This is a genomic window from Streptomyces sp. NPDC058663, assembly GCF_042716745.1.
GTDB lineage: Bacteria > Actinomycetota > Actinomycetes > Streptomycetales > Streptomycetaceae > Streptomyces.
Window position 1 is genome coordinate 1 of the sequence record NZ_JBHXRV010000010.1, and the last position, 57,671, is coordinate 57,671.

The following is a 57,671-nucleotide window of genomic DNA, read 5'->3' on the forward strand; positions in this document are numbered from 1 at the left end:
CCCGAGAAGAAGGCGGGTGCCATCTCCATGATGTTCACCGGCCTGACCGTCGCCAATGTCGTCGGCGTCCCGCTGGGCACCTTCGTCGGGCAGAGCGCGGGCTGGCGGGTCACCTTCTTCCTGGTGGCCGCGCTCGGCGTCCTCGGCCTGGCGGGCATCGCCAAGCTGGTGCCCGACGTGCCCAAGGCGGAGGGCGTCCGGCTGCGGCACGAGGTGGCCGCGTTCAAGAACGTCCAGGTGCTGCTCGCCATGGCGATGACCGTGCTGGGCTTCGGCGGCGTCTTCGCGGCCATCACCTACATCGCCCCGATGATGACCGACGTCGCCGGTTACGCGCAGTCCTCCGTCACCTGGCTCCTGGTCCTCTTCGGTCTTGGCATGGTCGCCGGGAACCTCACCGGCGGGAAGTTCGCGGACCGCAGGCTGATGCCGATGCTCCTCACGGCGCTCGGCGGCCTGGCCGTGGTCCTCGCCCTGTTCACCGTCGGCGCGCAGAACAAGGTCACGGCAGCCGTCGCGATCTTCCTCATCGGAGCGCTCGGCTTCGCCACCGTGCCCCCGCTCCAGAAGCGGGTGCTGGACTACGCCCACGGTGCGCCCACGCTGGCGTCCGCCGTCAACATCGGCGCGTTCAACCTGGGCAACGCGCTCGCCGCGTGGCTCGGAGGTCTCGTCATCGCCGCCGGATTCGGCTACACCTCGCCGAACTGGGTCGGGGCGGCCCTGGCCGCCTCCGCACTGGTCCTCGCCGTCGTCTCCAGCCTGCTGGAGCGCCGCCAGAGCACTTCTGCCGCCGGTGCCGCTTCCCCCGTGGTCGCCGCTTCGTCCAGGGCCGCCGCTCCGTCCGTGACCGCCGCTTCGTCCGGTGGTACGAGGCCGGAGGCGGGCGGCACCGGACCGGAGCGGTCCCCGGCCGGGCAGGCCCACGCCGCCCGTCGCTGACCGCCGCGACCTCCGCGCCCCCGCGACCGCGCCCGGACTCCGGTACCCCTCCCCCCTCACCCCACTCCCCCACCTCAAGGAACAGCGCATCATGAGCCCCCTCCCGCACATCCCCACCGTCACCCTGAACAACGGCGTCACGATGCCCCAGCTCGGCTTCGGCGTCTTCCAGGTGCCCGACCAGGACACCACCGCCGCCGTCCTGGCCGCGCTGCACGCCGGGTACCGGAGCATCGACACCGCAGCCGTCTACGGGAACGAGCGCGGCGTCGGCCGGGCGCTCGCCGAGTCCGGCATCGCCCGCGACGAACTCTTCGTCACCACCAAGCTGTGGAACGCGGACCAGGGGTACGACGCCGCACTGGCCGCCTTCGACGCCTCGCTCGACAAGCTGGGCCTCGACCACGTCGACCTCTACCTGATCCACTGGCCGGCCCCGGCCAGCAACCGCTACACCGACACCTGGCGCGCACTGGAGAAGCTGCTCGCCGACGGACGCACCCGGGCCATCGGCGTCTCCAACTTCCAGCCCGCCCATCTGGAACGGCTGCTCAGCGGCGCCTCGGTCGTGCCTGCCGTGAACCAGATCGAGCTGCACCCGGGCCTCCAGCAGCGCGAGCTGCGCGAGTTCCACGCCCGGCACGGCATCGTCACCGAGGCATGGAGCCCGCTGGCGCAGGGCGCGGTGCTCAAGGACGAGGCGATCACCGCCGTCGCGGCCGCGCACGGGAAGTCCCCGGCCCAGGTGGTGCTGCGCTGGCACCTGCAGACCGGCAACGTGGTCATCCCCAAGTCGGTCACCGAGGCCCGCATCCGCGAGAACCTCGACGTCTTCGGCTTCGTCCTGAGCGAGCGTGAGGTCGACGCCATCGGCGCACTGGACCGGGGCATGCGCACCGGCCCCGACCCGGACACCCTCAACTGACGTACGTACCGTCCCGCAGTCGGTCCCGCAGCCGGTCGACGAAGACCCGCTGGCCCTTCACGAGGAGTTCGGCGGCCCGCTCCGGCGTGACCCAGGCGAACCGGTCCATCTCCGGGAACTCCTGGAGCACGCCGGAGCCGCGCGGCCACTCCATGACGAACGTCCCCGGCACCGCGGCCGCCGGATCGAGGTCCCCCTCCAGCGCCCACACGGTGACCGTCTTGCCGTTGCTCTGGCGGGTCTCACCCAGCGAAATCCAGGGGCCGGCGGGTACCGGAAGCCCGAGTTCCTCCTCGAACTCGCGGCGGGCGGCGGCCGCGGGCTCCTCCCCGGCCACGTACTCGCCCTTGGGCACCGACCAGGCGGCGGCCTCGCGCCGTGCCCAGAACGGGCCGCCCATGTGCCCGATCAGCAGCTCAAGGCCGGGCTCGTCCGCCGGGGCCCCAGCTCCGCCGCCCGGGGCCGGGAACCGGAAGAGGAGCAGTCCGGCGCTGCGCTTGGCGATCGGCATGCCGTCCAGTCTGCGCCCCACCGCGGGGAACGCCCCGCTTCCCCGCGCCGGCCGGCAACATACGGCGAAGCGGGGCTCGCCGGAGCAGCAGGGGCAGGGGCAGGGGCAGGGGCAGGGGCAGGGGCAGGGGCAGGGGCAGCCGATCAGACCAGTTCGCCCGCGCGGGCGACGACACGTCCCCCGTGCACGACCATGTCGCGCTGCGGCATGTCCACCACCACCTGCGGGGTGCACTCGGCGCGCAGCAGCATGAAGTCCGCCGGGTCGCCGGGCCTGAAGGCGGACCGGTCCAGGCCCATCACGTCGGCGCCGCCGTGCGAGCCGACCGTGAAGCAGTCGTCGAGCTCCTGGTCCAGTCGTACGTCGGTGATCCAGCCGAGGATGTGGGTGCGGTGCAGCATGTCGGCGTTGCCGAACGGGCTCCACGAGTCGCGCACACCGTCGGAGCCGAGGCCGACGCGTACGCCGTGCTCGTGCAGCTTCGCGACGGGCAGTACGAGGGACTCGTTGGGTGCGACGGTCGTCAGGGCGATGTCGAGTTCCCCGAGGTCGGCGGCCATGGTCTCCAGGGCGCCGGCCTGCATCTTCGGCAGGCAGAAGACGTGGCTGACCGTCACCTTGCCGCGCAGGGACAGGGCCCGGGTGCGCTCGATGATGCCGCGCAGCACCTTGACGCCCTTCTCGTCCCGGTCGTGCAGATGGATGTCGACGCCGACGCCGTAGCGGTCGGCGAGCCGGAAGACCAGGTCGAGCTGCTCGTCCAGGGCGTGGTCGAAGCTGATCGGGTCGATGCCGCCGATCATGTCGACGAGACCGCTGCGCGCGGCGTCCTCCAGGAGCTTGGCGGTGCCCGGTGTACGGATCACTCCGTGCTGCGGGAAGCCGACGATCTGTACGTCCAGGGCGTGCGCCAGCCGCTCGCGGGCCTCGGCGACGCCTTCGAGGCTCTTCAGGCCGTAGGCCGGGGCCACGTCGGCGTGGGCGCGCATGGCCCGGGTGCCGCGGGTGACTGCGTGGGCCATCAGCCCGTACGCCCGCTCCTCCACCGGCCTGCGTTCGCTGCGGAACACCTCGACGTCCTGGGCGCAGTAGTCCGCGATCCCTGCCGCCGGCCTGCGCGAGCGCCAGTCGCCGCCCCAGGTGGTCTTGTCGGGGTGGATGTGCGCGTCGACGAGGGAGGGGAGCGCGAGGCGTCCGCCGCCGTCGATGATCCGGGCGTTCCTGGGTGCGGGGCGGTCGCTGATCCGGCCGTCGATCACCGTCAGGTCGACGGCCTTCTTCGCAGCGTACGGGCGTACGTCGCGGAAGACCGCGGTGGTGCCCCGGCGGCGCTCCTCGACGCGGAGGCCGTCCGCGGCCGCGGCCCGGGCGTCCCGGGGCGCGGCCGTGGCGGATCCGGTCGTGCCGAGGACGGCGCCGGTGCCCGCCAGGGACGCGGCGCCCGCGAGGACACCACGCCGGGAGAGGGGAGAGGGAACCATGGGGACTCCTCAAGGGTTCGATCCTGAAGACTCCCACTTTTGTATACCAAGTCTGATGAGCACACAAGGATTCCCCCACACCTAAGCGCATCTGCACAGCTCAAAGCCGCCGTGACTACATTTTGGTATACAACTCATCACCGAAGAGCGAATGCAGCGCCACCGCCCGGCTGTCCCGCACATGCAGGAACGTGGCGGCCGCGGCCGCCTCCTCGTCGCCCGCCGCGATGTGGCGCAGCATCTGGGCATGCTGGGCGCGCATGTGCGCGGGCTCCTCGCGCATCCCGAAGAGCAACTGGAGCTGCCAGCTCAGCTGGTCCATGGTGCGGACGAGCAGAGGGTTGCCGGCGAGCGCCACGACCTCCTCGTGGAACGCGGTGTGCGCGGCGACCTCGCGCTCCCCCTGCCCGGCCGCAGCCGCCCGCTCGGCGCGCTCCAGCAGGGCCCGCAGCTCCCCGACGCCCCCCGGTTCGCCGGTCGCCGAGGCCACCCGGCGGGCCGCCAGCCGGGAGGCCTGGACGGCCAGCGGCTCCCAGACCTCGTACAGGCAGCGCACATCGGCCCGGTCCAGGCTGCGCACCCGCACGCCGCTGTGCGGCAGCATTTCCAGCAGCCCCTCGGAAACCAGTGCACGCAGCGCCTCGCGCACCGGCACGCGGGACATCCGCAGTTCCTCGGCGACCTCGCGTTCCACCAGCCGCGAGCCCATGGGGTAGCGCCGGTCGATGATCCGCTGCCGTACCGCCTCGCGCGCCCGCGCACTGAGCGGCTGCTTCGCACCGCCGCCGGCCGGCCGCTCTCCCGCACCCGTCGTGCCGTCCGCCACCGGACCCGCCTCCACTCACCTCGCGGCCGGCCGCACGCCCGGCCCGGCACCCCGGCGAGAATATGTGCCCCACGCAATGAACAGGTCAAGTTTCGGCAGCTGCGGCGCTCTTCGGAATAGTCGCCTCAGGAAACAGGTTCGGGTTACACGCAACCTGCCCGCCTGCGCGTTCCCGAGACCGTCCCCGGAGGCCCTCCGCGATGTCCCAGCCGACGACCAGCCCCGCTCGCCGAACAGGCGGTGTCGTCCCCGTCCTCGCCTTCACCGGCATCGTCGTCGCGGTCATGCAGACCCTGCTCGTGCCGGTCATCAAGGACCTGCCCGCCCTGCTGGACACTTCCCCCTCGAACGCCACCTGGGTGATGACCGCGACCCTGCTCGCCGGAGCCGTGGCCACCCCGATCATGGGCCGCCTCGGCGACCTCGCGGGCAAACGGCGGATGCTGCTCACCAGCCTGGCGATCATGGTGGTGGGCTCACTCATCTGCGGCTTCACCGACCAGATCCTCGTGATGATCGCGGGCCGCGTCCTGCAGGGCTTCGCGATGGGCGCCATTCCGCTCGGCATCGGGCTGATGCGCGACATGCTGCCCGCCGAGAAGCTCGGTTCGGCGATGGCCCTGATGTCCTCCTCGATAGGCGTCGGCGGCGGGCTCGCCCTGCCGCTCGCCGCGCTGGTCGCCCAGCACGCCGACTGGCACGCCCTGTTCTTCGGTGCGGCCGGCCTCGGTGTGCTGGCCATCGTCCTGACGCTGCTGGTCGTGCCGGAGTCCCCGCTGAGGGCGCGGGGCGGCTTCGACGTCGCGGGCGCGCTCGGCCTCGCGCTCGGTCTGGTCCTGCTCCTGCTGCCGGTCACCAAGGGCAGCGACTGGGGCTGGACCAGTGGCACCACGCTGGGTCTGTTCGGTGGGGCGCTCGTCGTACTGCTGGCCTGGGGGCTGATGGAACTGCGCGTCAAGGCCCCGCTGGTCGACCTGCGCACGACCGCCCGGCGCGAGGTGCTGCTCACCAACCTCGCCTCGATCATGGTCGGTGTCGCGTTCTACGCGATCTCGCTGGTCCTGCCCCAACTGCTCCAGCTGCCGACGTCCACCGGCCACGGGCTCGGCCAGTCGATGGTCGTCGCGGGGCTGTGCGTCGCCCCGCTCGGCCTGACCATGATGTTCACCGCGCCCGTCTACGCCCGTCTCTCGGCGCGGTTCGGCCCGAAGGTGACGCTGATCCTCGGCATGCTGATCATCGCGATCGGGTACGGCGCCGGGCTCGGACTCATGAGCGCCGCCTGGCAGACCGTCGTGATCTCGGTGGTGGTGGGTGCCGGCATCGGTCTCGCGTACTCCTCGCTCCCCGCGCTCATCATCGGTGCGGTCGACCCGTCCGAGACGGGTGCGGCCAACGGTCTCAACACCCTGATGCGCTCGATCGGTACCTCGGTGTCCTCGGCGGTCATCGGCATGGTCCTGGCCAACTCCGCACAGCACGTGGGCGGCGTCGCGATCCCGACGATGGAGGGCTTCCGCACCTCCTTCCTCATCGCCACGGCCGCGGTCGCGGTGGGCGTGCTGCTCGCACTTGGTCTGCCCAAGCGGCGCGCAGCCGCCCCGCGCCACCTCCAGTTGCGGGCCAGCAGCGAGGAGGACGCCGGGCTGGCGCGCGCGGCCGAGTCCCTCGCGACGGCGGCACCCGGGCCCGCCCCGCACGCCGCTGCCGCCACGGCCGCCGCGGCCCGCCCCGGGCGGCCCGCACACCCACTCCGGGCCCCCCGCCCCTGACCGCACGCCACGCCGCTCACCCCGCACCTCCACCCCTCGCCGCCAGCCGGGGGCACCACGTAAGGAACCTTCGTGCCCGACACCTCCACCCTGCCGAGTTCCGCCGCCGAGGTGTGTGCGCCCGACAGTTCCGCAGGGGCCGGGACCTTCCCGCGGCCCACCCGTCGGCAGCGGTGCGCCGCCGCGCTGGCGGGAAAGGCGCCCGCCCGTGCGCCGATGTCCGCCGTGGCCGCCATGACCGCCTGCGGTGTCGCCGTCCTGCTGCTGCTCGTCGGCCTCGGCGTCCTGCTGCACGAGCCGCTGCTGATACCACCACTGGCCGCCAGCGCCGGCCTCGTCCTCGCCGCCCCGGCCCTGCCGCTGGCCCAGCCGCGGAGCATCGTCGGAGGCCAGTTGATCTCCGCGGCGATCGGTCTCGGCGCGGTCGCGGTGGGCGGCAGTTCCCTGTGGACGGCGGCGGTCGCGGGCGGTCTGACCATCGGTGCGATGGCCTGGGCCCGCACGCCGCACTCCCCGGCAGCCGCCACCGCGGTGATCGTGGTCCTCACCGACCCGGCCCCCCTGCACTTCCTCGGCCTCCTGACGTTGGCCACGCTGGTGATCGTGGCTTCGGGAACCCTCCTGGCCCGGGTGTCCCGCACCGGTCCTCGCTACCCGTCCTACTGGTGGTAGCGACCCTGTCAGCTCGCCGGGAATGAGCGGGTTATCGCCGCGAGCGAGCGCTGGAACGCCCTGTAGTGGCTGACGTCGCCCTGGTCGACGGCACGGACCCGGCCCCCGTGTGCCGCCACTTTCCGCGCGCAGGTGCGGGTATGCGCGAGCGGTACGTCGCGGTCGCCGGTCGCGCTGTAGAGGGTGACGCGCACCTCGGGCTTCCAGTCGCAGGTGAAGTCGTTGGTACGCATCGCCGCCAGCAGGGGGCCGTCCAAGTGCTGGAGTTTCTCGTACCACTGGTCGGTGAGCAGTTCTCGCAAGGTGGCCGGCAGCGTTCCGGCGATCCGGTCCGCGGGGTGGTGGGTGTCGAAGAGGGCTTCCACACGGTCGGTGTACGGGGTCCGGAAGACCTCGCGCGGGTCGGCGAAGAAGCGGTGCAGCCGGTTCTGTGCGGTGAGGTAGTAGGCGGTGTAGAAGACGGCTGAACCGGGGCCGACCCGTCTGTCGAAGAGAGCGGGCAACTGACTGCCCTCGACGTCGTAGGCTCCGCCGACGGCGGCCACCCCGCGCAGCCGGAAGCGGCGGTCCTGTCCCGCGTCCAGTGCACGGGCGAGTGCCATGGCCACCTGCCCGCCCGGCGAGAAGCCGGTGGTGTACACCCGCCCGTCGAGCGAGCGGCCGAGCCCGGGTGCGGCGACGCGTGCGGCCCGGAGCATGTCGAGTGAGGCGGCGGCCGCGGAGCGGTTGTCCATATAGGGGTGGGTGCCGGGGCCCGTACCGAGGCCCAGGTAGTCGGGCGCGACGGTCGCACGTCCGGCCGAGGCGTAGAGACGGGAGACGGTGCGGTCCGGGCCCTCGGCGACGGAGGCCGCGTAGCCCCGGTAGGCCAGGGTGCCGTGCCCGTGGACCACCGTGGGCAGCCGGTGCGCACCGCCCCGAGGCAGTACGAGGAGTCCGGAGGCGGTGGTCGGCCCGCCGTCAGGGGTGACGGTGCGATAGCTGAGCCGGTAGGCGGCGACGGCGTACCGAACGGAGTCGGTGGGGTACCCGGCCTTCTGCGACTCCTCGACCACGGCTTGCCTGTCCCGCTCGTTTAGCGGCGAGACCGATATCAGCTCGCCCCTGCTGACGGGCCGGCCGTCGACTCCCGCTCCGTCGACGAGCCGAGCCGGCAGCACGACAGGCTGAATCGGCTGCCCGACAAGTGGGACCTGCAGCGCGACAGGTGGGACCTGCAGCGCAACTGACTGGGCAGGCGGCGCGACGAGCACCGCCAGTGCGGCCGACGCCCCCAAGGCCACCGTCCAAGGCCGTACCGGGCCGCGTCGGCGCCTTCTCCCCACGGCTGCCCCGCCGTCGGCAGCGCCCTCCGTCCTGCCGCAACCACCATCTGTCCATGTCCTGCCGCGAAGTGATCTCATGTCAAAAAGGCTAGGGACCAGCGGCCGTTCGCAGAATGCGGTCCGCCGCACACTTCACCTGCGGTGAACCGCACCTCAGCACGCTGCCCCGCCCGCGCGGCCCATCGCCGTACCCGGCCTCCCCCAACGCAGGCTCGCCCCTCCCCGATCCACGCCGCCACTGGCGAGGGAGGCCGCCGCGCGAACCCCGGCGGGCGTCAGGAGCGAGTCGCACCAGCCGCCGACGACGCCCTCGACGTGATGCGTCGCCTCGGGTGGGCGACGACGTACAGGGTGTGCACGGGGAAGGGCCTTTCGAGCCCACGGACAACTGGGCCATGTCCGAGGAGAGTTCGGCGATTCCGGGCATGGTAGAACAAACCCCCACACCCGAGGGAGTCCCGGCAGCCGGGGCCCCGCGAGAAGGAGTCGCCAGTGACCACCACTTCAGGGGGCCTGCGGATCGACGCCACCGGGGTCTGCCAGGACGTACCGGGTGCGGGACGCGTCCTGCGCGACGTCTCGCTGTCGCTGCCGCCCGGGCGGGTCACGATGATCGCGGGAAGCAGCGGTGCCGGCAAGACCGTCCTGCTGCACACCCTCGCGGGGCTGCGGTCCCCGTCCGCCGGAAGCGTGGCGCACGACGGCGCGCGGCCCGGCCCGCCGGGCCGTGAGTTCGGCTTCGTACCGCAGGAGGACATCGTTCACCGGGAGCTGCCGCTCGCCCGCACCCTCGCCTTCACGGCGGGCCTGCGCATGGCCCCCGGCACCCCGGCGGACGAACGGGCGGCATCCGTGCGCCGGGTGTCCGCGGAGCTCGGCCTCGCCCACCGGGCCGGCACCCCGGTACGGGTGCTGAGCGGCGGCGAGCGCAAGCGGGCGGGCATCGCGGCGGAGCTGCTCACCCGGCCGCGGGTGCTGTTCCTGGACGAACCCACCTCCGGCCTCGACCCGGTCACCGGCGCCGGACTCCTCACCACTCTGCGGAAGCTGGCCGCCACGGGCACCACGGTCGTGCTCACCACACACGTGCTCGCCGATCTCACCCGTGCCGACCAGGTGGTGTTCCTCTCCCCCAGCGGTGAGGTCGCGTACGCCGGCGGACCGCAGGGACTGTGCGCAGCGTTCGGGGTCGGCAGCGCCGAGGAGGTGTACGGGGTGGTGGCAGGCGGCGCTCGGGCGGCAAGCGCCGTCGCCCCCGCCACCCGCGAGCCGGCTCCGGACTCCCCCACACCGGGCCCCCGCCCCCCGGCCGCACGGGTCGGCGCGGTGCGACAGTGGGTGCTCCTGACCCGGCGCGGCACCGCCCTGCTGTCGCACAACCGGCTCTCGGTGGCCGTGCTGGCCGGATCCCCCGTGATGATCATCGCGATGTTCGCGGTCCTCTTCCGGCCAGGAGCGTTCACACCCGCAACGTCCGATCCCGGATCCACCGCAATGATCATGTTCTGGATCGCGTTCGGAGCCTTCTTCTTCGGCCTGACCTACGGCCTGCTCCAGATCTGCACCGAGCTTCCCGTGCTGCGCCGGGAGTGGCTGGCAGGGCTGCGCATCGGGCCGTACGTCGCTTCCAAACTGACCACCGTACTGCCGGTGCTCGCGGTCGCGGACGCCCTGCTGCTGGTCGTACTACGGGCCCTGGACCGGCTGCCGTCGGCGAGCGCGGCCACCTACTTCTCGCTCTTCGTGACGAGCGTCCTGGCCTCCGCCGCCGCACTGGCCCTGGGGCTGCTGGCGTCGGCGGCGGTGACGGACCCGGGGCAGGCGACGCTCATGCTGCCGCTGCTGTGCTTCCCGCAGGTGCTGTTCTCGGGGGCGTTCGTCCCGGTGCCGCGCATGACGGTCGCCGGGGAGGCGCTCAGCTGGGCGATGACCAACCGGTGGGCATTCGAAGCGCTGGGCAGCGGGATCGGTCTGGAATCCCTGTGGCGCAACGGCAGTTCGCCGCTCGGCCCGCCGCTCCTCCAGTCGTACGGCGACACCTTCGCGCATCCGGCAGGGCGGGGCTGGGTGGTGCTCACCGGATTCACCGTGCTGTTCCTGGCGCTGACGTGGTGGGTGCTGGTGCGCAAGTGCCGCCAGGGGATGACGCGCGGCAGCGCCGGGAAGTAGGCCGACCGCCGGGCAGGATCCTTGTGCTCCGCACCCCTCAGCACCCCTCGCGCGGTGCGAGTCCGCCCGTGTCGGGGGTCCGGTCCCGGTAGGTCCCGGCGACGAACGCCAGCAGGGCGTCGATGTCCCGGGGCTGCGTGGCGATGCCGAGCGACACCCGTACCGCCCCGGCCGACGGCAGCCCCAGCAGGGCAAGGTACTCCTCCAGCGAGGCGAGCCCGGCACGGGCCGCCGCCCGCAGCCGGCGCGCGGGAAGTCGCAGGGCTGCCTCCCCCGCCCCTGGGTTGCAGAAGCAACCCGTGCGAAGGGAAATGCCGCGCCGGGCGCTGTCGTGGGCCAGGATCCGTTCGTCGACGACCCGGCCCGCCGCGTCCAGGACGTTGAGGGCGACCGTCGCGCCACGCGGCGCGCCGCGCCGGTCGGGCCCCGGTCCGTACACCCGTATCAGCGGGGATCCGTCACTGTGTCGCAGGTCCCGCAGCCCGTCCAGGAGCCGGGTGGTGAGCGCGGTGACATGGCGGTGGACGCGGTCGATGCCGAGGGAGTCGATCCACGCGAGGCCCGCCGTCACGTCGGGCAGGGCGAGGAAGTTGACGGTGCCGTCCTCGAACGCGGCCTCGCCGTCGCTCAGCATGTGCCACTGCGCCCCGGCGCTGACCGCGTGCACGGTTCCGCCGGAGAACCACGGCCGGTGCAGCCGCGCGAGTGCCTCGCGGCGGGCGATGAGGCTGCCCACGCCGGTGGGGTGGCCGAAGACCTTGTACCAGCTGACCACCGTGAAGTCGGGGTGCACGCGGCTGAGGTCCAGCGGGTTGGTCGGCACGAAAGCCGCGGCGTCGAGCAGGACGTCGTAACCCCGCTCCCTGATCCGCGCGATCCACTCCAGCGGGTGCTGCACACCGGTGAAGTTGCTCTGTGCCGGATACGCGAAGAGCCCGTGCCCGGAGGCGGGCAGGGCGGCGCGCAGCCGCCCGACGTCGATCCGCAGGTCCGGCCCGGCCAGGGGCACGTACGTCGTCCGCGCGCCTTTGGTACGGGCGTACTCACGCAGCCCGTTCACCGAGTTGTGGTTGTCGAGCGACATCACCAACCGGTTGCGGCGGCTGAACGGGTACGCCTCGCCGATCAGGTGCAGGGCTCCGGTGGCGTTCGGAGTGAAGACGACGGCGTACTCGGCGGGATCGGCGCGGAAGTACCGCAGTACGGCGGCCCTGGCCTCGGCGAGCAGCGCGCCGGAGGCCAGTGAGGTGGGGTTCTCCGAGTGCGGGTTGCCGAAGCAGCCCCCGGTGATGCGGGCGGCCGAGGCCCGGACCAGCGAGCGCGGCGGGAGCCCGGCCCCGGTGTGGTCCAGGTAGACGTGCCCGCCCTCGGCGAGGTAGCCGAACTCGGTCGTACGGAGCTCGGCGAAGTCGGTGAGGCCGACAGGATCAGTGAGGCCGGCAGGATCAGTGAGGCCCGCAGGCTCGGCGCGGGCGGCCGCATCACCCGCATCGGCGGACGGGACGACGGCAGGGCGGCGCAGGTGCCCGGTCGGACGTGCGGTGCGGTCCACGGCTCCTCCTTCGCGTCCTCCTTCGCGCGAGCCCGGCGCGGTCCTTCCATCATGGGACCGTTCGGAGCCTCAGGCCTGTGCGGGAAGCAACCCGCCCCGTGCGACACCTGCGGCAACCTGATCCAGCTCATCCACATCAAGTAGGGCGGCAGGAAGCCTCAAGTGGCGGGGCAGGAAGCCGCACGCAGCGGGGCGGGGAACCCTCAAGCAGCGGGGCAAAAAAGAAAGGCAAAGGAGAGTCCGCTCCCTTGCCACTCTTAACTTATAGCGCACAGGGGGGCTTGCGGCAAGACCCTGGTGGTACCGCAGAATCTCGAACCTGGGCCGCGAGCCCAGGCCAGAGATTTACGGATGAGGAGATCCACCAGGTGCGTCAGTTTTTGTCGGGTGACGGAGCGTGCGGCCGTGCCGCGTCGGCCGCGGGGCGTCGCCCGCGGTCGCGGGCGCTGGGCCGCACCGAGGTGCTGCCGCGTACGCCGAAGTGCGACACCGCCCCCGTGCTCGAAGGGAGCCGCTGACATGAATGCAGTGATCAACGGGGCGTTCGACCTGCCCGGCCACCTTTCCCCCAAGGCCGACCCGGCCCTGATCGCCGGCGACGAGAAGCACTTCGCGGCCCTCGCCGAAAGCCTCGAGAAGTCGATCGCCGAACTGTCCGACCGCCTCGACACCCTGCGCAAGGCCCCCGGCGGTGCGGGCCGGGAGGCGATGGACCGCGACAACGAGATCCACCGGCTCACTTCCAGGCTGCGCACCCTCAGCCGGTTCGGCATGGACCTGTGTCTGGGCCGCATCGTCGCCGAGGACGACGCGGAGCCGGTGTACATCGGCCGGCTCGGCCTGACCGACGGCGAGGGCCGCCGGCTGCTGATCGACTGGCGCTCCCCCGCCGCCGAGCCGTTCTTCGCCGCGACGCACGCCGTCCCGATGGGTCTGGCGAGCCGCCGCAGGTACCGCTGGGCCCGGGGGCGGATCAGCGACTACTGGGACGAGGTGTTCACCGCCGACGGGTTCGAGGGGCACGCCGCCCTCGACGACCAGTCCGCGTTCATCGCCAGCCTCGGCAGCAACAGGTCCTCCCGGATGCGCGACGTGCTCGGCACCATCCAGGCCGACCAGGACGCCATCATCCGCGCGGGTTCCCGTGGCGCCCTCGTCGTGGACGGCGGCCCCGGTACGGGAAAGACGGTCGTCGCGCTGCACCGCTCCGCGCACCTCCTGTACTCCGACCCCCGGCTCGGCCACCGTCGCGGCGGCGTGCTGTTCGTCGGCCCGCACCGCCCCTACCTGGCCTACGTCTCCGACGTGCTCCCGAGCCTCGGCGAGGAGGGCGTACAGACCTGTGTCCTGCAGGACCTGGTCGCCGAGGGGGCCACGGCAGTGCCGGAGAGGGATCCGGAGGTGGCACGGCTGAAGTCCTCCGCCGACATGGTGAGGGCGATCGAGAAGGCGGTCGCGCTCTACGAGGAGCCGCCGGCCACGGGCATGACCGTCTCCACGCCCTGGGACGAGGTACCGCTCACCGCCGCCGACTGGGCGGAGGCCTTCCGCGCGCCGGACCCGGGCACTCCGCACAACGAGGCGCGCGAGCAGATCTGGGACGAGCTCGCCACGATCCTCCTCGACAAGCACGACGAGGACGAGGCCCCGGAGCCCGGCCTGTTCCTGCGGGCACTGCGGACGGACAAGGAACTGGTCACGACCCTGAACCGGGCCTGGCCGCTGCTGGAGGCCGCCGACCTCGTCGGGGACCTGTGGACGGTGCCCGCCTACCTGCGGATGTGCGCCCCGTGGCTCAGCGAGGACGAGGTGCGCAAGCTGCAGCGCAAGGACGCCCCGCACGCCTGGACGGTGTCCGACCTGCCGCTCCTGGACGCGGCCAGGCAACGCCTCGGTGACCCGGAGTCGGCGGTGCGCAAGCGCAGGCAGGAGGCCGCGCTCGCGGCGGAACGCGCGCGGATGGCCGACGTCATCGACAACATCATCGCCGCCGACGACGACGGCGAGGGCGCCGTGACCATGCTGCACGGCAGGGACCTGCGCGACAGCCTGGTCGACGGGGACGCCCTGCCCACCGCGGACCCGGACCTGCTCGCAGGCCCGTTCGCGCACATCGTGGTGGACGAGGCCCAGGAGCTGACGGACGCCGAGTGGCAGATGCTGCTGCTGCGCTGCCCGTCCCGGAGCTTCACCATCGTCGGGGACCGCGCCCAGGCCAGGCACGGGTTCACCGAGTCGTGGGAGGAACGCCTGGAGCGGGCAGGCCTCGACCGGATCACGATGGCTTCGCTGAGCATCAACTACCGGACACCGGAAGAGATCATGACGGAGGCCGCACCGGTGGTCCGGGCCGCGCTGCCGGACGCCAACGTGCCGACCTCCATCCGCAGCAGCGGCATCCCCGTCGTCCACGGACCGGTCTGCGACCTCACCGCGGTCCTCGACGACTGGCTCGCAGGCCACCCCGACGGGATCGCCTGCGTCATCGGCGACCCCACGTTCCGGGCGGCGCCACGGGTCCGCTCGCTGACGCCGGAGCTGTCGAAGGGCCTCGAATTCGACCTGGTCGTACTCGTCGACCCGGAGGACTTCGGCACGGGCATCGCGGGCGCCGTCGACCGCTACGTCGCGATGACCCGGGCGACCCGGCAACTCGTCGTCCTCACGAGTTCCTGAGCGGGGGCGGGTGCTGTACGAGGGAGGTGGGCTGGGTCTGCTCCGCGACGACGGCCGCGTCCACGGCGGCGTCCGTGGTGAGGGTCTCGCCGCGCCTGCGGCCGTGGCCGGGCATGTCGGGGCGCCGACCCGCCGGTGCGCGCAGCCAATCTTCACCCGGGCGGTGGCCCGCGGAGAGCTGCCCGCGGACGCGGACCCGGTACTCCTGGTCGGCCTGCTGGCGGGCGCCGCCTGGCAACGGGTGGTTTTCCGCCGGCTTCCGGTGGTGGACGGTTTCACCGCCGGTGCGGTACGCACGGTGCGGTACGGAGCCGCGCTCCCCGTACCGCACGAACAGCCCCGCCGGACGGACGGAGCCTGAAACGCGCCACCCACCCGGGTCGGCCATCCGGCACCCGGCCTACGGCATCGCTATGGCGGCGGCCGACCCCAGCTGGGAGCGGGGGGTCTTCTCGCCGACCTTCTGCGGGTCGATCGTGCGCGGGTCGACGGCCTCGCCGGGGGCGCCCTCCGCGTAGTAGCCGCCGGGGGCGGTGTCGCGGTCGTGCGGCAGCAGGAAGAAGACGCGGCGCTTGTGCAGGCCGCTGTCCGGGTCCGCCTCGGCGTGCTCGTCGAGCTCCGTGTAGCCGACGAGACGGCCGTCGCGGGCATAGCGGGGCTTGCCGCGGCGCCGCGGTGTCTTGTCCAGGGCCTGGCGTACGTAGTCGAGGTCGTCAGGGCTTTCCAGCCACACCACCGCATTCTCGTGGGCGAGATCGCTCTCGTTCAGTAGCGAGCTCATGGCTGAAGCCCCTCCTCGTTGTTTCCGGCCACGCTCAGGCCTTGGATTTCTGGCCCCTGGCCGGGTCCTGTTGTCGGGCCCTGTCGGTGCGCGTGCCCGGAGGCCCGGTACCCATCGTAAGGCTGCCCGCTGTCGCGGCACAGTGCACGCATGGGCGTCATGTGATTGCCAGACCGTTCGAAGCGGCCGGCGCGGCCGGGTCGTCCTCTTCGGAGAGCAGGCCGAGCCCCGGGTAGTACTTCTTGCCGCTGGACTTCATCATGTCGTTCGGCGACGCGAGGCCGAGCTCCTGACGGATGCGGCTGGCGAAGGAACGCGAGGTCGCGGGCCTGATGCCCTCGCTGGCGCTGCACCAGGTGCCGTACGCGGCGTACAGCACGCCCTGCTCCACCCGGACGTCGGAGAGACGGTCGTGGCCGTTGGCCGACGGCGGGCTCTTGACGCAGCACTCCTTGAGGAACCGGCCGATGTGGTCCTCCGTGGATTCGTACGCTTCGGTGGCCATCCGTACGGAATCCGGACCGGTGAGCGGGTCGCGGGTCTCCAGGTAGTTCATCGCGCCCTCGATGAGCCAGTGGAGGATTCCGGGCCCTTCGTCGCGCACCAGCTCGAAGGCCAGGTTGTCGATCTTGTGCTTGTTGGGGACGACCCGCTCGAAGGGGATCAGCCGGATGCGCCGCCAGAAGGCGTGCCCGCCGGTGCCGACCTCGGGGCGGTGGTTGCCGAGCAGCCAGAGCTTGTGGGTGGGCGCGAACGAGAAGTAGTCCTGGCGCATCCGCCGGGCCTTGATGCGGTCGCCGCCGGTGAGCAGCTTGACCCGGGACTCGTCGAACTTGTCGTTGGGCTTGAGCTCGGAGCAGACCATGATGCGCCTGCCGTGGAGTTCGGTGAGCTCGGTGGAATGCTCGGAGAACTTGCCCTTCTCCATCAGGAATCCGGGCGGCGCGGCGTCCGCGTAGTCGCCCAGGATCTGGATCATCACGTCCAGCAGAACGGACTTTCCGTTGGCTCCCGCGCCGAAGAGGAACGGCAGGACCTGGGCGCCGACGTCACCGGTGATCGAGTAGCCGAGCAGCAGGTGCAGGAACCCGATGGTCTCCAGGCCCTTGTCGTCGTCGCCGAAGGTGTCGCGCAGGAACTTGTGCCAGCGGGGCGTCGGCATGTTCTCGGGGGCCACGCTGGTGGCCCGGGAGTGCCGGTCGGTGATCGGGCTGGGCTTGCGCATGTCGCCGGTGTGCAGGTCGACGACGCCCTCGGGGGTGCACAGGGCGTACGCGTCCCCGTCCAGGACGTCCGGGTCCAGAGTGAGGGCCGGGGACGCCTTGGCCTGGGTGAGCAGGGCCTTCATGCCGGGTGTCGACATGGTGCGCTTGCGGTGCGCGTAGAGCTCGCGGTCGCTGAAGAACCCGCGCGGGTCCTGCGCGGGCATCTGTTCGGCCATGTCGCCCGCGGCCCACAGCGCTGCCTTCTCACCGCCGGTGCGCTTCCACCGGTACTGGTCCCAGGAGTACCAGCCGAGCCCTTCGACGTGGCGGAACTGGTCGCCGTAGAGCTGGGCGAACAGCTTGGCGTTGCCGCGGTCGGTGAGCATGCTCGGGAGCATCCCGAGGTCGTTGCGGTACGGCTCGTGCACGGCCTGCACACCGGGCGCGGGCGGTGCGGCGGGGGGCTGTCCCGGCCCGGCGGCCTGCTGGGCGGGGAACGCGGTGCCGGTGCCCGCAGTGTCCGGATCCGGTTCGGGGACCGGGAATTCGAGCATCTGCTGAGCGGCGGCAGTGGCGTCGAAGCTCGTGCTCTCGGCGCTGCTCATGGGCGTCCTTGGGGGTGAAGCGGTCGGGTGGCACCTGCGGCAAGGGCGGAGTCGATGATCGTGGTGTTGCGCTGCGGCTGGTGCGGGCGGGCCGCCTGGGCTGCCCGCGCCAGGAGTTCGCGTACGGCGCCGTCGGCGAGGTGGCCGCCGGCCACCAGACCTCCCGCGGTGTACGCGGCCCTGTTGAGCTTTTCGGTGAAGCTCGCTCCCTCCTGGACTGCCGCGCAGGCCGCGACCTCGGCCAGGAGAGGCTCCAGGAGCCGTTCTGCGGCCCTGGGGGCGCGGCGGATGCGCAGACGGGGATGGGGCACTCCAAAGGGCCCTGACGGGGCGTCTGTGGCTTTCTGAATGCCAGTGGGGGCCGTGGGGGCCCCCGCGGCCGGGGCTCCGGTGTGCCCGGTGCGGGCGAGTTCCGCTGCCAGCCAGTCCGGCAGCGGGGCGGGCAGCCTGGCCTCGCCGACGGGGACGTAGCTGCCCTGCGGGGTGCGGTTGGTGGGCGCGACGATGTACCCGTTGTCGGCCCGGATGTCGACCTGCCAGGCGAGGGCGACCTTGGGACTCGAGCCGGTGGACGAGCGGTAACGGGTCTCGGGGCGGGTGTTCCGGTACCAGATGTGCAGACCTCCCGAGGGGGTGCGGACGCGGAGGGTCCCGGTGTCCTGGGCCGGGTCCGGCTGCTTCCGGTACGCGGCCAGCAGGGCGAGGGTGTCGAAGCCGGAGCCCAGGCCGGTCAGGTCGACCCGTGGGTGGATCGGGATTCCCGGCAGCAGCCGGGCGCGGTCGGGGACCTCGGCGCTGTGCGCGTCGACGTCGAGGACCACGAGGTCCGCGGGACCGCAGGCGACGCCCACACCCAGTGCCGGGTGGGCGTCCCACCAGCTGTCGATCCGGGCCCGGTCGGTGGTGGCCGCCCGGAAGCCGTGGCACCAGCGGCCCGCCGGGATGCACGGGCAGTCCTGCGGGCAACGGCCTGCTTCCCGGCAGGCGGTGCAGTTGGCGGCGGGCGTCTTGCGGCCGGGGGCCAGGGGGTGGACGGGCCAGCCATTTGCCGCGCACCAGAGTGCGACGGCGTGCGCCCGCACGGTCCCTGACGGGAGGGGGCTGCTGGTCTCACCGTGGCGCGGCACGCGGTCGTCCTTGTCGGGGTCAGGGGTCGTGCGTTCTGGTGCGTTCAGTCCCCGCACGGAAAAGCGCTGGTCAGCGACCGTTGCGTACCTGCAGGAGGGACTGAAGGGACTGAACTTTCCTATGAGGTCCTGAGCCTAGCGCAAGGGTCGGCAATCTCCGCGGGGAACTGCCGTTGTATCAGTTCTTCAGTCCCTTGAGTCCCTTTGGGCCGTCGGCGGGCGAGCGGTCTTCCGTCCCGGCGCGCGTACGGCCATCGGAACAGTCCCGCAGGGGGGAGGGGCTGCTCGGGGCGGCGTACCTCGCACAGGTGGCCGGTAGTCGGGCGGGTCTCCGTATTTCTGGACCGAGGGACGGAAGTACCCGGGACCGGGCGGTTCAGTCCCTGCCCTTCAGTCCCTCGGTAAACCTGCAGGTCGGCGGGGTGCGAGCAGCTGAGACAGGGACTGAAAGGGACTGAAGGGACTGAAATTCCTAGTTATCAGCGCTTCAGGCTTATACCTGTCTACTACACGCGTCCGCATACACACGCGCACACAATTGGGATGGATACTGCAAAGTTGAGTCCCTTCAGTCCCTCAGTCCCTTGATCATCTGTAAGTTCACTGCTCTGACCTGGGCTTTTGTCGAGGGACTGAACGCAGGGACCGAAACGCTCAGTCCAGTCCCTCCGCCCCGCCCTTGCCCCGGAATGGCGCGCGGAAAGGTACGCGCACGCGCTTCTCGCGCATCTGTTCTGCCGGGTCCCTTCAGTCCCTCCCCGTCCCGGCCGGCGTACGGATCACCCGACCCGGGCCCCGGGATCGACCGGATGGACCTCCAGGCCGGGTACGGCGAGGAGCGCGGCGATACAGGCCTCGGAACCGCCCACATAGGTGCTCTTGAGCTCCGTCCCGCCGCCGACGCACCAGGCCCTGTCCTCGGGCCACCACAGGTCGGGGAGTTCGATGTGGTCCCCGGCGGAACCGTCCGGGGCGTCCCCGGCGGGCGAGGTGACGTCGGCCAGCGGACCGGAGAGCAGGACGCGGTCCCGGTGCGGGGTGGGGAAGGTCGGAACCGCGGTGCCCCACTCGAAGGTCCCGTAACCGTTCCAGAGGCCGTACCAGCACCGTTCGGGAGTCCGTGTGCAGCGGGAGAGCGCCGAGGCCAGGAGAGCGGCCACAGGGGGCGGCATGGGCCCTTCCCAGGCCATCTCGTCCCAGACGCCGGGCAGTCCGGCCTGTTCCTCGTCGGCGTAGGGGGCGTCGGCGCCGACCAGTTCGTACCACCAGGTCTCTCCGCTGACGGCCCGCCGGTCCCCCGGACAGGCCCTGGCCACCTCGTCCCAGCGCACGGGACGCCCGTCGAGGACCGCGGGATGCAGGACGCGCGCGTACGCGGGAAAGCCCGGGGTGCACATTCCGGCCACCGTGCCGAACAGACTGTCGTCCGGAAACGCTTCGACGACCCACTGGGCGGGCCTGAGATCGTGCGCGACCCGGAGTTTCCCGTAGCGGGCAGGCGCCGGCTGCCGGTCGGTCCTTGGCAGATGAATGAAGTCCATGGCGCCAGGATCCCTCTGCGTTCGGCTGTGCGAGGGACCGAAGAGGGACGGAGGGACTGAAGGACCGAGAATCCGGATTACGTGCGCGGGGAGGCGGGCGCCAAAGGGCTGCCGGAGTCTCCCCGCGCGTGTTCTGGTACGTCCTGACGCGTCAGGCTCCCGAAGGGCTCCCGGAGGGCGAGCGGCGCAGTTGTTCGTTGAGGTGCTGGGCTTCTTCGAGCTGGTCCTCGAGGATGACGATGCGGCAGGCGGCGCCGACCGGTGTGCCCTGGTCGACCAGCTCCCTGGCGCGGGCGGCGACGCGCAACTGGTAGCGCGAGTACCGCCGGTGGCCGCCCTCCGAGCGGAGTGGGGTGATCAGCCGCGCTTCTCCTATGGCCCGCAGGAACGCGGGAGTGGCACCGATCATCTCGGCTGCCCGCCCCATCGTGTAGGCGGGGTAGTCGTCGTCGTCGAAACGGTCCCTGGGGTGGGACGCCCCCGGGGACGCGAGCTGCTGGATGTCCGTCGGGGCCTGCTGGCTGTCTACTGTCACTGGCACCTCACTGCCTCGGTTGCCGTACGGTGCCCACCGGCCGGGGCCGCCGTACGTTCTGCTCTTCTTCGGGTTCTTCATGTTTCAAGGAATCAACGCGTAGAGGGGCCCCAGCGCCGTCCGGCACCGGGGCCCCAAGGGAATCAACACCATCTACCGGCTTCGTGCTGCGCCGGTCCTGAGTTTCCGCAGCTGGCCCGTGGTGGACGTGACTGCGGGGATCGCGGATGAGTGACCGTGAGACCACCTTCCGTTCCGGGGCCTGCGGTACCCGGGCGGACTTTCCTTCGCCCGGGCGATCCTGATGGCGCCAACCTCTTTCTCTCGGGTGCAACCTCTGGGTACTGCGAGTACCGCGTACTGCTGTGATGCGTACTGCTCGTCATGCCGGCCGCCCTGCGAACTGCTCGCGGTCCCTGGGACCGCACGACCCGGCAGCCAACCGCGGGACCCTGGTACTGCCCGGCCCCGCCGTTCCACTGCCGTGCCACAACCTGCTGCGGACCGGCATGCGCGGCGACCGTCCTTGCCGCGCCTCACTCGACTTCGTGGTTACGCATTGGAATGTAGTCCCGGTACGCCCCGATGTCTAGAGTCACCGTGACAGATTTTCTCCAGGCCGCAGGCTGGGAAAACTACAGACTGCCCAGCTGCCGCCCGGCCCACTCACGCTTGCTCCCCTCCGTCACTTCTCCGTCACTCGTACGAGCTGAATTTCGCATCCGCAATGTCCCCACGGTGTCTGAAAGCCGATGCATCGGGCATACGCCTGCCTCAGGGCGGTACTGCCGATCATGGATTGGGGCGTACACGCATGAACAGCAAGCAGCTGACCACGCACAGGACCGAGCAGCCGGGCGAGCGAGCCTCCCGGCCCGGCCCAGCGACCCGGTCCGCCAGGGAGACCGGGCGCGGTCCGATCAGGGGCCGGGGTGCGGCAGGAGTACTTCGCGCCCGCAAGGAAGCGCGTGCCTTCGCCGACGACCTCTCCCCCGCACCGGAACCGGACGCGGCCGACTCCTTGGTCCTGGTCGTCTCCGAACTCGTGACCAATGCCGTACGGCACGGCGGTGGCAGGTACACCCTCGCGCTGTCCGCGTCCCCGGACACCCTCACCGTCGCCGTCGGTGACCGCAGCTCCGTGCGTCCCGGCCCCCGTACGCCCGACCTGGCGGGCGGGAGCGGCGGCTTCGGCTGGCACCTGGTCGAACTGCTCGCCGACGAGGTCACGGTGCTGCCCGGGAGGGCGGGTCTCCGGAGCGGCCGGGGCGGCGCGCTGCGCGGCAAGACGGTGCGTGCGGTGCTCCCCCGGTAGGGGAGTTGGCCGGATCCCGCCCCGCACCCGTGCCGCGGCGTTTACCGTGAGCGCATGATCGAGCCCTGGGAAACGACCGCCGCCGGAGTGCTGCGCCTGCCGTCGGGACGTCTGCTCCGGGGCCGAGGACTGCGCAACCCGTTGCCCGACGGGCCGCCGCCCACGTACGCCGTCTATCTGCTCGGCAAGCGGCCGCCCGAGGTTCCCTGGGAGTCCCGCTGGCTGCGCTGGCCGGACTTCCGCCTGCCCGAGGACCGCGAGCAGGCCCGTACACTGCTGGCCGATGTCTGGGAGCGGACCACCGCCGAGCGCGTCGAGGTCGCCTGTGGCGGCGGCCGTGGCCGGACCGGGACGGCGTTGGCCTGCCTCGCCGTGCTGGACGGCGTACCACCCGAGAAAGCGGTGGATTACGTACGCGAGCACTACGACCGGCGCGCCGTCGAGACGCCGTGGCAGAAGCGGTACGTGCGGCGTTTCGCCGGCTGACGGCTGACGGCTGACGGCTGACGGGGCTCAGCGCGGCGCGATGAGCTGGACGGCGGCGACGGCGGCCACCGCGGCCGCGACCGCCGCCAGGGCGGGCGAGTCCAGCTTCCACTGCTGCCAGAACAGCGGTACGTCCACGGTGCGGTCGGTCGCGAGCAAGGAAAGCGCTCCCGCGCGCAACAGCGGCACCGCCTGCGTTTCCGGTACGAGGCCCCAGCCGAGCCCCGCGACGATCGCGTCGCAGAACCCCTCCGAGGTGGGCACGTAGTGCCGGATCGGCCCGGCGCCACGCGGCACCCCGTCCTCGGGGCCGGGTGCCAGGGGCCGTACGAGTGACCGTACGAAACCGTCCTGGAGCTCGTCCCTGCGATCGAAGACGATCACCGGAGCTTCTCGCAACCGGTCCACCAGCCGCCCCTCCCCCAGGTGCCGCGTCTCGAACTCCGGGCTCGCCACCGGCAGATACCGGGCCAGCCCCAGCGGCCGTACCGTGCAGCCGGCCACCGGGTCGGGCGAGGAGGTAACCGCAGCCATCACCTGTCCCTCGCGCAACAGCGCCGTGGTGTGCGCCTCGTCCTCGCGGCGCAGCTCGAAGCAGATGGGCGGCTCCTGGGGTACCCGGGTCAGGGCAGGCAGGAACCAGGTGGCGAGCGAATCGGCGTTCACCGCGATGGTCAGCCGGGCGGCTACCACCTCTGCGGCCTGCCCGCCGCTGTCCTCACCGGGGAGTCCGAGCTCGGCCCGCGCGTCCCGCTCCAGCAGGGCGAGCTGCCGGGCGAAACGTACCACGACCTGCCCCGATTCCGTGGGCCGCACCGGTTTCGTACGCATCAGCAGCACCCGTCCTGTCCGCTTCTCCAGGGCCTTGATGCGCTGGCTGACGGCGGACGGGGTGACGTGCAGGGCGGCAGCGGCGGCGTCGAAAGTGCCCTCGTCGACGACGGCGAGCAGGGTGGAAACCTGGTCCAGGGGAAGTTCATCCATCACGAGCGCTAAGGGTACGTAAGAATCTTTAGCTGTACTGAAGAGGATGAGCTCTTTAGCGTCAGAGGCATGACACACAGCACCTCAGGCATCGTCGCGGCCGCACTCGCCGGCTTCGGCACCGGACTTTCCCTCATCGTCGCGATCGGCGCGCAGAACGCCTTCGTCCTGCGCCAGGGAGCGCACCGGCACGCGGTGCTCGCGGTCGTCGCCATCTGCGCGCTGTCCGACGCACTGCTGATCGCGCTCGGCGTGGCGGGGGTGGGCGCGGTGGTCACCGCCTGGCCGGCCGCGCTGACTGCCGTCGGCCTCGCGGGCGGTGGCTTCCTGATCTGTTACGGGCTGCTGGCCGCGCGGCGCGTACTGCGCCCCTCCCCCGACGCGGCCCTCACCACCGGCGGCGGAACCGCGACGGGTTCCGCGCGGGCCGCCGTGCTCACCTGTCTGGCGATGACCTGGCTGAACCCGCACGTCTACCTCGACACGGTGCTGCTGCTCGGTTCGGTGGCCACCGATCATGGCTCGCTGCGCTGGGCGTTCGGCGGCGGTGCGATCGTGGCGAGCCTGACGTGGTTCGCCACCCTGGGGTACGGGGCGAGGCTGCTCAGCGGTGTGCTGGCCCGGCCGGGAGCGTGGCGGGTGCTCGACGGGGTGGTCGCGGCCACCATGGTGACGATGGGCGGGATGCTGGTGGCGGGGGCCTAGCTGCCCGGGAAGCGCCCCTGGCGCACCGTCAATGTGCCCTGTTCTCACCCGACACGCCCAGTTCGCGCCCCCCGATGTCACCACAACACCCGTGGAGGTGAGTAAGGTAACCGCATGACCGTCCCATACGCCCCGGACGACCGGGAAAAGGTAGTAGCGAAGCTCCCGGCCTCTCTGCGCCAGGAACTCAAAGTCAGAGCGGCCGAGTTGGGCATCGACATCAAGGACGCCGTCACCGAGGGGGTGCAGGCGTGGCGCTCGGACGAGTCCGAGCAGCCCGTCGTCGACACCACCGGCGGCAGCTCCTTCTCGACGTATCTTCCCGCGGGCCTGTACGGGGAGTTCAAGGACGACTGCAAGGGGCGCGGCCTCCCCTTCAACCAGGGCCTCGCGCAGGCGATCCGGCTCTGGCTCGGCGCCCACCCCTCCCCCCGCAGGTCCGCCCGCCGCGACGGGGCCCGCCGCATCATCTTCGGCAACCAGAAGGGCGGCGTCGGCAAGACGGCCACGTCCTCCGGGGTCGCCCAGGCCCTTGCCGAGGCCGGAAACCGGGTCCTGCTCATCGACTTCGACCCCCAGGGCCACCTCACCAAGCAGCTCGGCTACCAGCTCTTCGACATCGAGGAGCCGAGCCTGGCCAAGCACATGCTCGGCGAGGCCAAGGGCGACCTGCGTGAACTCCTCGTCCCGATAGAGGAGAGCGGCTTCGCGGGCCGGCTGTTCCTGCTGCCCGCGTGCAAGGACGCGTTCCTGCTCGACGCGAAGCTGGCCACCAGCCGCTTCGTACGGGTCAAGGAGACGGCTCTGGAGAAGGCGATGGAGCCGCTGGAGAAGGACTTCGACTACATCGTCGTGGACTGCCCGCCGAGCCTCGGCTACTCCATGGACACCGCGCTCTACTACTGCCGCACCCGGGAGGACGAAGAGCCGGAGACCTGCGGGGTGTTCGTCCCCGTCCTCGCCGAGGACTCCTCCGCCGACGCGTACGACATGCTCTACGACCAGATCCAGGACCTGACGGCGGACATGGAGGTCGAGATCAACATGCTCGGCTTCATCGTCAACATGTACGACAGCCGCAAGGGTTACATCGCCACCTCCTCGCTGGACAGCTGGAAGGCGATCGGCGACCCGCCCGTCATCGGCATCATGCCCGAGCGCAAGGAGCAGCGGGAGGCGGTCCGGCTCAAGCAGCCGCTGCTCACCTACGCCCCGGACTGCGAGCAGTCCGAGATCATGCGCACCATCGCACGAAGGATCACCTCATGAGCGTCGCCGACCGGCTCGGTACCGGCTCCTCCTTCGGCGGCGTACCGCGCGGCCGGAGCGCCCGCGGACGGGCCAAGGCCCTCGTCCAGGGCGACGTACCGGCGTACGAGCTCTCCCGTATCCGCCTGGAGGACGTCGCCCCCACCCCTCTCAACCCGCGCCGCAACTTCGGTTCGGACGAGGAACTCACCCGCTTCGGCGAAGAGCTGCGCAACACCCAGCTCGCCGCCTGCGTCGCCATCTCGCGTGCCGCCTATCTGAAGGTGTGGCCGCAGCACGAGGCGCAGATCGGGGACGCGCAGTACGTCCTGATCAACGGTGAGCGGCGCTACCGCAGTGCTTCCCATGTCGGTCTGGAGTCCCTGGACTTCGTCGTGCGGGACGACCTGGCGGTCTCGCGCGAGGCGTTCATAGACCACCTGCTGAAGGAGAACCTGGAGCGGGAGGACTTCGACGTCATCGAGCGTGCCAGGGGCGTGCAGCAGCTGGTGCTGGTGTGCAGTGAGGAATCCGCGACCGGTGCCCGGGCGCGGGCTGCCAAGCGGTTGGGCCGGGACCGTTCCTGGGTCACCAACCAGCTCTCCCTCCTGGAACTCCCCGAAGATCTTCAGCTGATGCTCAGCTCGGGTTCGCTCGCCGAGCGCGACGGGCGGATGCTGGCCCGGCGGCTGAAGGACCACCCGGGGATGGACTCACCGCAACTCCTGGCGTACCTCAAGGAGTACCGGGAGCGGGACTCCCGGGTGCGGGAGGAGGCGAAGGCGCTCGCCGAGCAGGCGAAGCAGAAGCTGGCGGCCGAGGAGGTCCCGCAGCAGAAGACCGCCGAACCGGCGGCGGCCGAGGAAGTCGACGGGGCCGACGACTTCGCCTTCGATTCCGACGAGGCCGTCGGGGCCGTCGGCGAGCGGGATGTGTTGTCCGCGGACAACAACGCGGACCGGCCGAGTGGGGAGCCGGACCGGGAGACGCCGGGGAACACCCCGGCTCCGGTACGGGAGACTCCCGCGGTCCCGCGCCCGGTGAACCCCGCACCGACGGTCGGAGCCCCGACCTCGACCTCGACCCCGGCTGCGGCTCCTGCTCCCGCTCGTGTGCCGGTGGCCGTTTCTCCGCCGGCCGCCAGGGAACAGGCGCGGGACGACGCCGAGTTGTTGTCCGCGGACAACAACTCGGGTGCGCGCACACCCGATGAGAGCGTCCGCGGTCTCGTACGACAGCTGGGTGCCACACCGAAGGAGCAGGCGCGCGCCCTCGCAGCGGGTCTGAGCCACGACGAACTGGTCGCGCTGATCGAGGAATTGCACGCCTATCGGTGAACGACGAGCACCGCTCGCGCGACGGGCCGCTCGACCTGCCGACCCCCGAAGGGGCGCGCTTCCGGCCGACGCCGGGACGCGCCCCTTCGGCGTTCCGCACACCCGTGATACTTGCCCGATGAAACCAAAGCCCACGGCGGCACATGAACGTCCCGCCACGTTCGTTCTGCCACCCCGGCTGACTGCCTCCGCGCAGACCATGCGTGCCACCGCACAGGAGCGGGGCCTGGCCACGGTGCAGCTGGCCACCTTCGACGTACCCGCCGAGTTGCGGGCCGGGCATCTTCATGCTGGGCCCGCGTTCGCGGACCGGGTGGCGCCGACTCTGGGCATCGGTCTGCTGGAGGCCCCCCAGGACTGGTTGGCACGACTCCCCCGCACCTGGACCGGGCGCGACATTGTTGCCATGCCGCTCCGCGAGGCTTACGAGATACGCAGACCCGCCTTCATCAAGTCGCCGAACGACAAGCAGATCCGGGCGATGGTCTACGGCGACGGCTCTCGGCTCCCCGGCCCGGACGAAATGAACGCGATGACCACAGTGGTCCTGGTCAGCGACGTGGTGGAGTTCTCCGCGGAGTACCGGCTGTACCTGCTCGACGGTGCGGTGTACACCGGCAGTAGGTACGCGCAGCGCGGGCGGCTGAGCCTCGGCCCTCTCAGCGCGGAAGCGGCGGCCTTCGGAACGGACCTGCTGGCGGAGTGCGGGCAGACCCTCCCCTCGGCGATCGTGATCGACGTGGGGCAGACCGAGGGTCGGTGGGTGGTGATCGAGGCCAATGCCGCCTGGGCGAGCGGCATGTACACCTCCGACCCCCCACGAGCCCTGGACGTCCTGCTCCGAGCCGCCGCCCCTGCCGACACCATCCCCACCCGGGACCGCCCTTTCCTCCGCTCCCCCGGGCTCTGAACACAGCGGTTTCTGTGCCTGATGCGCGCATGCCTCGGCGCGATGTGTTGTCCGCGGACAACACACGGATGTTGTCCGCGGACAACGCCGGGGGTCTGGCGGGGGGTGGCGGGTGTGCCGAGCCGGGCGGATGTGTTGTCCGCGGACAACACCGAGGGGGCCTGGCGGTGGAGCCCACACGGTACCGAGCCGGGCGGATGTGTTGTCCGCGGACAACACATCGGGGGTCGAAGGCCGGGCTTCAGGAGGCGGGCGGCTGCCGCGGGGTCGGCGGTCCAGGGCTTGACGCCTCCGAGGAGCATGTCGTCGGTGGTGGCAGGTTCGGGGAGGTCGCAGTCCTGGCAGTAGGCGCCGCCGTGGTTCTCGAGGAGTGGTGAGGTGGCTGCCCAGACGGTTGTTGCCGCGCCCCGCTGCGGAGTCTTGAATTCTGCGGCAGGCCGGCCGCCGTCGGTGATCCAGCCGTGAACCCGCCATTCCTCTCGTGGGATGTGGCGCTGTAGCGGGGTGAGGATGCTGCCCGGGTGGATCGCGAAGGCGCGCCTGTTGCTGTCCGCGCCGGGCAAGGTCGCTGAGATGGCGGGACTGGAGCTTCACGCGCTCCGGTTCTTCGAGCGCGAAGGGCTGTTCCTGCGGGACATTCCACGCACGGGCGGCGGCCAGTGGATCTATGCACAGGCGGATGTCGACTGGCTCGTCCTGTGCTGCCGCTTCCGGGATTCGGGCATGCCGATCGCGACCATCCGACGGTTCGCCGAGCTTGTCCGTTCGGGCCCGGGTAACGAACCCGACCGCCTCGCTCTGCTCCAGGAGCATGCGCGTGACGTGCGCGCCAGGATCGCCGATCTGACGGCGAATCTGGAGGTGCTCGAGAACAAGGTCGCGGTCTACGAAGAGCATGTACGCGAGAGCACGGCCGCCGCTGTGTGGTCACCGATGCCTCCTCAGTGAGCCTCCGGAGCGCGGCGACGTGTTGTCCGCGGACAACACATCGCCCATCCGAGGGGCAATCGACGGTGCCGGGCGGATCTTGGGCGGGGTGCTCCGCCCCTCTATTTGTTGTCCGCGGACAACACGCGGGGGCTCCACTGAAGCTCCCGCGTGCTGGCGAAAGCGTTGTCCGCGGACAACACCCGCCGGGCGCGGGCCGGGCGCGAAGCGCCGGGGCGGGCGACGGATCTGTTGTCCGCGGACAACACATCGGTGGAGCGGCGGGCTTCGGGGGCAGCTCTGAGTGGGGAAAGGACGGGTCCCTGTGGCGGGGCAGTGCTGAGGACTGACGGGGCGAGCCGTGCTGGAAAAAGTTGCGGGGAGTGGCGGGGAGCCGGCGGGGGAGTGGCGGACCGGAGAGGGGAGGCGTTGCGAGGGCTTGGCGGCGGTTGGCACAGGACCGGTGATTGAGCACCTTTACCGCCGCCGAATGAGTGTGAGGCTTCCTGAGGCAACGTCCGAGAACCTCTGTGTTCAACCGCCGGGAGGTGAGAAAGGGGAGCGGCGGGACGAGCTTGTTGTCCGCGGACAACACCTCAGGAGGTGGTTTCCGGCGGAGTGAGGGTCGGATGTGTTGTCCGCGGACAACACATCCGACGGCCACTGGGGGCTCAGGCTTCGGTCGTTTGTTGTCCGCGGACAACATCCGAGGGGCTCCGGGGGCCCGAGGCTCAGCCCACTTTTGTTGTCCGCGGACAACACACCCGCGGGACTCCGGGAGGGTCGAGGCTTCTGCCAGGTTGTTGTCCGCGGACAACGCATCGCCTGGGTCAAGGGAGTGGAGGCCGGGGCGAGAGTGTTGTCCGCGGACAACACTTGGGGCTGCGGGGGAGTGGGGCGGTTCGCCGAGGGTGTCAGTGGGGTGTGTGAGGATCCCGCTCATGACTTCGGAATCCCGTGCCACCGACAGTGCCGCCGCCTTTGCGGACCTTTTCGTTCTCACCGGGGCGGAGCCCGAGCCCGTCGACTGGGAGGCGGTGGAGGGGTGGCTCGGGCTGCGGTTGCCCGCAGATTACAAGGCGATTGGCTCCGCGTTCGGGCCGCTGGACATCGGGTCCCACTTGTGGCTGCACATACCGTGCACGGCGCAGGGCCGGTTCGAGTACGCCTCGTGGCTGAAGCAGGAGCAGAACCGGGCACCTGATGGCTGGTTGCCCTGGGGAGCGACCCGTACCAGCGACGTCCTCTACTGGGACACCACGGTCTCCGACGACCCCGACGCATGGCCCGTCGTCGGCCACGATCAGGGTGCGGCGAACCAGGGCAAGAACCCGTGGCAGCGCACCACCACGCCTCTCCTTCCTTTCCTCGTCGGCCTCGTGGACCAGGGCATGCCCTCCACCGCCACCCGTACGGCATTCCTCACGGACCTGGTTCCGGGGCCGTGGCAACCTCCGGCACCCCAGCCGGAACCCACCCCGCAGCAGCGGGCAGCACTCACCGAGGGCAGCGGGCTGGCGGCACTGACCGCCCTTGTACCACCGCCGACGAAGCCCGAGCTGGGGGAGGGGAGCTGGGAGCGGTTGTACGAACGACTCGGAACGCGCCTCCCCACGCAGTACGTGGAGTTGATGCAGCGATACGGCGGTGGGTGCTGGGCGGGATGGCTGCGCATGGACACCCCGCTGAGTGCGGACCGATACGGGCTTGCCGCGCACATCGATGCGGCGTGCGACGGCTATCGCTCGCTGCGGGACAGCTTCCCGGAGTCGTTCGCGCTGGCTGTGTGGCCGGAGCCGGGCGGGATCCTGCCGTTCGGGGACAGCATTGACGGCGACACCTTGTGCTGGCTGACGGTGGGCGACAGCCCCGACGAATGGCCGTTGATCGTATACCCGCGCCACGACGCCCAGGGACCGCCCCTTCCGTTGCCGCTGGCCGACACCCTGCTCGAATGGCTGCGAGGCCGATTCGCCGACGCGGGACTGCCCAGCCTCGCCGGGGTCAAGGACCCCTTCGACTACGCCCACTTCGATGCCTATGCCGACGAGGACGCTGAAGACGTCGAGAGGTAGCGACGGGGGTGAGGTGGGCCAGTTTGTTGTCCGCGGACAACACCTGAAATGCCCAGAGGGGGTATTTCTCGCGAACCGGCATAAAAACTGGGCCACAGAATGGCCCCTTGAGCGGCCGAACGCAACTGCCCCGGTGTGATGGGGTCACCGGTGCCGCGTTAGGCCCTCAGGTGCGATTCTGTGGGTTTTCGGGGTCACCTGGGACTCGAAAAGCACCCTGTGGCAGCCCTAAGGCAGCCCTGTGCCGCTTTGAGAGGTCCCGGAGTGACTGGGGGAGGAGCACAGCCCCAGCCACTCCCAGACCAGGGCGGTTCCAGACCAGGGCGGCTCCAGACCAGGGCGGCTCCAGACCAGGGCGGCTCCCCACACCAGGGCGGCTCAGCTCGTTCCCTCTCCGCTCCTACGGAACCGCAGCGTCCGCAGTTCGAACGGGCGCAGTGCTACCGGCACCCCTTCGCCCACCGGTGCCGGCTCGCTTCCCTCCAGTGGGCGCTCCAGCAAGTCGGTCGCGACCACGTCCCGCACCGGGAAGCCCGGCGTGAGGACCGTGCGCGCGCGGCCGCCGTGTGCCTCGTGGAAGCGGACCACCACATCGCCGCTGCCGTCGTCGGCCAGCTTCACCGCGGTGACCACCACCGCATCGTCGCCGACAGTGACCAGAGGGGCGACCTCGGCCGCACCGGTCAGCGTGCGCTCCGGCAGGTTCACCCGGTAGCCCTCGCGGACCGCGTCGCCGATCGTGGCGCCCGGCACCAGCGAGTGCCGGAAGCGGTGCACGCCCTGGTCGGTCTCCGGGTCCGGGAAGCGCGGCGCGCGCAGCAGCGAGGCCCGCAGGGTCGTCGTCGTACCACCGTCGCCGTCCTCGCCGTCGCGGACCGTGCGGGTCACGTCGTGGCCGTATGTCGAGTCCGTGACCAGGGCGACGCCCCAGCCCGGCTCCGCCAGGTGCACGAAGCGGTGGTTGCAGGCCTCGAACTTGGCGGCCTCCCACGAGGTGTTGGTGTGGGTCGCCCGGTAGAAGTGGCCGAACTGGGTCTCCGACGCGTACCGCTCGGCGTGCACGTCCAGCGGGAAGGAGAGCTTCAGGAACTTCTCCGTCTCGTGCCAGTCCACCTCGGTGTCGACGTCGAGGCGGCGCGAGCCCGGACGCAGGCTCAGCACCTGGGTTGCCTTCGAGGCGCCGAAGGAGCGCACGACACGCACTGCCGCGACACCGTCCTGCGCATCGCCGAGGGGCTCGACCTCGTCCGCGGCTGTCAGGTCGGTGACCGTGTTGCGGTAGAAGGCGTCCACGTCCCAGGCGTCCCACATGTTGGGGAAGTCCGGGTGGATCTGGAGGAGGTTCGCCGGGGCGCGCGGCGGGAGCGCCTCACGTCCCGCGAGAAGGTCGTACGCCGAGACGACCAGGCCGCGGGGGTCGACGACGACGCGCAGCAGCCCGTTGTCGAGGACCAGGCTGCCGTCGTCGGACCGCGTCAGGTGCGCACCGTCGCCGCGTACGGCCACCGCCGCGCCGCCCGCCGCAACCCCGTCCCGGGTGTGCGGCGCCGAGTTGAAGACCATCGGGGTACTGCCCTCGCCCGCCAGTGCGGCCTGTGCCGCACCGATGATCGCCTCGAGTTCGCCGGCCACCTTCCGGTACGTGGCCTCCGCCTCGCGGTGCACCCAGGCGATGGACGAGCCGGGCAGGATGTCGTGGAACTGGTGGAGCAGCACCGTCTTCCAGATCCGGTCCAAGTCCTCGTAGGGGTAGGGGAATCCGGTGCGCACGGCCGCGGTGGCCGCCCACAACTCGGCCTCCCGCAACAGGTGTTCGCTGCGCCGGTTGCCCTGTTTGGTGCCCGCCTGGCTGGTCAGCGTCGCGCGGTGCAGTTCCAGGTACAGCTCGCCCACCCACACGGGCGGCTTCGGGTACTCGGCCTGTGCCTTCGCGAAGAACTCCTCGGGCGTGCCCCACTCGACGCGGGCGGAGCCCTCCAGGTCCTTCAGCCGCGCCGCCTTGGCGATCATTTCGCGGGTGGTGCCACCACCGCCGTCGCCCCAGCCGGTGGGGGCGAGCGAGACGGAGGCGACGCCCTTGTCCTTGAAGTTCTTCGCCGCGTGGGCGATCTCGCTGCCCTTCATTGAGCAGTTGTAGGTGTCGACGGGCGGGAAGTGGGTGAAGATGCGGGTCCCGTCGATGCCCTCCCACTGGAAGGTGTGGTGCGGGAACTTGTTCACCTGCGACCACGAGATCTTCTGCGTGAGCAGCCACTTGGCGCCCGACGCCTTGATGATCTGCGGCAGCCCGGCCGCGAAGCCGAAGGTGTCGGGCAGCCACGCCTCCTCGTTCTCCACCCCGAATTCCTCGAGGAAGAACCTTTTGCCGTGTACGAACTGACGGGCCATCGCCTCGGAGCCCGGCATGTTGGTGTCGGCTTCCACCCACATGCCGCCGGTCGGCACGAACCGGCCGTCCTCGACCGCCGCGACGACCTTCGTCCACACCTCGGGCCGGTGCTCCTTGATCCACGCCCACTGCTGGGCCTGCGACATCGCGAAGACGAAGTCCGGCTCGTCCTCCAGGAGCGCCGTCATGTTCGACGTCGTACGCGCCACCTTGCGCACGGTCTCACGCAGCGGCCACAGCCAGGCCGAGTCGATGTGTGCGTGCCCGATCGCCGTGATCTTGTGCGCGGACGGCTCGGCGGGCGTCGACAGCACGTCCTCCAGCAGCGAACGGGCCCGACGCGCAGTGCCGTTGACGTCCTGGAGGTCCACCGCGTCCAGCGCCCGGTCGACGGCGCGCACGATGTCGTACCGGCGTGCTGAGTCCACCGGCAGCTCCGCCATCAGCTCGCCCAGCACCTCCAGGTCGATGACCAGCTGCCACACCGTCTCGTCGAAGACGGCGAGGTCCATGCGCTCGATGCGGTACAGCGGGTTGCTGTGCGAAGTCTCGATGTCACCGAGCTGGGTGGGGAGGAAGGGGTGGTAGTCGAGGAGTACGGGGTTGGAGGCGCCCTCGATGCGCAGCTCGACGCTTTCGCCGCCCTCGACGGGGGCGCCGATGCGCACCCACTGGTTGCGCGGGTTGAGGCCCTTCACCGGGGTGCCGTCGGGCCGGTAGACCAGGCCCTCGCACTGGAAGCCCGGCATGTTCTCGTCGAAACCGAGGTCGAGTATCGCCTCGACGTGACGGCCCGCCCACTCCTCGGGCACCGTACCCGTCACGGTGAACCAGCTGGTGCCCCACGGTTTGCCCCACATGTCGCCCACCGCGACCGGCTTCGGCTCGGCCGCCAGGCCCTCCGCGACGGGTACCGGCTCGCCGGGGGCGTCCCACACGGCGACCTCCAGGGGCACCGAAGCGGGGTAAACAGCAGGACGGATGCGCTCGTCGAGTACGCGCTTGAGCCGGGCCTCGACAAGTCCGCGGTCGTCGTGCATGGGAGGTTCTCCTTCGGTGAAGTGCGGGACAGGCGGTGCTGGTGCGGGTGCGGGGGCGAGTGCGGGTGCTGGTGCTGGTGCTACGAGGATGGGGGGAGGGGCGTGAGGGGGGCGTGAGGGGTAAGGCGACTCTGCGGATCGTCAGGCGACCTGCTCCACCGTGACCACCTCAGTGATGCCCCGTGCCGCCAGGTGCTCCGCGTCCTCGGCCCGGGAGGCCAGGACCGCGGTGGGGCGGGCGCCGGCCGCGGTGAGCCGGAAGAACGCCTCGTAGTAGGCGCCGCCCGGGGCGCACACCGACCGGGCCGGTGTGGTCAGGGTGTCTCCCGCGTCCACCACCAGCGCGGTGGAGCGCGGCGCGGGGGAGAAGGTGCGGGACCCGTCCGCGTACTCGGCGGCGACCCGGGCCAGGACCTGAGCGGTGTCCTTCGGCTCGCGGGCGTTGGTGAGCAGTCCGAGCCCGTACTCCAGCTCGGGGAAGTCGGCCAGCGTGCGCGACACGTCGTGCGAGCACCACCAGGTGACGCCCCACAGGTTCGGGCAGTCCAGGGCGTTGCGCAGGGTCGCCTCGGCGAACCGGGCGGCGTGCTCGGGCGGTACCAGCGGGGCGGGGGCGCCCACCTCCTGGAGCCAGACCGGGCGGTGCGGGTCGCGCGCCCACGCCTGGGAGAGCTCCACGAGGTACGCGGCGTGGTGTTCGCTGGGCACCGAGGCACGGCCGTGCAGCTGGGCGGTTCCGTTGAACACCCAGGAGTGCACCGCCGTCATCGCCCCGTGCCGGGCGGCGTGGCCGGGGGTGAACGGCATGTCGTCCTGGTACCAGGTGGCGTCGTACTCCGCGTGCAGATGCGGGCGGCCGGGGGCGCCCTCCTCACAGGCGGCGAGCATCTTCGTCAGCCAGGCGTCGATCTGTTCGGGGGTGGCCCGGTCCGGATCGGGGTGCGGATCGGCGGAGAACTGGTTGACCTCGTTGCCGATGGTCATGCCGATGAAGTTCGGCCGGTCGGACAGGGCTTGGGCGAGCGTTTTCAGGTACTCGGCCTGGCCCGATATGACGTCCGGGTCGGTGAAGAGGTTGCGGCGGTGCCAGGTGCGGGTCCAGGCGGGCAGGAAGTCGAAGCTGGACAGGTGCCCCTGGAGGCCGTCGACATTGACGTCGAGGCCGAGTCCGGCCGCCGCGTCCGCCATGTCGAGCAGCTGCTCCACGGCGCGCGGCCGGATCAGCGACCGGTTGGGCTGGAAGTACGGCCAGAGCGGGAAGACCCGCACGTGGTCGAGGCCCAGGGCGGCTATCGACTCCAGATCGGCACGCACGGCGCCCGGGTCGTAGTCGAGCCAGTGGTGGAACCAGCCCTGGCTGGGGGTGTAGTTGACACCGAAGCGGGGTGCGCGGGGTGGGGGAGGGGCGGCCATGGGGAGCTCCAGTAAGGGGTACGGGACGGGTGGGGGCCGGCGAGGGCCCGCCGAGGGGCCGGGGCGGGGGGAGCCTGCTCGGGCCTCGCGAGAGAGTCTGCGGCCCGTCAGATGGCCCGTCAGAGGCCTTGAGGATGCGGCCGAGGGGGCCGCTGAGGCCCTGGTCAGGGGCAAGGGGGATCAGCCCTTGACCGCGCCTTCGCCGACGCCGCGGAAGAAGAAGCGCTGCAGGCAGGCGAACATCACGATCAGCGGTGCGACGGCGATGATGGTGCCCGCCGCGACCACCCGCTGGTTGTTCGCGAAGGTGCCGTGCAGGAAGTTGAGGCCCACGGTCAGTGTGAAGTTCTCGGAGTCCGACAGCACGATGAGCGGCCACAGGAAGTCGTCCCAGGCGCCCATGAAGGCGAAGATCGCGACGACGGCGAGGGTGCCCTTGACCGAGGGGAGCGCGATCCGGACGAAGCGCTGCCACACGTTGGCACCGTCGACGACGGCCGCCTCCTCGATCTCGTACGGAATGCCGCTGAAGGCGTTCCGCATGAGCAGGACGTTCATCGCGCCGATGCAGCCGGGGAGCACCACCGACAGGAGGGTGTCGTTGATGTCGAGGCTGCGCATGGTCGCGAACTGGGCGATCATGATCGCTTCCATCGGCACCAGCAGCGCCGCCACGAACACCAGGGAGGCGACGGCGCGCCCCTTGAACCGGAGCCGGGCGAGCGCGTAACCGGCCATGGCCGCGCCCGCGATGTTGGTCAGGACGTTGGTGACCGCCACCTTCAGCGAGTTCAGGATGTAGTCCCAGACCGGAATGATGTCCGCGACGCCCTTGTAGTTGTCGAACGTCGGGTGCGCGGGCAGCAGCTGCGGCGGCGAGGTGAAGATGTCCTCGCCTGCGCCCTTCAGCGATGTGGACAGCTGCCACAGGAACGGGCCGATCATGACCAGCAGGACCAGGGTCAGCGCCAGATAGCGGACCACGAGCCGCCACGTGGGCGTTCTGCGACCCGGCTTGCGCGGCCCGGACGCGGGCCGGGGGCCGGATGCCCGTACGGGGGCGGGGGCCGCCGGCGTTTCGGTCGTGGTGGTCATCAGTCCTTGTCCTTCCGGTCGGCCCGCAGCACGAACAGCATCAGGATCAGCGTCAGGACGAACAGCGTGATCGAGATCGCCGAGGCGTATCCGGTACGTCCCTGGAGCCCGGTGCCGACCCGCTGGATCAGCATGACGAGCGTGGTGTCCTGGCCACCGGGGCCACCGGTCGGGCCCGCGATCAAGAAGACCTCGGAGAAGACCTTGAACGCGGAGACCGAGGACAGCGCACCCACCAGCACCATGGTCGGGCGGACCGCAGGCACCGTGAGGGAGAAGAAGCGGCGGATCGCGCCCGCCCCGTCCACCTCGGCGGCCTCGTGCAGCTCTCGGGGCACATTGGTCAGCGCGGCCAAGTAAATGATCATGTAGTAGCCGAGGCCCTTCCAGACCGTCAGCAGCATCGAACTGATCAGCAGCAGCCACTGATTGGACAGGAAGGGCACCGGGTCGACGCCCAGCATCTGCAGGGCCCCGTTGATGAAGCCGCGGTCGTCCAGCATCCACACCCACATCAGGGCGACGACCACGACGGACGCCACCACGGGGGTGTAGAAGGCGGAGCGGAAGAAGGCGATGCCCGGTACGTGCTTCTGTACGAGGAGCGCGAGCAGCAGGGGCAGGAGGACCAGCAGGGGTACGACCACCACGACGTACAGCGCGCTGTTGCGCAGTGCCACCCAGAACTGCTCGTCGTCGAGGAGCGCCTGGAAGTTGGCGAGGCCGACGAACCTGCCCTCGGTGAGGGTGCGGGCGTCCGTGAAGGACTTCCACACCGTCGCGAGGAACGGGTACAGGTTGAACGCCAGGGTGATCAGCAGGCCGGGCGCCAGGAACAGCCAAGGGCTGAACGCCCGGTGGGAGCGTCGGCCGCCCCCGGTCGCGGGGAGTGCCGGGGCCGCGGCGGCCGTTTTGCCGGTGGCGGAGGGGGAGGTGCTCACGGGGATGCTCACGGGGGCTGCCGTCCCGTCAGTTCTGCGCGAGGAGCTTGTTCATCTGCTCCACGGCGCTGTCGAGCGCGGCCTGCGGGGACTCCTTGCCCTGGAAGCACTTGGCGATCTCGTTGCGCAGGATCGTCTTCATCTCGTCGCTGAACAGCACGGGCGTGTAGTTCACCGCCTCGGGCAGCATCTTTGCCGAGGCCACCCTGATCCGGCCCTCGGCGGTGCCGTCGTCCTTGGTCCAGTACTCCTTGTCCAGGGAGCCCTTGGTGGAGGGGAAGACCGCGACCTCGTGACCGAAGGCCTCCTGGTTCCTGCGGTCGGTGAGGAAGTGGGCGAAGGCGACGGCGGTGGCCGCGTTCTCGCTCTGCGCGTTCACCGAGAGGCCCTGCAGATACATGTTCTGCTTGCCGGTGTTGGTGGGTACGTCGGTGATGCCGAGGTTGCCGTACAGCGACGGGGCGTTCTTCTTGAAGTTGTCGATGTCGTGGGCGCTGCCCGGGTTCATCGCTATTTCCTGCTGAAGGAACTTCGTGCCCGTGGAGTCGTCCTTGAGCGTCAGCGTCTGCTTGTGCAGGCCGCCCTCGTCATACAGCTTCTTGTACTTGGTGAGGAGTTCGACGCCCTTGGCGCTGTTGAGCACGAACTTCTTCCCCTCCTTGTCCATCGGCTCGACGCCGTAGCGACCGAAGTCCTCGACGGTCGGCGGCTGCCCGAGGGTGGCCTTGCCCTTCTCCGCCAGCTGCGATGCGGTGGCGAACAGCTCGTCGAAGGTCTTCGGCGGCTTCTGCGGGTCGGCGCCGCCGTCCTGGAACATCTTCTTGTTGTAGAAGAGGGGCCCGCTGTTGAGGTACCAGGGGAAGGAGTACGTGCCGTCCATGCCGGGCATCTCGAAGCCCTTCCACGCACCTTCCAGGTACTCGGGCTTGAACTTCGAGGCGACCTTGTCCTTGTCCAGGTTGAGCAGCAGCCCCGCCTTGGCGAGCGGGTAGGCGAGGTCGGGCGAGAGGTTCACGACGTCCGGCAGGGAACCGGCCGAGGCGTCGGCGCTCAGCTTGTCGGGGTACCCGTCGGCGGGCTGGTCCACCCACTTGACGCTGGTGCCCGGGTGCTGCTTCTCGAAGTCCTTGATGGCGCCTTCGAAGTAGTCCTTGAAGTTCGCCCTGAGGTTCCACGTCTGGAACTTGATGCTGCCCTCGACCTTGCCGTCGGTCGACGAACCCGTGCCCGTACCCCCGCCACCGCAGGCGGTGACAACGGAAAGACAGAGGACGGTGCCGAGGCCGACAGCTGTCCGGATCGCGACGCTGCGACGAATGGACATAGGGAACTTACTCCTTGCCTGGGTTCTTGCCGGGTGCGAAGAGCTCGGCGTCAGCCTGTAGTTCGATTCCCTTTACGTCAACGCTCGATAAACGAATCAGAATTGCAAAGCCGCAGGTCAGAGCAACTAAAAAGAACTAAATTCTCTAAAGGCGGTGCTGTGGACGGCGGGTGGGGCGGCGCCGTCCGGTGAATTGGGGAGGGTTACTGTGGCGCGTAGGAGCTACCTGAAGGAGTTTCTGCGGACATGGGTGCGCCCGGGGCAATGGAGCCCTCACACGGAGCAGGCGGGCCGGACCGTACGACGTACGGTCCAGGCAGCGCGGGGCCACGGCGGAGGCGTGCCGGGCGGCTGGGGTGTGCCGGATGAGGAACCGTCGCAATCCGTGGGACACCGGCGAGGAGCGGCCGCCCCGCGTCCCCACGCTCAAGGAGGTCGCCCGCGAGGCCGGGGTGTCCACGAGCGCGGTGTCCTTCGCCCTCAACAACCGGCCCGGAGTCTCCGACGCCACCCGCCGCCGGGTGATCGCGGTCGCCGAGCGGCTCGGCCGGCGCCCCGGACCCGGCAACGCCCCGGCCCCCGCCGACGAGCGCTCCCGGGCGATCGGCATGGTGCTGGCCCGCCCCGCCGGAAGTCTCGGCGTCGAGGCCTTCTTCCTCCAGGTGGTCTCCGGCATTCAGGCCGGACTGGCCCCGCACGACCACGCCCTGGTCTTCCAGATGGTCGACGACATCGAGGCCGAGTGCGACCTCTACCGGCGCTGGTGGGCCGAAGGCCGGGTGGACGGCGTGATCGTGGTCGACCCCCGGGTCAGCGACCCCAGACCCGAGGTGCTGGCCACGCTGCGGATGCCCGCCGTGGTCGTCGGCGCGATGGAGGCTCCCGGCACCGCCCGCCCCGGCAACGGGCCCATCCCCGCCACCGCCTTCGGCCGCCGTGCGCGGCTCTCCAACCTCTGGGCGGACGACACCGGCGCGATGGAACTGATCATTCAGCACCTGTACGAGCTCGGACACCGCCGCATCGCCCACATGGCGGGCCCGCCCGGACTCGCCCACACCGCGCGCCGGATAGCCGCCCTGCGCGCCACGGCCCGGCGGCTCGGCCTGGACCACGCGGTCTCCGTGACCACCGACTTCACCGACCACCAGGGCGTCAGGGCGGCCCGCCGGCTTCTCTCGGGCCCGATGTGTCCCACGGCCCTCATCTGCCACAACGAGGTCATGGCGGTCGCGGCAGCGGGCGTCGCGTCGGAACGCGGGCTGCGCATCCCCGAGGACGTGTCCGTCGTGTCCTGGGAGGACTCCGCGATCTGCCGGACCTACCACCCCCGGATCACCGCGCTCTCCCGTGAGCCGGGGGCGTTCGGCCACCGGGCCGCCACCGAGGTGCTGAGTCTGCTCGCCGGCTCCGAACCGCGCTGTCTGCAGGACCCGTTGCCCCGGCTGGAGCCCCGTGAGAGCTCGGGGCCGCCGCCGTCCACGGTGCCGTCCCAGCGGCCGGCTCCCTGAGGGGTACGAAACCGGGGCCGTACCCGGGGCCTGGTCCGGGGCCGTACCCAGGGCCGGGTCCGCCACCGCCACCGTGTCCGCGTCCGGCAGTGACCCCGGGACCGGCCGGGCGCGGCTGGAGCGGCCACCAGAGAGCGCGGCCCAGGAGGGTGGCGAGGGCCGGGACCAGTACCAGCGACACGACGAGCGCGGACAGCAGGATGCCGAGCGTCGTCGCGAACGCCATCTGCCCGTTGCCTGGGGCCGTCGCGAGGGTGGCGAACGAGGCGGCCAGTACCAGGCCGGCCGTCGCGACCGCCGGTGCGGTGTGCCGGACCGCGCGGGCCACCGCGGCGCGGGGCGGGCCCGGTTGCCGCATCTCCTCGCGGATCCGGTCGGTGATCAGAATGTTGTAGTCGGTGCCCAGGGCCACGACGAACAGGAACAGCACCAGCGGCAGCGTGTAGTGGACACCCGGCTCACCGAGGCCGTGCTGGAACAGGAGGGTGGCGGCACCGAGCGTCGCGGCGAAGCCGAGCCCTACGGAGAGCAGCAGCACCAGCGGGGCGAGCAGGCTGCGCAGGAGCAGCAGCAGGAGCAGCGCGATCAGTCCGGCCGCGACCGGGAACACGGTCTTCAGGTCGTGGTCGACGGCGGTCGCGATGTCCGCCTGGATCGCCGCGGTCCCGCCCACGTGCGCCGTCGTTCCGGCGGGCGTGTGCTGTCGGACCGTGCTGCGGACCGGTCCCGAGGCCAGGTCGCGGGCCTGCTGACTCCGCGGGTCGGCGGTCGGGTGCAGGTCGATGCGGGCGGCGCTGCGGTCCTTGGTCAGGACGGCCGGTGCGACCTGCTCCACCCCCTTGACCTGCCCCAGGGCGCGGGACATGCCGTCGAGCCCGCCGGTGGTGAGGGGGCTGGGGCCGGTGCTGGTGATGTACACGCTCGTGGGGTCGAGGAGGCCGGCTGGCAGGGTGCGGGAGATCTCGGCGGCGGTGGCCGCGGCGGGGGTGCCGGTGTCGGGGCCGCCACCGCCGTAGTCCATCCGCAGGCCGGTCAGCCCGGCGGCCAGGGCGGCGAGCAGAACGACGGAACCCGCCAACAGGGCGAGCGGGCGGCGTGCGACGAGCGTGCCGAGCCGGGCGGCGCGGCCCTCGGGCGGCTCGCGGTCGAGGGTGCGGGAAGGCCAGAACATCCGGCGCCCGGCGGCGGCGAGCAGCGCGGGCATCAAGGTGAGGCTGCCGAGCAGCATCACCAGCACCGCCACCGCGATCGCGGGGCCCATCGAGCGGAACTGCCCGAACGTCGCCACCCCCAGCGTCGCGAAGGCGGCCACGATGGTCAGCGCCGCGGAGGCGATCGCGGTGCCCACCCGCCCCGAGACCTGTTCGGCGGCCTCGCGGACGGACTGCCCCGGCCGCTTGCGCAGTTGCTCCCGGAAGCGGAACAGCAGGAACAGCAGGTAGTCGAGACCGATACCGAGCAGAACCACGTTGATCAGGTCCGTGATGCCAGGGTCCAGGGTGCGCCCGGTGAGCAGCGCACCGCCCGCCACGGCCCCCACCGCCACGAACCCGATCATCGCCACCGCGAGCAGCGGCAGCAGGGCCAGCAGCGCGCTGCGGAACACCAGCACGTTCAGCAGCACGATCAGTCCCACGGCGATACCGCCCGCGACCTTGGTGACGGTCCCGTTGCGGTCGGCGGTGTCGGCGCTCTCCGCGAGGGTTCCGGTGAATCCGGTGCGCATCCCCGCCTCGGCGAACTGCGTCCGGGCGGCGTCCCGGAAGGCCCGGTAGACGCCCTGGACCCCCTTGTCGGTGGGCTGTCCGGTCAGCGCGACCGTCAGCAGCCGGAAACTTCCGTCGGGGGCCGTCGATGCCGGGGAGGCCGACGGCGCCGGTGAGCGCGGTGACGTGGCTGACGCAGGTGAGGCCGGTGAGGCGACTGAAGCAGGTGAGGCGGCCGACCCCGCAGCGATCCGCGGCGTCTGGGACCGGTCGGGGACCAGGAACCGGGGGCCGTCGTCCTCCCTCGGCATCACCACCCGCCGCTTGCCCAGCTTCGCGGCCTCGGTGTCGATCCGCTGCTGGTCGGTGGAGGTGAGGGGTCTGCCGTCGGCCCTGGCGACCAGCACCGTCACGGTGGTGGCGTCGGGGTCGGCCCCGAAGCGCTCCCTGGCGATGTGCTGCGCGGCGGCCGAGTCGTAACTCCTGGGCAGGAAGTCCCCGGTCCGGCTCTGCGTGACCCGGTCCAACAGGGTCGGGGTCAGGGCGCTCAGCACGACGCCCAGCACCCCCCACAGGGCGATCACCTTCCAGGGGTGTCGGGTGGAGTACCGGGTCAGGGCACGGATCACGGGGTCCTCCGGCGGACGACTTCGAGGGGCGGATACCGACGTCTGCCGGGGATTTCCGGCCGGTCTCCAGACCATCAGCCCAGGGTCCGTACGGCGTCGTGGCGGCGGATGATCCGGACCGGGGCCCCGGGTCCTTCCCCGGCGCGCGACCAGGACCCTGGTCCTGGGCCCGAGCCGCTGGGGTACGGCACCGGAAGAGGAGTGCCCGCAGGTCAGGGGCGGTGGCCCGCCCTTCGACGGTGCGGCGGGCCCCCTCGGCCGTGCAACCCTTGCCCGGGGGCCGGGAGGCCGGACGCAGGAAGGACCCACACATGCCCACGAGCCGGCACACCGGACCTGATGACGGACCTGTCGACCACGACGGCGGCGGCCACAGCGACCACGGCGGCGACCACCACGGCGGTCACGGCAGCGACCACCACGGCGGTCACGGCAGCGACCACCACGGTGGCCTCAGCGGCCACAGCGGCGACCACCACCGCGACCACGGCGACCCCGGCGTCCATCCCGAGCCCCCCTGGACCCGGAACGACGCGCTCGTGGCCGGTGGGGCCTGTGCGATGAACCTGCTCAGTTACGTGTTCTTCGACGACCCCGGCGGCAGGTACGCCGTCACCGTGGCCGGGTTCCTGCTCGTCGCGGTGGCAGCCCTGCCACTGCTCGCCCGGCGCCGCCACCCGGTGGCCACGCTCGCCGCCGTACTGGCGCTCGACGCGACGGCCACCCTCACGGTGCCGCTGCCCAGCCACTTCGGTGCGGTCCTGCTCGTCGCCCTGTACTCGGTCGCCAGGGCCTGTTCCGGCCGGGTGACGGCTCTCGCGGCCCTCGCCGCCGTCGGCACGGTGACGGTGACCCTGGTGAGCCGCAGCGGTGGCCGGATTCCGCCTTGGCAGGACGTCCTGCTGGCCCCTCTCACCACCCTGCTCGTCGTCGGCACCGCGCTGGCGGTCAACCGCTGGCAACAGGAGGTGGCGGCCAACCGAAGGCTCCTCGCCGATCGGGCGGTGGCCGACGAACGCCGCCGTATCGCAAGGGAGTTGCACGACATCGTGGCCCACCACATCACCACCATGCAGCTGATGGCGGGCGGCGCCAGGGCCAACCTCGCCCACCCGGAGGTGGCCCGCGACGCCCTGGTCACCCTGGAGTCGTCCGGGCGCCTCGCACTGAGCGAAATGCGCCAACTCCTCGACGTACTGCGCGCCGGGGACGAACCGGAGGACGCGCCCTCGCAGCCCCAGCCCGGTGCGGGCGACCTCGGGCGGCTGGTGAGCGAATCCCGGCTCGCCGGACTGCCGACCGAATGCGCCGTCACCGGAACGGAGCGGCCGCTGCCGCCGACCGTCGGCCTCACCGTCTTCCGTATTGTCCAGGAAGCCCTCACCAACTCCCGCAAGTACGCGGGCCCCGCAGCCAGGGCGGCCGTACGGCTGACGTACGGTCAGGACCGGATCACCGTCGAGGTACGGGACGACGGCGGGGGCGCGCCCGGCCCGGACGACGTACCGGACCGGGGACCCGGCGGCTCCGGCGGCTACGGGCTGATCGGCATGCGCGAACGGGTCGCCCTGCACGGCGGCACCCTCACCGCGGGTCCGCAGAGCGGCGGAGGGTTCGCGGTGCTGGCCGAACTGCCGCTGGCCGAGGGCGAGACGGCCGAGGCGGCCGTCCAGTACGAAGGAGGCATCCGATGACCGGGACCGGAACGACGGACGGGGCCGGAGTGGCACACGAGGCCGGGGTCGCGCAGACGGCCGGAGCGGGGGAGGGGACTGAGGCGTCGCCCCCGCGCATCAGGGTGCTCATCGCCGACGACCAGCCGCTCGTCCGGCGCGGGTTGTCGCTGATCCTCTCCCCCGACCCGTCCTTCGAGGTGGTGGGGGAGGCCGAGGACGGTGCCAGGGCCGTCGCCCTCGCCGGGCGGCTGCGCCCCGACGTCGTGGTGATGGACATCCGGATGCCCGTCATGGACGGGGTCGCCGCCACCCGGGCACTCGCCGCCACCCTCCCGGGCTGCCGGGTCCTGGCCCTCAGTACCTTCGACATGGACGAGTACGTGGTGGGCGCCCTGCGCGCCGGAGCGTACGGCTTCCTGCCCAAGGACAGCTCTCCCGAGGACCTGGGCGCGGCCATCCGCACCGTGCACGGGGGCGAGGCCGTCGTCGCGCCGCGCCTGCTCACCCGGCTGATCTCCGCCTACGTACGGACGCCCGGTCCCGCGCAGCCGGCCCCCGCGGGCGCCGGTGACCTGACGCCCCGCGAGGTCGAGGTGTGGCGTTTGATGGCCACCGGCCTCGACAACACCGCCATCTCCGGCGCCATGGACCTCAGCATCTCCACGGTGAAGAACTACATCACCAGCATCTTCGACAAGCTGGGCGTCCGTGACCGGGCCCAGGCGGTCATCGCGGCCTATGAATCGGGCCTGGTCACGGCCCGCGCGGCAGCGGGGGAGCCGAGCGCGGACCGCCCGTAGGGACTGTCCGCGACAGCGGGGGAGCCCGCCGCGGCCGGCCCTCGGCTCCCTGTCGGCTTCCCGCCGGCTCCTCATCCCGGTTCAGCAGGCCGACCAGGTGCGGAGCTTCTCCGGGTTGCGTACGGCCCAGCAGCGGACGATACGGCCGCCCACGATCTCGAACGCGAGCACCCCGGTGGTGGCGCCGTCGAGCTGGGTGACCAGGCCGGGCCGGCCGTTGACCGTGCGTTCCAGGACGGTCAGGCCGGGCACCGCGGTCACGGCAAGCAGGTAGCGGGCCATCTCCTCGCTGCCGTGCACGGGGTGCACCGCGGCGGCCACCAGCCCGCCACCGTCGGCGAAGCCGGTGACGTCGGGGTCGAGGAGGGCGACGAGCGCCCCGATGTCCTTGGCCTCCCAGGCCCGCTTGAACGACCTGACGACCTCGGCCTGTTGGGCCACCGGTGCGGCCGGCAGCGCCTGGGTGCCCCGGATGCGCCGACGCGCAGAGGTGGCCAGCTGACGGCAGGCCGCCGGGGTGCGGCCGACGATCTCGGCGACCTCGGCGAACGGGTACCTGAAGACGTCGTGCAGGATGAACGCCACGCGCTCCGCCGGGGTCATCTCCTCCAGCACGACCAGGAACGCCATGTTGACCGACTCGTCGAGCGTGACCCGGTCTGCGGGGTCCGCCGTGCCCCCGTCCGGCGGCCCGCCGCCCCACTCCGTACGGTCGGGAAGCGGCTCCGGAAGCCAGGCGCCGACATAGCTCTCACGGCGGGCCCGTGCGGAGCCCAGCACGTCGAGGCAGATGCGGCCCGCCACCCTCGTCAGCCAGGCACCGGGCGAGTCGATGGCCTCCCGCTGCGCGCGCGACATGGCGTACCAGCGGGTGTACGCCTCCTGCACGACGTCCTCGGCATCGGCCAGCGAGCCGAGGAGCCGGTAGGCGAGATTGATCAGCTGACGCCGCTCGCTGACGACCGCGCCCATGCCGGGTTCGGACGGGTCGTACGGGGTCTTCATGGTGTGGCTGCTCCCTCGGCCGCGACGGATGTCCCACCTGTACGACGAGACGGCCCCGCCAAATGTGAGGTGCCGCCGCGGGCCTCACACTCCGGTGGGCTGCCCCGTCGGACAGCTGGGGGACGCACACGGTCCTCGCCCTGCTTGTTCCGTACACCCGGGCGGTTGCCCGGCCCTACCAGGGAGCTCACCATGGACGCCCGTATCGACTTCCACACCAACCCGGTCGGTGCCAAGTACCTCGGGCACCTCGTCGCCGCGGGCGGGGCCCTGAAGGAGGCGCCGTTGCCGGACGCGACGCAGCAGCTGATGGCCCTGCGCATCAGCCAGATCAACGGCTGCGGCTTCTGCGTCGACATGCACACCAAGGGCGCGGCCGCCGCCGGTGAGACGTCGGTACGTCTGCACCTGGTGGCGGCCTGGCGCGAGGCCGCCGTGTTCACCGACGCCGAGCGTGCCGCCCTCGAACTGGCCGAGGAGGGCACCCGGATCGCGGACGCAGCGGGCGGGGTGCCCGACGAGGTCTGGGCGAACGCCGCCAAGCACTACGACGAGGACCAGCTCACCGCCATGATCGGCACGATCGCCGTGCTGAACGCGTTCAACCGGCTGAACGTCCTCGCCCAGCAGCCCGCGGGCGGATACCAGCCCGGCCGGCTGGGCTGAGCGACACCCGGCCGTACGCCGCCGGCCCCGCAGTCCGGGGCCGGCGGCCTACTCGTTTCCCGGGCTCCACACCCCCTCCCTGGCCGCCGTGTACGCCGCGCGGGCGGCGCGGTCGGCGTCGGCCTCGTCGAGGGGGCGGCCGGTGTTGAGGAAGGCGTAGTAGAGGGGGGCGGAGACCGCGGCGACGACCGCGTGGGGGTCGGTGCCGACGGGGACCTCACCCCGGGCGACGGCGTCGCGTACGCAGCCCGCCCACTCCTCGATGCGTACGGCGTAGAAGTGGTGCAGTGCGTCGGCGGCCTGGCCGTTGCAGAGGGACGCGGCGATCAGGGCCTTGAAGAGGCGGCCCTGGCGGGGGTCGGTGAGGGTCCCGACGACCAGCCGGGCGTTGGCCCGCAGGTCCTCCTCCAGAGAACCGTGGTCGGTACGGGGCAGCGACTGCTCGGCCATGTCGGACAGCAGGTCCGCGGCGAGCGCCCCGGGGTTCCCCCAGCGGCGGTACACGGTCGTCTTGCCGACGCCCGCGCGGCGGGCCACCTCGCCGAGGTCGAGGGTGCTGAACCCGTCGGCGGCGAGGGTGTCGCCCGCGACCTGGAGGACGGCCTCACGGACCCGGGCGGTGCGCCCGCCGGGGCGCAGGGTGCCGGGGGCGGAGGCGTCGGGATGGGAGGTGTCGGGCACGGCGGTGTCGGGATCGGAGGTGTCGGGCACGGCGGGACTCCTTCGTCGGGGCGGTTCACGGGACCACACAGCACACCTTATCGGCACCATGGTTCCTTTACGGCGGCACGCGTGCTAACTTCATCGACGTAACGGAACTGCCGTCCCATTAACTCGCCCCTGGATGAGGAAGCCCACCATGTCCGCAACCAAGCCGGCACCCCGGCCGGCCCCGCACCCCACCCCCGCCCCCACGAAGACCGCTCCCGCCGCCACCACGCCCGCCAGCCCTGCCCCCGGTGCCCAACCGCCCAGGCTCACCGGCCGGTTGAAACTGATCCTGGCCGTGCTGCTGGTCGCCCAGTTCATGCTGGCCGTCGACTTCTCGATCCTGAACGTGGCCCTGCCCGCCATCGGTGACGGACTGGGCTTCTCCCTCGCCAACCTCCAGTGGATCGCCACCGCGTTCGCGCTCTCCGCCGCGGGATTCACCCTTTTCTTCGGCCGGATCGGAGACCTGATCGGCCGCCGGAGGATCTTCATCGGCAGCCTCGCCCTGCTGGGCGTCGCCTCACTGGTGGGCGGCCTGGCCACCAGCCCCGAGGTGCTCCTCGTCGCCCGCGTCGCTCAGGGCCTGGCCACGGCGGCCGCCACCCCGGCCGGCCTCTCCCTGCTCACCACCGCCTTCCCCGAAGGCCCGCTCCGGCAGAAGGCGCTCGGCATCAACGGCGCCCTGATGTCCGCCGGCTTCACCGCGGGCGCGGTCCTCGGCGGCGTACTGACCGAACTCCTCTCCTGGCGCTGGGCGTTCTTCATCAACGTGCCCGTCGCGCTCGCCGTCGTACTGATCGCCCCGGCCGTCATCAAGGAGTCCAGGCCCACCACCCGCCCCAGGCTCGACTTGCCCGGCGCCCTCACCGTCACCCTCGGACTGCTCGGCCTCGTCTACGGACTGACCCAGGCCGGCGAGCACGGCTGGACGCATCCCCACGCGCTGGCCGGGCTCGGTGCGGGAGTGCTCCTGCTCGCCGCGTTCTTCCTGATCGAGCGCAAGGTGGCCGCGCCGCTCGTCCCGCTGAAGACCCTCGGCCGCCGCAACGTCGCCTGGGGCAATGTGCTCGGCCTGCTCGCCTTCGTCACCGAGACCTCGCTCGTGTACCTCCTCACCCTCTACCTCCAGAAGACCCTCGGCTTCTCCGCGCTCACCGCCGGGATCTCCTTCGGCGTGCTGGGCATCGGGACCGTCGTCGGCGGCCTGCTCGCCCCGAAGGTCATCGCCAGGACCTCGACCCTGACCGCACTGGTCGCCGGCGGTGTCATCCAGACCGTCTTCACCGCCGCACTGCTCTTCCTCGGCACCACGACCACCGCGTCCATGGCGCTGCTGCTGCCCGCCACGTTCTTCGGCGGCATCGGCAACATGCTCGTCATCGTCGGCTTCATGGTCACCGCCACCAGCGGACTCCCCGACGCCGAACAGGGCCTGGCCACCGGTCTCGCCTCCATGTCCCAGCAGGTCGGCATCACCATGGGCACCCCGGTCATGGCCGCCGTCGTCACCGCCACCACCGCCGGAGCGACCACCGCCTCCGCCATGCACCACGGCGTCGTCACCGCGATCGCCGTCAACGCGGGCCTGGTCCTGCTCGGTGTGCTCCTCGCGGCGGTCTTCCTCCGGCCGTCCGCGAGGAAGGCACGGACCTCTTCGTAAAGCGGTGGCGGGCGCGGAGGCGCGGGGGAGAGGATCGCGGGCTGTGACCTCCCTCGAAGAGCAAGCAGCGAACCGGCCGTCCGCCCCCGCAACGGTCCCCGGCCCCGCCTCCACAGCGGCCCCCGCCCCCGTTCCCGTAACGGTCCCCGCCCCCGCCCGCCCCCTCCGCTCCCGTGCCTTCGCCCTCTTCTTCGCCGCCCGGGCCGCCTCCAAGCTGGGCGAGACCATGCTGCCCGTGGCTCTCTCGGCCGGGCTGCTGCAGCACGGGATGGGGGCGAGCGAGGTCGGACTGGCGATGGCCTCGACCATCGCGACCTGCGCGGTGTTCATCGTCTTCGGCGGGGTCTTCTCGGACAGGTTCAACACCCTGCGCCTGATGGTGGGTTCGGATGCGGTACGCGTCCTCACCCAGGCGGTGACCGCGGTTCTCTTCCTCACCGGGCACGTGGTGCTGTGGCAGATCTGCCTGATCGGGGCGGTCAACGGCATCGCCACCGGCCTCTTCCAGCCCGGCGTGGCCAGCACCATCCCCCGCGTCGCCGACGACGTCCAGGCCGCCAACGGCACGATACGCATCGGTGAGTCCCTCGCCATGCTCGCCGGACCGGCCGTCGCGGGTCTGCTCGTCGCGGTCGCCGACCCGGCAGCGGTGTTCGCCGCCCACGCGGCGGCGTACGCGATCAGCACCGGGTGCCTGGCGCTGCTCCGGCTGCCCCCAACCGGGGAGAAGGAGCGGGGGCCGCGCCCCGCCACCACCTACTGGTCCGATCTCGCCGAGGGGTGGCGGGAATTCCGGTCACGCACCTGGCTGTGGGGGACGATCGTGATCTGGATGTTCTTCATGGTCACCGCATGGGGGCCGATCATCCCGCTCACCTCCGTGGAACTGATCGGCGGCCACGGCGCCCGGACCTACGGCCTGATCAGCTCGGCCCTCGGCCTGGGCACCGCACTCGGCGCGGTGCCCGCGATGCGGCTGCGCCCGGCCCGCCCGCTGCGCGCGGGCGCGCTCGCCCTGCTGGGGACGGCATGCTTCCCGGCGGCCGTCGGGGCCCAGCTCCCGGTGTCCGCCCTGCTGTTGGCGTCGGCCCTCACCGGGGCCGGGATGGGCTTCTGGAGCGTGATGTGGGCGACCAGCGTCCAGACCAGGGTGCCGGGCCCTGTACTGAGCCGTTTGCACGCCTATGAGGTCGCGGGATCGGTGGCCATGCTGCCGGTGGGCCAGGCCCTGGCAGGACCGGCCGCCGTCCTCTTCGGCGCGCGTACGGTCCTGCTGGCGGGCGGCGCCCTGACGCTCGTGGTGGTGGCCGCCCTGCTCTGCGTACCGGCGATCCGCGGCCTGAAGCGGGTCTGAAGCGGGTCTGAACGGGGGTGCCGCAGACCGGCCCGGGCATGGTCGCGGGGCCCGGGGAAAGGGGCGAGCCCGGCATCAGGGTGGTGGTGGGCTGATGCCGGGCTCTTGTGCCGAACGGGAGAGGCACTCTTCCCAGGGCGGCGGGACGGTCGCGTTTCCGCGTCCGGCCTCGATCCGTGTTCGACCGGATCAGAGTAACCGGTGCGCGGACCTCTTTTTTCCCCGGGGTGGCCCATGGATGTTCCCCGGGGACATCCACGGGGTCGTCACGGTGCCGCGCGGAGCTCGTCCCACAGCCCTCCGGCTCAGGGCGCGGTCGGCAGCCGGCGCTTGTGCTCGGTGAGCCGGTAGCGGCGGACGATCGTCTCGAAGGCGGCCTCGTCGACCGGCTTGCCCTCCAGGAAGTCGTCGATGACGTCGTACGTCACGCCGAGCGCCTCCTCGTCCAGCTTGCCCGGCGACAGCGTCTCCAGGTCGGCGGTGGGGGCCTTGCCGACCAGCCCGGCCGGTGCGCCCAGGGCCTGCCCCACGGCGCGCACCCGCCGCTTGGTGAGACCGGTGAGCGGCACCACGTCGGCCGCGCCGTCGCCGAACTTGGTGAAGAAGCCGGAGACCGCCTCGGCCGCGTGGTCGGTGCCCACCACCAGGCCGTCCTGCGCGCCGCCCACCGCGTACTGGACGATCATCCGCTGCCGGGCCTTGATGTTGCCGTGCACGAAGTCCTTGTGGTGCGCGTCGCGGAAGACCGTGCCGCCCGCCACCACGGCCTCCAGCGAGGCGTCGCTGGCCGGCTTCACGTCGACGGTCAGGACCTGGTCGGGGTTGATGAACTCCAGCGCCAGCTGTGCGTCCTTCTCGTCGGCCTGGGCGCCGTACGGCAGCCGCATCGCGTAGAAGGTCGCGTCCCCGCCGTCGGCCCGCACCCGCTCGACCGCCAGCTGGCACAGCCGGCCCGCGGTCGTGGAGTCCACGCCGCCGCTGATGCCCAGCACCAGCGCACGCCGGTCCGTGGAGGTCAGTTGTCCGGCCAGGAAGGCCACCCGGCGCTCGATCTCGTGCTGTACGTCGAAGGACTCGCTCACCTGGAGATCCCGGGCGATCTCCTGCTGGACGGAAAGGGGCGCCAGGTCGGTCACGGTTGCTCCTCGGTCGGGTCTCTGGACGGTGCCGCCACGTCCGCCGGGCCGGAGCCCGGGCGTGTACGCGGACGAAGTCACTCTAGAGGCTCGCGGCGAAGAGCCCAGCTCAAGGGCGGGTGGCTCGGGTACCGGCTGTGTACAGGTACTCGGGTACCTGCGGTGTATGTGTCCCGGCCCGGTACCGGGCGGCCGCCCGACCCGGTGCGGGGGGTCAGGGGCGTCGCCGTACGGCCGCCGGAGGCGACGGTGACGGCAACGGGTCCGCGCGCGTGCGTGCCTACAGGTCCTCGGCGAGGATGCGCTCGATGTTGCGCTCGGCGAGTGCCGTGATGGTGACGAACGGGTTGACTCCCGCGTTGCCGGGGATGAGCGAGCCGTCCATCACGTACAGGCCCGGATGCCCGTGCAGCCGGCCGTAATTGTCGGTCGCCCGGTTGAGGACCGCGCCGCCCAGCGGGTGGTAGGTCAGGTGGTCGCCCCAGATCTTGTACGAGCCGAAGAGGTCCGTGCGGTAGATCGTTCCCTCCTTCTTGTTGATCTTGTCGAAGATGGTGCGGGTGGCGTCGATGCCCGGCTGCTTCCAGGCGGTCTGCCAGCTGAGGTCGACCCGGCCCGCCGCCGCGTTCCAGCTGAACTGGGCGCGGTGCGGGTTGTTGGTGATGGTCAGGTACAGGGAGGCGTACGTCTCGATGCCGGTGGGCAGCGGGGCGACCTCGGCGAACGCGCCGCCCGCCTCCCAGTTGTCGATGGCGGCGGTGGGCATGGACGACTGGAGCTTGCCGGTCGCGTCCCACATGTGGTTGGCGCGCCCGCACATGATGTTGCCGTTGTCGCCCCAGCCCTTGCCGATCTCGTCGTTCAGCCGGGGCAGCGCACCGGTGGCCTTCAGCCGGGTCAGCAGCTTGGAGGTGCCGACGCTGCCCGCCGCGAAGAACACCCGCTCGGCCGTCACCGCCTTGGTGGCCGTGACCGCCCCGGTGGTGTCGAGCTGCTCGACCATGACGGCGTACCCGGTGCCCTCCGGCGAAGGACGCACCGAAGTGACCTTGTGGAGGGGCGAGATGACGACCCGTCCGGTTGCTCTGGCCGCCGCGAGGTAGGTCTTCTGCAGGGACTTCTTGCCGTGGTTGTTCCCGTACAGCACCTCGCCCGCCAGCGCGGACCTCGGCACCTCGCCCGCGGCCTCCCGCTCCATGTAGTCCCAGTCGTACACGTTCGGTACGAAGACGAACGGGAACCCGGAGCGCTCGGCGTGCTTGCGGCCCACCCGTGCGTACTGGTAGCAGGCGGCCGCGTCCCACCACGCGGGGTCGACGTCGGTGACGCCGAGCCCGGCGTTGGCGCGCGGGTAGTACGTGCGGTACATCTCGTCGGCGTTCACCGAGGGGAGTACGGCGCCGAACCTCTCCCGGCGCGGAGTCACCGCCATTCCGCCGTTGACCAGGGACCCGCCGCCCACGCCGCGCCCCTGGTAGACGGTGATGCCGGGGAACTCCTCGGCGTCCAGGATTCCGGTGTGCTTCGGGACGTCCTTGTCGAGGGGGAAGCCGAGGAAGTTACTGAGGGGCTGTTTGGTTCTGGTGCGCAGCCAGAAGGAGCGGTAGTCCGGTGTGGTGGTGTTGGCGAAGATCTTGCCGTCGGAGCCCGGTCCTTCCCAGGCCATGCCCATCTCGACCATGTGCACGGGGATTCCGGCGCGGGCCAGCCGCAGGGCGGTGACGGAGCCGCCGTACCCGGTGCCGATGACCAGGGCGGGGATGCGTTCCCCCGGCTGCAGCACCCCGGGCGAGGCGACGGCCGCTCTCGCGGTGGCGGCGGACAGGGGGCCCGACAGGGCGACGGCCCCCAGGAGCGAGCCGGTACCGGCGATGAACCGCCGCCGCGAGACGGGCGGGGCCGGGGAGGTTCCGGGCGGGTGAGTGATGTCGGTGGATGGGGTGGAGTGGGTGATCAATCCGCTCATGCGAGGTTCCTTACTTTCGTGGGGGAGGAGTGGGAGTTCTACTGCTACGGGCGTGAAGAGTCGACACGAACCGGTAAGTAACTTCCTGTCCTCCCCAGAAGTGCGGACCAGCCACTTCCCGTGCCGTTGCCTGGTTACTCTCTGGTCCCAACCGGCAACCCAGAAGCCGGAGTTGGGCGTCTCACCGATCACAGGGGCAACACCTGCCCCGCTACAGCACTCTGGAGGCACCACCCATGAAGCAGCGGCGCGCCATACGTACCGCATCGCTCACCCTCGCACTGGCGGCGTCCCTGACCGCGGCCACGCTCGTCCCGGCCGCGTACGCCCAGCCTTCGGGCGTGCGGGCGGACCAGGCGGACGGCGGTCACGGGGCGACCCGGGCCGCACTGCGCGCGATGGTCGAAGCGGCCGGCCAGCCCGGTATCGGGGCCGCGGCCCGCGACGCCCGGGGCGACTGGTTCGGCACCGCCGGTGCCGCGGACACCGGCACCGGCCGGAAGTACAGGGCCAAGGACCACTTCCGTGTCGCCAGCATCACCAAGGTGTTCATCGCGACCGTCGTGCTCCAGCTGGAGGCGGAGGGCAGACTCCGGCTCGACGACACGGTGGAGCAGTGGCTGCCCGGTCTGCTGCAGGGCAACGGCTACGACGGCCGCAAGGTCACCCTGCGGCAGCTCCTCAACCACACGAGCGGCATCGCCAACTACACCGAGGACCGCGCGTTCATCAACAACGCGGCAGGACCCGGCTTCCTGGAGCACCGCTACGACACCCACACGCCCGAGGAACTCGTCGCCGTCGCGCTGAAGCACGCCCCGCCGCGCGACCCGAAGCTGGGCCCGTACTACTCGAACACCGGCTTCGTGATCGCGGGCATGGTCATCGAGAAGGTGACGGGCCGTTCGTACGGGCGCGAGGTCGCGCGCCGCATCCTGCACCCGCTGAAGCTGCGCGACACCTCGTTCCCCGGCACGTCGCCGTACCTGCCGAAGTCGCACCCGGTGGCCTACTCCAAGTTCCACCAGAGCGACCCGGCCCCGATCCACGACGCCACCGAGCAGAACATGACCTGGCTGGGCGCGTCCGGTGACGCCATCTCCACCACCGGCGACCTCAACCGGTTCCAGCGCGCGCTGGTGCAGGGCAAGTTGCTGCCGCAGGCCCAGATGAAGGACATGCTGACCGAAGTACCGGTGAACAAATACTCGAGCTACGGGCTGGGTGTCGAGTTCGCGACGCTGAGCTGCGGGGTGAAGGTGGTGGGCAAGAGCGGCCGTACGAACGGCTCCCTGTCGGCCATGGTCGGCACCCAGGACGGCAAGCACCAGCTGGCGTTCAACGTCAACGGCGACTGGATGCCGAACGGGCAGTACTACGTCGACGTGGTCGAGGCGGAGTTCTGCGGCAAGCTGCCGCACACACCCGCCAAGCCGTCGCCCACGGCGTCCGCGCCGGCGGCCGGGCCGGCCGGTGCGTCTCCCGCCGACTCGCTCCCGGCGCTCACCCGCGGGCGCTGATCCCGCACACCGCATGCCGACGCCCGGGCCCTCGTACGGTCCGGGCGTCGGCATGCGCGTCGGCATGAGCGGAACGGTAGGGAAATTCCGATAAATGTTCGGGTGAACCTCCGAGCAAATGCGCGGATTGTGTTCGGGTGCTCCACCGTATGCACAAGAAATCCCTGACCAGCGGTTGATTCCTGGATCAACCCCCAGCTCAAGGGCGTGAATTACTCATTCTTTGGCAGGAATTTGCTCTGTCATCAGAGGTTAATGTGATGGCAAAGTAGGGGTCACGACAGTCCCACAGGCTGTTTCCGGGAGCGACACGCAGCCGGCTGCCCCACAGCCACCGTGCCGCTCCCTCGTGACCATCGACCCGACCACACCGCGCCCGCCCCCCACGGCGAGGACGCAGGAGGCAGGCCACCATGAAGTCCCTGATCGAAAACGCCCGTTCCTTCGCCGCGACACATGTGGCGGACCCCCGGAACACCGCCGCCTTCCAGGCGCTGCGGACCGGACAGTCTCCCGAAGCGCTGTTCGTGACGTGTTCCGACTCGCGCGTCGTACCCGCCCTCATCACCGGCGCCCGTCCGGGCGAGCTCTTCGAGCTCCGTACGGCGGGCAACGTCGTCCCGCCCTACCCGTCGGCCGCCGCCGCAGGCATAGCCGATGCCGCGGGACCGGGCGGGGCCGGCCGGCGCGGCGGGACCGCCCACCCGCAGAGCGAGGCGGCCACCATCGAGTACGCCGTCCGCGTGCTCGGCGTCCGCGACATCGTCGTCTGCGGCCACTCCCACTGCGGTGCGGTGGGGGCCCTGGTGCGTGGCGAAGACCTGTCCGCCGTACCCGCGGTGCGCGACTGGCTGGAGCACGCGGTGGGCCCCGACGCGGCCGTCCGCTCCGTCGTCCCCGAATCGGCCGACGTGGCCGAAGCGGTACAGACCCATGTGCTCGCGCAGGTGGAGAGGCTGCGCGCGTACCCCTGCGTGCAGGAGCGGCTGGCCGACGGCACCCTCACCCTGCACGCCTGGTACTACGAGGTGCACACCGGGACCGTCACCGCGCACCGGCCGCCCCGTACGGACTCCCCGTCCGCCGACGGGCACAGGGGCGCGACGGGCGACCGGTCCCGCGCTCCCGGGGCGGTGGCCACCCGCCCCCGCCCGGTGTTCGGCCCGCTGTGACAGAGCCGCCGCGCCCCACCGAACGGCCCGCTCTCCGCACCAGCGACAGGACCCCCACGCACATGGCCACACCGCCCGAGCCCGCACCCTCCCCGCCCGCAACCGCGACCCCCGCCGCCGCGACCTCCTCCGCCACGTCCTCCCCGTCCGTACCCCCCACCCCCGCTTCCTCGCTCCGCGCCACCCTCCTCTCGCCCTTCGGCCCCCTGCGCGAACCCGGGGTCCTGCGCCGGGACCTGCTCGCCTCGCTCGTCGTCTTCCTGGTCGCCCTGCCGCTGTGCGTCGGCGTCGCGGTCGCCTCCGGCGTGCCCGCCGAACTCGGCCTGGTCACCGGCATCGTCGGCGGCCTCGTGGTCGGCATGCTGCCGGGCAGCGCACTCCAGGTCAGCGGCCCGGCCGCCGGGCTGACCGTGCTGGTCTTCGAAGCGGTACGGGAGTTCGGGCTCGGCATGCTCGGCGCGATCGTGCTGCTCACCGGGTTGCTCCAGGTAGGACTCGGCCTGCTGCGCTGCGGCCGGTGGTTCCGGGCGATCTCGGTGTCCGTCGTCCAGGGCATGCTGGCCGGCATCGGACTCGTACTGATCCTCGGCCAGCTCTACAGCATGGCCGGCGCCGACCAGCCGCTCTCCGGAACCGCCAAGGTGACCGGTCTGCCGGGCCTGTTCGCCGACACGGTCACCTCCCCGGCCGCACTGAGCGCGGCAGGCGTCGGGCTCGGCACCGTCGCGGTCCTGCTCCTGTGGCCGAAGCTCCCCGCGAAGGTGCGGGTGGTGCCCGCACCGCTGGCGGCCGTCGCCCTGGCCACCGCCGTCACCGCCGTGCTGTCACTGGACCTGAAGACGGTGACCGTACGGGGTCTCGCCGATGCCATCCAGCCGCCCGGGGCCACCGAACTGGCGGGCCTGGGCAGCCTCGCCGTCCTCGGTACCGTCCTCGCCTTCACCCTCATCGCCTCCGCCGAATCGCTGTTCAGCGCGGCGGCCGTGGACCGTATGCACGACGGCCCCCGCACCCACTACGACAAGGAACTCGTCGCCCAGGGCGTCGGCAACACCGTCTGCGGTGCCCTCGGCGCCCTGCCGATGACCGCGGTCATCGTGCGCAGCTCCGCCAACGTCCAGGCGGGTGCCCGCACCCCGCTCTCCCGGATCCTGCACGGCGGCTGGCTGCTTCTCTTCGCGGTACTGCTGCCGGTCGCGCTCGGCATCATCCCGCTCGCGGCACTCGCGGGTGTCCTCGTGCACGCGGGCTTCAAGCTGCTCCCGGTGAAGGAACTGCTCCCGCTGGCCCGGGCCCACCGCGGCGAGGCGGTGGTCCTGGCCACC

General features: G+C 71.3%; 45 protein-coding genes and 1 pseudogene (1 of these 46 running past the window's edge). 24 read left to right on the top strand and 22 right to left on the bottom strand.

Annotated features, from left to right (window positions below):
- Together ACFWVV_RS09420 and ACFWVV_RS09425 are read left to right on the top strand one after the other, a co-directional pair.
- On the top strand, positions 1-942 hold a 942-nt coding region (locus tag ACFWVV_RS09420), incomplete at its 5' end, for an MFS transporter (protein WP_384422643.1).
- 91 nt (positions 943-1,033) lie between these two features.
- Positions 1,034-1,867 carry an aldo/keto reductase gene (locus ACFWVV_RS09425; RefSeq protein WP_384355853.1) on the top strand — a complete coding sequence of 278 codons (834 nt, stop codon included), beginning with the start codon at positions 1,034-1,036 and terminating at the stop codon, positions 1,865-1,867.
- On the opposite strand, the gene ACFWVV_RS09430 is transcribed toward ACFWVV_RS09425, so the two are convergent.
- The 3 genes from ACFWVV_RS09430 to ACFWVV_RS09440 form a co-directional block, all read right to left on the bottom strand.
- Complete coding sequence (locus tag ACFWVV_RS09430) at positions 1,860-2,378, bottom strand: NUDIX domain-containing protein (RefSeq protein WP_384355855.1); 519 nt, start codon at positions 2,376-2,378, stop codon at positions 1,860-1,862. The genes ACFWVV_RS09425 and ACFWVV_RS09430 overlap by 8 nt on opposite strands.
- A 143-nt stretch (positions 2,379-2,521) precedes the next feature.
- On the bottom strand, positions 2,522-3,859 hold the full coding sequence (locus ACFWVV_RS09435) for an amidohydrolase (RefSeq protein WP_384355857.1): 1,338 nt from the start codon (positions 3,857-3,859) through the stop codon (positions 2,522-2,524).
- Positions 3,860-3,974: 115 nt separating this feature from the next.
- A complete protein-coding gene (locus ACFWVV_RS09440) occupies positions 3,975-4,685 on the bottom strand; it encodes a GntR family transcriptional regulator (RefSeq protein ID WP_384355859.1) in 711 nt (236 codons plus the stop codon).
- A gap of 200 nt (positions 4,686-4,885) precedes the next feature.
- Here ACFWVV_RS09440 and ACFWVV_RS09445 point away from each other — a divergent pair, with 200 nt between their 5' ends.
- Positions 4,886-6,457, top strand: coding sequence for an MFS transporter (locus ACFWVV_RS09445; RefSeq protein ID WP_384355861.1), 1,572 nt, complete (start codon positions 4,886-4,888; stop codon positions 6,455-6,457).
- Positions 6,458-6,529: 72 nt separating this feature from the next.
- Positions 6,530-7,129 carry an HPP family protein gene (locus tag ACFWVV_RS09450; protein WP_384355863.1) on the top strand — a complete coding sequence of 200 codons (600 nt, stop codon included), beginning with the start codon at positions 6,530-6,532 and terminating at the stop codon, positions 7,127-7,129.
- A gap of 8 nt (positions 7,130-7,137) precedes the next feature.
- Here the strand turns inward: ACFWVV_RS09450 and ACFWVV_RS09455 are convergent, their stop codons facing one another.
- Entirely contained in the window at positions 7,138-8,289 is a 1,152-nt protein-coding gene (locus ACFWVV_RS09455) for an alpha/beta hydrolase (protein WP_384355865.1), read from the bottom strand.
- A gap of 657 nt (positions 8,290-8,946) precedes the next feature.
- On the opposite strand from ACFWVV_RS09455, the gene ACFWVV_RS09460 reads away from it, so the two are divergent.
- The gene (locus tag ACFWVV_RS09460; RefSeq protein ID WP_384355867.1) at positions 8,947-10,623 is read left to right on the top strand and encodes an ATP-binding cassette domain-containing protein; all 1,677 of its coding nucleotides are present in this window, start codon (positions 8,947-8,949) and stop codon (positions 10,621-10,623) included.
- A gap of 37 nt (positions 10,624-10,660) precedes the next feature.
- Here ACFWVV_RS09460 and ACFWVV_RS09465 read toward each other — a convergent pair whose 3' ends face one another.
- A complete protein-coding gene (locus ACFWVV_RS09465; protein ID WP_384355869.1) occupies positions 10,661-12,175 on the bottom strand; it encodes an aminotransferase class V-fold PLP-dependent enzyme in 1,515 nt (504 codons plus the stop codon).
- Between the two features lie 519 nt (positions 12,176-12,694).
- On the opposite strand from ACFWVV_RS09465, the gene helR reads away from it, so the two are divergent.
- On the top strand, positions 12,695-14,851 hold the full coding sequence (helR, locus tag ACFWVV_RS09470; protein ID WP_384355871.1) for an RNA polymerase recycling motor ATPase HelR: 2,157 nt from the start codon (positions 12,695-12,697) through the stop codon (positions 14,849-14,851).
- On the opposite strand, the gene ACFWVV_RS09475 is transcribed toward helR, so the two are convergent.
- Entirely contained in the window at positions 14,838-14,966 is a 129-nt protein-coding gene (locus tag ACFWVV_RS09475) for a hypothetical protein (protein ID WP_384355873.1), read from the bottom strand. The genes helR and ACFWVV_RS09475 overlap by 14 nt on opposite strands.
- On the opposite strand from ACFWVV_RS09475, the gene ACFWVV_RS09480 reads away from it, so the two are divergent.
- Positions 14,955-15,212, top strand: a complete 258-nt coding sequence (locus ACFWVV_RS09480; RefSeq protein ID WP_384355875.1) for a TetR-like C-terminal domain-containing protein — start codon at positions 14,955-14,957, stop codon at positions 15,210-15,212. The two genes, ACFWVV_RS09475 and ACFWVV_RS09480, sit on opposite strands and share 12 nt — an antisense overlap.
- A 39-nt stretch (positions 15,213-15,251) precedes the next feature.
- Here the strand turns inward: ACFWVV_RS09480 and ACFWVV_RS09485 are convergent, their stop codons facing one another.
- The 5 genes from ACFWVV_RS09485 to ACFWVV_RS09505 all read right to left on the bottom strand — a co-directional run bounded on the left by ACFWVV_RS09485 (position 15,252) and on the right by ACFWVV_RS09505 (position 20,537).
- Positions 15,252-15,632 (bottom strand): DUF6009 family protein, encoded by a 381-nt coding sequence (locus ACFWVV_RS09485; RefSeq protein ID WP_384355877.1) that lies wholly within the window; start codon positions 15,630-15,632, stop codon positions 15,252-15,254.
- 157 nt (positions 15,633-15,789) lie between these two features.
- Positions 15,790-17,442 carry a phage/plasmid primase, P4 family gene (locus ACFWVV_RS09490; RefSeq protein WP_384355879.1) on the bottom strand — a complete coding sequence of 551 codons (1,653 nt, stop codon included), beginning with the start codon at positions 17,440-17,442 and terminating at the stop codon, positions 15,790-15,792.
- Complete coding sequence (locus tag ACFWVV_RS09495; RefSeq protein WP_384355881.1) at positions 17,439-18,569, bottom strand: bifunctional DNA primase/polymerase; 1,131 nt, start codon at positions 18,567-18,569, stop codon at positions 17,439-17,441. The genes ACFWVV_RS09490 and ACFWVV_RS09495 overlap by 4 nt, the downstream gene beginning before the upstream one ends.
- Before the next feature lie 779 nt (positions 18,570-19,348).
- Positions 19,349-20,110 carry a hypothetical protein gene (locus ACFWVV_RS09500; protein ID WP_384355883.1) on the bottom strand — a complete coding sequence of 254 codons (762 nt, stop codon included), beginning with the start codon at positions 20,108-20,110 and terminating at the stop codon, positions 19,349-19,351.
- Positions 20,111-20,261: 151 nt separating this feature from the next.
- Positions 20,262-20,537, bottom strand: a complete 276-nt coding sequence (locus tag ACFWVV_RS09505; RefSeq protein ID WP_384355937.1) for a MerR family transcriptional regulator — start codon at positions 20,535-20,537, stop codon at positions 20,262-20,264.
- Between the two features lie 922 nt (positions 20,538-21,459).
- Here ACFWVV_RS09505 and ACFWVV_RS09510 point away from each other — a divergent pair.
- Positions 21,460-21,960 carry an ATP-binding protein gene (locus ACFWVV_RS09510; protein WP_384355885.1) on the top strand — a complete coding sequence of 167 codons (501 nt, stop codon included), beginning with the start codon at positions 21,460-21,462 and terminating at the stop codon, positions 21,958-21,960.
- 54 nt (positions 21,961-22,014) lie between these two features.
- Positions 22,015-22,446 (top strand): protein-tyrosine phosphatase family protein, encoded by a 432-nt coding sequence (locus ACFWVV_RS09515; protein ID WP_384355887.1) that lies wholly within the window; start codon positions 22,015-22,017, stop codon positions 22,444-22,446.
- A gap of 27 nt (positions 22,447-22,473) precedes the next feature.
- Here ACFWVV_RS09515 and ACFWVV_RS09520 read toward each other — a convergent pair whose 3' ends face one another.
- Complete coding sequence (locus tag ACFWVV_RS09520; RefSeq protein ID WP_384355889.1) at positions 22,474-23,430, bottom strand: LysR family transcriptional regulator ArgP; 957 nt, start codon at positions 23,428-23,430, stop codon at positions 22,474-22,476.
- A 69-nt stretch (positions 23,431-23,499) separates the two neighbouring features.
- Here ACFWVV_RS09520 and ACFWVV_RS09525 point away from each other — a divergent pair, with 69 nt between their 5' ends.
- The 6 genes from ACFWVV_RS09525 (at position 23,500) to ACFWVV_RS09550 (ending at position 30,632) form a co-directional block, all read left to right on the top strand.
- On the top strand, positions 23,500-24,135 hold the full coding sequence (locus tag ACFWVV_RS09525; protein WP_384355891.1) for a LysE/ArgO family amino acid transporter: 636 nt from the start codon (positions 23,500-23,502) through the stop codon (positions 24,133-24,135).
- A 114-nt stretch (positions 24,136-24,249) separates the two neighbouring features.
- Positions 24,250-25,404 (top strand): ParA family protein, encoded by a 1,155-nt coding sequence (locus ACFWVV_RS09530; protein ID WP_384355893.1) that lies wholly within the window; start codon positions 24,250-24,252, stop codon positions 25,402-25,404.
- The gene (locus tag ACFWVV_RS09535) at positions 25,401-26,720 is read left to right on the top strand and encodes a ParB/RepB/Spo0J family partition protein (protein ID WP_384355895.1); all 1,320 of its coding nucleotides are present in this window, start codon (positions 25,401-25,403) and stop codon (positions 26,718-26,720) included. The genes ACFWVV_RS09530 and ACFWVV_RS09535 overlap by 4 nt, the downstream gene beginning before the upstream one ends.
- A gap of 118 nt (positions 26,721-26,838) precedes the next feature.
- Positions 26,839-27,630, top strand: a complete 792-nt coding sequence (locus ACFWVV_RS09540; RefSeq protein ID WP_384355897.1) for an ATP-grasp domain-containing protein — start codon at positions 26,839-26,841, stop codon at positions 27,628-27,630.
- A 510-nt stretch (positions 27,631-28,140) separates the two neighbouring features.
- The gene (locus ACFWVV_RS09545) at positions 28,141-28,578 is read left to right on the top strand and encodes a MerR family transcriptional regulator (RefSeq protein ID WP_384355939.1); all 438 of its coding nucleotides are present in this window, start codon (positions 28,141-28,143) and stop codon (positions 28,576-28,578) included.
- A gap of 920 nt (positions 28,579-29,498) precedes the next feature.
- On the top strand, positions 29,499-30,632 hold the full coding sequence (locus ACFWVV_RS09550; RefSeq protein ID WP_384355899.1) for an SMI1/KNR4 family protein: 1,134 nt from the start codon (positions 29,499-29,501) through the stop codon (positions 30,630-30,632).
- 378 nt (positions 30,633-31,010) lie between these two features.
- On the opposite strand, the gene ACFWVV_RS09555 is transcribed toward ACFWVV_RS09550, so the two are convergent.
- From ACFWVV_RS09555 to ACFWVV_RS09575, 5 genes are all read right to left on the bottom strand, one after another.
- A complete protein-coding gene (locus ACFWVV_RS09555) occupies positions 31,011-34,061 on the bottom strand; it encodes an alpha-mannosidase (protein ID WP_384355901.1) in 3,051 nt (1,016 codons plus the stop codon).
- A 141-nt stretch (positions 34,062-34,202) separates the two neighbouring features.
- Complete coding sequence (locus tag ACFWVV_RS09560; RefSeq protein ID WP_384355903.1) at positions 34,203-35,474, bottom strand: glycosyl hydrolase; 1,272 nt, start codon at positions 35,472-35,474, stop codon at positions 34,203-34,205.
- A 180-nt stretch (positions 35,475-35,654) separates the two neighbouring features.
- Positions 35,655-36,569: a carbohydrate ABC transporter permease gene (locus ACFWVV_RS09565; RefSeq protein WP_384355905.1), complete on the bottom strand. Its 915-nt coding sequence runs from the start codon at positions 36,567-36,569 to the stop codon at positions 35,655-35,657.
- Entirely contained in the window at positions 36,569-37,510 is a 942-nt protein-coding gene (locus ACFWVV_RS09570; RefSeq protein WP_384355907.1) for a carbohydrate ABC transporter permease, read from the bottom strand. The genes ACFWVV_RS09565 and ACFWVV_RS09570 overlap by 1 nt, the downstream gene beginning before the upstream one ends.
- 28 nt (positions 37,511-37,538) lie before the next feature.
- On the bottom strand, positions 37,539-38,834 hold the full coding sequence (locus ACFWVV_RS09575) for an ABC transporter substrate-binding protein (protein WP_384355909.1): 1,296 nt from the start codon (positions 38,832-38,834) through the stop codon (positions 37,539-37,541).
- A gap of 365 nt (positions 38,835-39,199) precedes the next feature.
- Between ACFWVV_RS09575 and ACFWVV_RS09580 the strand changes: the two genes are divergently transcribed.
- A complete protein-coding gene (locus ACFWVV_RS09580; RefSeq protein ID WP_384355911.1) occupies positions 39,200-40,345 on the top strand; it encodes a LacI family DNA-binding transcriptional regulator in 1,146 nt (381 codons plus the stop codon).
- Positions 40,346-40,526: 181 nt separating this feature from the next.
- Here ACFWVV_RS09580 and ACFWVV_RS09585 read toward each other — a convergent pair.
- Positions 40,527-42,755: pseudogene (locus ACFWVV_RS09585) on the bottom strand (MMPL family transporter); the annotation flags it as partial.
- A gap of 236 nt (positions 42,756-42,991) precedes the next feature.
- On the opposite strand from ACFWVV_RS09585, the gene ACFWVV_RS09590 reads away from it, so the two are divergent.
- Complete coding sequence (locus tag ACFWVV_RS09590; RefSeq protein ID WP_384355913.1) at positions 42,992-44,374, top strand: sensor histidine kinase; 1,383 nt, start codon at positions 42,992-42,994, stop codon at positions 44,372-44,374.
- Positions 44,371-45,156, top strand: a complete 786-nt coding sequence (locus ACFWVV_RS09595; RefSeq protein ID WP_384355915.1) for a response regulator — start codon at positions 44,371-44,373, stop codon at positions 45,154-45,156. The genes ACFWVV_RS09590 and ACFWVV_RS09595 overlap by 4 nt, the downstream gene beginning before the upstream one ends.
- A gap of 81 nt (positions 45,157-45,237) precedes the next feature.
- Here the strand turns inward: ACFWVV_RS09595 and sigJ are convergent, their stop codons facing one another.
- Positions 45,238-46,161 (bottom strand): RNA polymerase sigma factor SigJ, encoded by a 924-nt coding sequence (gene sigJ, locus ACFWVV_RS09600; protein WP_384355917.1) that lies wholly within the window; start codon positions 46,159-46,161, stop codon positions 45,238-45,240.
- A gap of 192 nt (positions 46,162-46,353) precedes the next feature.
- On the opposite strand from sigJ, the gene ACFWVV_RS09605 reads away from it, so the two are divergent.
- On the top strand, positions 46,354-46,827 hold the full coding sequence (locus ACFWVV_RS09605) for a carboxymuconolactone decarboxylase family protein (protein WP_384355919.1): 474 nt from the start codon (positions 46,354-46,356) through the stop codon (positions 46,825-46,827).
- Positions 46,828-46,875: 48 nt separating this feature from the next.
- On the opposite strand, the gene ACFWVV_RS09610 is transcribed toward ACFWVV_RS09605, so the two are convergent.
- A complete protein-coding gene (locus ACFWVV_RS09610; protein ID WP_384355921.1) occupies positions 46,876-47,538 on the bottom strand; it encodes a TetR/AcrR family transcriptional regulator C-terminal ligand-binding domain-containing protein in 663 nt (220 codons plus the stop codon).
- A gap of 148 nt (positions 47,539-47,686) precedes the next feature.
- Between ACFWVV_RS09610 and ACFWVV_RS09615 the strand changes: the two genes are divergently transcribed.
- Complete coding sequence (locus tag ACFWVV_RS09615) at positions 47,687-49,198, top strand: MFS transporter (protein WP_384355923.1); 1,512 nt, start codon at positions 47,687-47,689, stop codon at positions 49,196-49,198.
- Between the two features lie 43 nt (positions 49,199-49,241).
- Positions 49,242-50,552, top strand: a complete 1,311-nt coding sequence (locus ACFWVV_RS09620; RefSeq protein ID WP_384355925.1) for an MFS transporter — start codon at positions 49,242-49,244, stop codon at positions 50,550-50,552.
- Between the two features lie 305 nt (positions 50,553-50,857).
- Here the strand turns inward: ACFWVV_RS09620 and nadE are convergent, their stop codons facing one another.
- Both nadE and ACFWVV_RS09630 read right to left on the bottom strand, forming a co-directional pair.
- Positions 50,858-51,688, bottom strand: coding sequence for an ammonia-dependent NAD(+) synthetase (nadE, locus tag ACFWVV_RS09625; RefSeq protein ID WP_384355927.1), 831 nt, complete (start codon positions 51,686-51,688; stop codon positions 50,858-50,860).
- Between the two features lie 280 nt (positions 51,689-51,968).
- Positions 51,969-53,654: a GMC oxidoreductase gene (locus ACFWVV_RS09630; RefSeq protein ID WP_384355929.1), complete on the bottom strand. Its 1,686-nt coding sequence runs from the start codon at positions 53,652-53,654 to the stop codon at positions 51,969-51,971.
- Positions 53,655-53,890: 236 nt separating this feature from the next.
- Here ACFWVV_RS09630 and ACFWVV_RS09635 point away from each other — a divergent pair, with 236 nt between their 5' ends.
- The 3 genes from ACFWVV_RS09635 to ACFWVV_RS09645 all read left to right on the top strand — a co-directional run.
- Positions 53,891-55,174, top strand: a complete 1,284-nt coding sequence (locus ACFWVV_RS09635; RefSeq protein ID WP_384355931.1) for a serine hydrolase domain-containing protein — start codon at positions 53,891-53,893, stop codon at positions 55,172-55,174.
- A gap of 413 nt (positions 55,175-55,587) precedes the next feature.
- A complete protein-coding gene (locus ACFWVV_RS09640; protein WP_384355933.1) occupies positions 55,588-56,346 on the top strand; it encodes a carbonic anhydrase in 759 nt (252 codons plus the stop codon).
- 62 nt (positions 56,347-56,408) lie between these two features.
- On the top strand, positions 56,409-57,671 hold the 5' portion of the coding sequence (locus ACFWVV_RS09645; RefSeq protein ID WP_384355935.1) for a SulP family inorganic anion transporter. Its footprint extends 357 nt past the window's final position; only the first 1,263 of its 1,620 coding nucleotides appear in the window; it begins with the start codon at positions 56,409-56,411; its stop codon lies beyond the right edge, outside the window.

Bases quoted from the DNA above. Each gene is read 5' to 3' on its own strand.
- ACFWVV_RS09425 (WP_384355853.1), top strand. From the start codon at position 1,034: ATGAGCCCCCTCCCGCACATCCCCACCGTCACCCTGAACAACGGCGTC.
- ACFWVV_RS09430 (WP_384355855.1), bottom strand. From the start codon at position 2,378: ATGCCGATCGCCAAGCGCAGCGCCGGACTGCTCCTCTTCCGGTTCCCG.
- ACFWVV_RS09435 (WP_384355857.1), bottom strand. From the start codon at position 3,859: ATGGTTCCCTCTCCCCTCTCCCGGCGTGGTGTCCTCGCGGGCGCCGCG.
- ACFWVV_RS09445 (WP_384355861.1), top strand. From the start codon at position 4,886: ATGTCCCAGCCGACGACCAGCCCCGCTCGCCGAACAGGCGGTGTCGTC.
- helR (WP_384355871.1), top strand. From the start codon at position 12,695: ATGAATGCAGTGATCAACGGGGCGTTCGACCTGCCCGGCCACCTTTCC.
- ACFWVV_RS09475 (WP_384355873.1), bottom strand. From the start codon at position 14,966: ATGCCCGGCCACGGCCGCAGGCGCGGCGAGACCCTCACCACGGACGCC.
- ACFWVV_RS09485 (WP_384355877.1), bottom strand. From the start codon at position 15,632: ATGAGCTCGCTACTGAACGAGAGCGATCTCGCCCACGAGAATGCGGTG.
- ACFWVV_RS09490 (WP_384355879.1), bottom strand. From the start codon at position 17,442: ATGAGCAGCGCCGAGAGCACGAGCTTCGACGCCACTGCCGCCGCTCAG.
- ACFWVV_RS09500 (WP_384355883.1), bottom strand. From the start codon at position 20,110: ATGGACTTCATTCATCTGCCAAGGACCGACCGGCAGCCGGCGCCTGCC.
- ACFWVV_RS09505 (WP_384355937.1), bottom strand. From the start codon at position 20,537: ATGGGGCGGGCAGCCGAGATGATCGGTGCCACTCCCGCGTTCCTGCGG.
- ACFWVV_RS09510 (WP_384355885.1), top strand. From the start codon at position 21,460: ATGAACAGCAAGCAGCTGACCACGCACAGGACCGAGCAGCCGGGCGAG.
- ACFWVV_RS09515 (WP_384355887.1), top strand. From the start codon at position 22,015: ATGATCGAGCCCTGGGAAACGACCGCCGCCGGAGTGCTGCGCCTGCCG.
- ACFWVV_RS09520 (WP_384355889.1), bottom strand. From the start codon at position 23,430: ATGGATGAACTTCCCCTGGACCAGGTTTCCACCCTGCTCGCCGTCGTC.
- ACFWVV_RS09525 (WP_384355891.1), top strand. From the start codon at position 23,500: ATGACACACAGCACCTCAGGCATCGTCGCGGCCGCACTCGCCGGCTTC.
- ACFWVV_RS09530 (WP_384355893.1), top strand. From the start codon at position 24,250: ATGACCGTCCCATACGCCCCGGACGACCGGGAAAAGGTAGTAGCGAAG.
- ACFWVV_RS09535 (WP_384355895.1), top strand. From the start codon at position 25,401: ATGAGCGTCGCCGACCGGCTCGGTACCGGCTCCTCCTTCGGCGGCGTA.
- ACFWVV_RS09540 (WP_384355897.1), top strand. From the start codon at position 26,839: ATGAAACCAAAGCCCACGGCGGCACATGAACGTCCCGCCACGTTCGTT.
- ACFWVV_RS09545 (WP_384355939.1), top strand. From the start codon at position 28,141: ATGCTGCCCGGGTGGATCGCGAAGGCGCGCCTGTTGCTGTCCGCGCCG.
- ACFWVV_RS09550 (WP_384355899.1), top strand. From the start codon at position 29,499: ATGACTTCGGAATCCCGTGCCACCGACAGTGCCGCCGCCTTTGCGGAC.
- ACFWVV_RS09555 (WP_384355901.1), bottom strand. From the start codon at position 34,061: ATGCACGACGACCGCGGACTTGTCGAGGCCCGGCTCAAGCGCGTACTC.
- ACFWVV_RS09560 (WP_384355903.1), bottom strand. From the start codon at position 35,474: ATGGCCGCCCCTCCCCCACCCCGCGCACCCCGCTTCGGTGTCAACTAC.
- ACFWVV_RS09565 (WP_384355905.1), bottom strand. From the start codon at position 36,569: ATGACCACCACGACCGAAACGCCGGCGGCCCCCGCCCCCGTACGGGCA.
- ACFWVV_RS09575 (WP_384355909.1), bottom strand. From the start codon at position 38,834: ATGTCCATTCGTCGCAGCGTCGCGATCCGGACAGCTGTCGGCCTCGGC.
- ACFWVV_RS09580 (WP_384355911.1), top strand. From the start codon at position 39,200: ATGAGGAACCGTCGCAATCCGTGGGACACCGGCGAGGAGCGGCCGCCC.
- ACFWVV_RS09590 (WP_384355913.1), top strand. From the start codon at position 42,992: ATGCCCACGAGCCGGCACACCGGACCTGATGACGGACCTGTCGACCAC.
- ACFWVV_RS09595 (WP_384355915.1), top strand. From the start codon at position 44,371: ATGACCGGGACCGGAACGACGGACGGGGCCGGAGTGGCACACGAGGCC.
- sigJ (WP_384355917.1), bottom strand. From the start codon at position 46,161: ATGAAGACCCCGTACGACCCGTCCGAACCCGGCATGGGCGCGGTCGTC.
- ACFWVV_RS09605 (WP_384355919.1), top strand. From the start codon at position 46,354: ATGGACGCCCGTATCGACTTCCACACCAACCCGGTCGGTGCCAAGTAC.
- ACFWVV_RS09615 (WP_384355923.1), top strand. From the start codon at position 47,687: ATGTCCGCAACCAAGCCGGCACCCCGGCCGGCCCCGCACCCCACCCCC.
- ACFWVV_RS09630 (WP_384355929.1), bottom strand. From the start codon at position 53,654: ATGAGCGGATTGATCACCCACTCCACCCCATCCACCGACATCACTCAC.
- ACFWVV_RS09635 (WP_384355931.1), top strand. From the start codon at position 53,891: ATGAAGCAGCGGCGCGCCATACGTACCGCATCGCTCACCCTCGCACTG.
- ACFWVV_RS09640 (WP_384355933.1), top strand. From the start codon at position 55,588: ATGAAGTCCCTGATCGAAAACGCCCGTTCCTTCGCCGCGACACATGTG.